General features: G+C 38.9%; 62 protein-coding genes (1 of these 62 running past the window's edge). 26 read left to right on the top strand and 36 right to left on the bottom strand.

Going from position 1 to position 57305, the window contains the following annotated elements; translation table 11 throughout:
* Positions 1-898: the 5' portion of a UDP-N-acetylmuramoyl-L-alanine--D-glutamate ligase gene (murD, locus tag J1E28_RS00640; protein ID WP_291026006.1), read on the bottom strand. Its footprint begins 377 nt before the window's first position; only the first 898 of its 1275 coding nucleotides appear in the window; its start codon is at positions 896-898; the stop codon falls past the left edge of the window.
* Positions 899-912: 14 nt separating this feature from the next.
* A complete protein-coding gene (gene mraY / locus J1E28_RS00635) occupies positions 913-1992 on the bottom strand; it encodes a phospho-N-acetylmuramoyl-pentapeptide-transferase (protein WP_291026005.1) in 1080 nt (359 codons plus the stop codon).
* 122 nt (positions 1993-2114) lie between these two features.
* On the opposite strand from mraY, the gene gpmI reads away from it, so the two are divergent.
* From gpmI to J1E28_RS00565, 14 genes are all read left to right on the top strand, one after another.
* A complete protein-coding gene (gene gpmI, locus J1E28_RS00630) occupies positions 2115-3587 on the top strand; it encodes a 2,3-bisphosphoglycerate-independent phosphoglycerate mutase (protein WP_291026004.1) in 1473 nt (490 codons plus the stop codon).
* A 33-nt stretch (positions 3588-3620) separates the two neighbouring features.
* Positions 3621-4394, top strand: coding sequence for a sulfite exporter TauE/SafE family protein (locus J1E28_RS00625; RefSeq protein WP_291026003.1), 774 nt, complete (start codon positions 3621-3623; stop codon positions 4392-4394).
* 339 nt (positions 4395-4733) lie between these two features.
* Positions 4734-5513, top strand: a complete 780-nt coding sequence (locus tag J1E28_RS00620; RefSeq protein ID WP_291026002.1) for a HugZ family heme oxygenase — start codon at positions 4734-4736, stop codon at positions 5511-5513.
* Between the two features lie 121 nt (positions 5514-5634).
* On the top strand, positions 5635-6813 hold the full coding sequence (gene tilS, locus J1E28_RS00615; RefSeq protein ID WP_291026001.1) for a tRNA lysidine(34) synthetase TilS: 1179 nt from the start codon (positions 5635-5637) through the stop codon (positions 6811-6813).
* 98 nt (positions 6814-6911) lie between these two features.
* Positions 6912-8375, top strand: coding sequence for a cytochrome-c oxidase, cbb3-type subunit I (gene ccoN, locus J1E28_RS00610; RefSeq protein WP_291026000.1), 1464 nt, complete (start codon positions 6912-6914; stop codon positions 8373-8375).
* A gap of 14 nt (positions 8376-8389) precedes the next feature.
* Entirely contained in the window at positions 8390-9130 is a 741-nt protein-coding gene (gene ccoO / locus J1E28_RS00605; RefSeq protein ID WP_291025999.1) for a cytochrome-c oxidase, cbb3-type subunit II, read from the top strand.
* On the top strand, positions 9127-9354 hold the full coding sequence (locus J1E28_RS00600; protein WP_291025998.1) for a cytochrome c oxidase, cbb3-type, CcoQ subunit: 228 nt from the start codon (positions 9127-9129) through the stop codon (positions 9352-9354). The genes ccoO and J1E28_RS00600 overlap by 4 nt, the downstream gene beginning before the upstream one ends.
* 1 nt (position 9355) lies before the next feature.
* Positions 9356-10222, top strand: a complete 867-nt coding sequence (ccoP, locus tag J1E28_RS00595) for a cytochrome-c oxidase, cbb3-type subunit III (RefSeq protein ID WP_291025997.1) — start codon at positions 9356-9358, stop codon at positions 10220-10222.
* Between the two features lie 10 nt (positions 10223-10232).
* Positions 10233-10433, top strand: coding sequence for a DUF4006 family protein (locus J1E28_RS00590; protein ID WP_291025996.1), 201 nt, complete (start codon positions 10233-10235; stop codon positions 10431-10433).
* Between the two features lie 121 nt (positions 10434-10554).
* Complete coding sequence (locus tag J1E28_RS00585; protein ID WP_291025995.1) at positions 10555-11229, top strand: hypothetical protein; 675 nt, start codon at positions 10555-10557, stop codon at positions 11227-11229.
* A 13-nt stretch (positions 11230-11242) separates the two neighbouring features.
* The gene (locus J1E28_RS00580) at positions 11243-11899 is read left to right on the top strand and encodes a hypothetical protein (protein ID WP_291025994.1); all 657 of its coding nucleotides are present in this window, start codon (positions 11243-11245) and stop codon (positions 11897-11899) included.
* Positions 11900-11908: 9 nt separating this feature from the next.
* Positions 11909-12241: a hypothetical protein gene (locus J1E28_RS00575; RefSeq protein ID WP_291025993.1), complete on the top strand. Its 333-nt coding sequence runs from the start codon at positions 11909-11911 to the stop codon at positions 12239-12241.
* Positions 12241-12984: a hypothetical protein gene (locus J1E28_RS00570; RefSeq protein WP_291025992.1), complete on the top strand. Its 744-nt coding sequence runs from the start codon at positions 12241-12243 to the stop codon at positions 12982-12984. The genes J1E28_RS00575 and J1E28_RS00570 overlap by 1 nt, the downstream gene beginning before the upstream one ends.
* Before the next feature lie 22 nt (positions 12985-13006).
* Positions 13007-13480 (top strand): hypothetical protein, encoded by a 474-nt coding sequence (locus J1E28_RS00565; RefSeq protein WP_291025991.1) that lies wholly within the window; start codon positions 13007-13009, stop codon positions 13478-13480.
* Here J1E28_RS00565 and J1E28_RS00560 read toward each other — a convergent pair.
* From J1E28_RS00560 to J1E28_RS00485, 16 genes are all read right to left on the bottom strand, one after another.
* Positions 13477-16455: an FAD-binding and (Fe-S)-binding domain-containing protein gene (locus J1E28_RS00560; protein ID WP_291025990.1), complete on the bottom strand. Its 2979-nt coding sequence runs from the start codon at positions 16453-16455 to the stop codon at positions 13477-13479. The two genes, J1E28_RS00565 and J1E28_RS00560, sit on opposite strands and share 4 nt — an antisense overlap.
* 55 nt (positions 16456-16510) lie before the next feature.
* The gene (locus J1E28_RS00555; protein ID WP_291025989.1) at positions 16511-17239 is read right to left on the bottom strand and encodes a hypothetical protein; all 729 of its coding nucleotides are present in this window, start codon (positions 17237-17239) and stop codon (positions 16511-16513) included.
* A gap of 16 nt (positions 17240-17255) precedes the next feature.
* Positions 17256-18503, bottom strand: coding sequence for a bifunctional phosphopantothenoylcysteine decarboxylase/phosphopantothenate--cysteine ligase CoaBC (coaBC, locus tag J1E28_RS00550; protein ID WP_291025988.1), 1248 nt, complete (start codon positions 18501-18503; stop codon positions 17256-17258).
* Between the two features lie 95 nt (positions 18504-18598).
* Positions 18599-19090 carry a ferritin gene (locus tag J1E28_RS00545; protein ID WP_291025987.1) on the bottom strand — a complete coding sequence of 164 codons (492 nt, stop codon included), beginning with the start codon at positions 19088-19090 and terminating at the stop codon, positions 18599-18601.
* 73 nt (positions 19091-19163) lie between these two features.
* Positions 19164-20162, bottom strand: a complete 999-nt coding sequence (gene pseB / locus J1E28_RS00540) for a UDP-N-acetylglucosamine 4,6-dehydratase (inverting) (protein WP_291025986.1) — start codon at positions 20160-20162, stop codon at positions 19164-19166.
* An 11-nt stretch (positions 20163-20173) separates the two neighbouring features.
* Complete coding sequence (mrdA, locus tag J1E28_RS00535) at positions 20174-21964, bottom strand: penicillin-binding protein 2 (protein ID WP_291025985.1); 1791 nt, start codon at positions 21962-21964, stop codon at positions 20174-20176.
* Positions 21961-22413: a hypothetical protein gene (locus J1E28_RS00530; protein ID WP_291025984.1), complete on the bottom strand. Its 453-nt coding sequence runs from the start codon at positions 22411-22413 to the stop codon at positions 21961-21963. Before J1E28_RS00530 ends, mrdA begins: the two co-directional genes overlap by 4 nt.
* Positions 22377-22847, bottom strand: coding sequence for an N-acetyltransferase (locus J1E28_RS00525; RefSeq protein ID WP_291025983.1), 471 nt, complete (start codon positions 22845-22847; stop codon positions 22377-22379). The genes J1E28_RS00530 and J1E28_RS00525 overlap by 37 nt, the downstream gene beginning before the upstream one ends.
* A complete protein-coding gene (gene yihA / locus J1E28_RS00520) occupies positions 22837-23490 on the bottom strand; it encodes a ribosome biogenesis GTP-binding protein YihA/YsxC (RefSeq protein WP_291025982.1) in 654 nt (217 codons plus the stop codon). The genes J1E28_RS00525 and yihA overlap by 11 nt, the downstream gene beginning before the upstream one ends.
* Entirely contained in the window at positions 23487-23966 is a 480-nt protein-coding gene (gene lptA, locus J1E28_RS00515) for a lipopolysaccharide transport periplasmic protein LptA (RefSeq protein ID WP_291025981.1), read from the bottom strand. Before lptA ends, yihA begins: the two co-directional genes overlap by 4 nt.
* Entirely contained in the window at positions 23966-24499 is a 534-nt protein-coding gene (locus J1E28_RS00510) for a hypothetical protein (protein WP_291025980.1), read from the bottom strand. Before J1E28_RS00510 ends, lptA begins: the two co-directional genes overlap by 1 nt.
* A complete protein-coding gene (locus J1E28_RS00505; protein ID WP_291025979.1) occupies positions 24480-24974 on the bottom strand; it encodes an HAD hydrolase family protein in 495 nt (164 codons plus the stop codon). The genes J1E28_RS00510 and J1E28_RS00505 overlap by 20 nt, the downstream gene beginning before the upstream one ends.
* Positions 24971-25558: an imidazoleglycerol-phosphate dehydratase HisB gene (gene hisB, locus J1E28_RS00500; protein WP_291026022.1), complete on the bottom strand. Its 588-nt coding sequence runs from the start codon at positions 25556-25558 to the stop codon at positions 24971-24973. The genes J1E28_RS00505 and hisB overlap by 4 nt, the downstream gene beginning before the upstream one ends.
* A gap of 33 nt (positions 25559-25591) precedes the next feature.
* Complete coding sequence (locus tag J1E28_RS00495) at positions 25592-26491, bottom strand: septal ring lytic transglycosylase RlpA family protein (RefSeq protein ID WP_291025978.1); 900 nt, start codon at positions 26489-26491, stop codon at positions 25592-25594.
* Between the two features lie 15 nt (positions 26492-26506).
* A complete protein-coding gene (locus J1E28_RS00490; protein ID WP_291025977.1) occupies positions 26507-27484 on the bottom strand; it encodes a lytic transglycosylase domain-containing protein in 978 nt (325 codons plus the stop codon).
* A gap of 29 nt (positions 27485-27513) precedes the next feature.
* Positions 27514-28353: a TatD family hydrolase gene (locus J1E28_RS00485; protein ID WP_291026021.1), complete on the bottom strand. Its 840-nt coding sequence runs from the start codon at positions 28351-28353 to the stop codon at positions 27514-27516.
* A gap of 109 nt (positions 28354-28462) precedes the next feature.
* On the opposite strand from J1E28_RS00485, the gene ribE reads away from it, so the two are divergent.
* From ribE to J1E28_RS00460, 5 genes are all read left to right on the top strand, one after another.
* Positions 28463-29119 (top strand): riboflavin synthase, encoded by a 657-nt coding sequence (gene ribE / locus J1E28_RS00480; RefSeq protein ID WP_291025976.1) that lies wholly within the window; start codon positions 28463-28465, stop codon positions 29117-29119.
* A 30-nt stretch (positions 29120-29149) separates the two neighbouring features.
* Positions 29150-29431: an EscU/YscU/HrcU family type III secretion system export apparatus switch protein gene (locus J1E28_RS00475; RefSeq protein ID WP_291025975.1), complete on the top strand. Its 282-nt coding sequence runs from the start codon at positions 29150-29152 to the stop codon at positions 29429-29431.
* Positions 29428-30648: an ABC transporter permease gene (locus J1E28_RS00470; protein ID WP_291025974.1), complete on the top strand. Its 1221-nt coding sequence runs from the start codon at positions 29428-29430 to the stop codon at positions 30646-30648. The genes J1E28_RS00475 and J1E28_RS00470 overlap by 4 nt, the downstream gene beginning before the upstream one ends.
* A 144-nt stretch (positions 30649-30792) precedes the next feature.
* The gene (locus J1E28_RS00465) at positions 30793-31116 is read left to right on the top strand and encodes a hypothetical protein (RefSeq protein WP_291025973.1); all 324 of its coding nucleotides are present in this window, start codon (positions 30793-30795) and stop codon (positions 31114-31116) included.
* A complete protein-coding gene (locus J1E28_RS00460; RefSeq protein ID WP_291025972.1) occupies positions 31106-31396 on the top strand; it encodes a type II toxin-antitoxin system RelE/ParE family toxin in 291 nt (96 codons plus the stop codon). The genes J1E28_RS00465 and J1E28_RS00460 overlap by 11 nt, the downstream gene beginning before the upstream one ends.
* Before the next feature lie 118 nt (positions 31397-31514).
* Here J1E28_RS00460 and J1E28_RS00455 read toward each other — a convergent pair whose 3' ends face one another.
* Genes J1E28_RS00455 through J1E28_RS00445 form a run of 3 tightly spaced genes read right to left on the bottom strand, consistent with a single transcriptional unit; the run spans position 31515 to position 33352 of the window.
* Positions 31515-32447 carry an HTH domain-containing protein gene (locus J1E28_RS00455; RefSeq protein WP_291025971.1) on the bottom strand — a complete coding sequence of 311 codons (933 nt, stop codon included), beginning with the start codon at positions 32445-32447 and terminating at the stop codon, positions 31515-31517.
* 16 nt (positions 32448-32463) lie between these two features.
* The gene (locus J1E28_RS00450) at positions 32464-33006 is read right to left on the bottom strand and encodes a hypothetical protein (protein WP_291025970.1); all 543 of its coding nucleotides are present in this window, start codon (positions 33004-33006) and stop codon (positions 32464-32466) included.
* Between the two features lie 19 nt (positions 33007-33025).
* Positions 33026-33352, bottom strand: coding sequence for a hypothetical protein (locus tag J1E28_RS00445; protein WP_291025969.1), 327 nt, complete (start codon positions 33350-33352; stop codon positions 33026-33028).
* A 193-nt stretch (positions 33353-33545) separates the two neighbouring features.
* On the opposite strand from J1E28_RS00445, the gene J1E28_RS00440 reads away from it, so the two are divergent.
* Positions 33546-33794: a helix-turn-helix transcriptional regulator gene (locus J1E28_RS00440; protein ID WP_291025968.1), complete on the top strand. Its 249-nt coding sequence runs from the start codon at positions 33546-33548 to the stop codon at positions 33792-33794.
* A gap of 155 nt (positions 33795-33949) precedes the next feature.
* On the opposite strand, the gene J1E28_RS00435 is transcribed toward J1E28_RS00440, so the two are convergent.
* Entirely contained in the window at positions 33950-34234 is a 285-nt protein-coding gene (locus tag J1E28_RS00435; protein WP_291025967.1) for a hypothetical protein, read from the bottom strand.
* A gap of 67 nt (positions 34235-34301) precedes the next feature.
* Between J1E28_RS00435 and J1E28_RS00430 the strand changes: the two genes are divergently transcribed.
* The gene (locus J1E28_RS00430) at positions 34302-34445 is read left to right on the top strand and encodes a hypothetical protein (protein WP_291025966.1); all 144 of its coding nucleotides are present in this window, start codon (positions 34302-34304) and stop codon (positions 34443-34445) included.
* 120 nt (positions 34446-34565) lie between these two features.
* Here J1E28_RS00430 and polA read toward each other — a convergent pair whose 3' ends face one another.
* Positions 34566-37289: a DNA polymerase I gene (polA, locus tag J1E28_RS00425; RefSeq protein WP_291026020.1), complete on the bottom strand. Its 2724-nt coding sequence runs from the start codon at positions 37287-37289 to the stop codon at positions 34566-34568.
* Positions 37290-37535: 246 nt separating this feature from the next.
* Here polA and J1E28_RS00420 point away from each other — a divergent pair, with 246 nt between their 5' ends.
* Complete coding sequence (locus tag J1E28_RS00420) at positions 37536-38282, top strand: triose-phosphate isomerase (RefSeq protein WP_291025965.1); 747 nt, start codon at positions 37536-37538, stop codon at positions 38280-38282.
* Positions 38283-38349: 67 nt separating this feature from the next.
* Here the strand turns inward: J1E28_RS00420 and J1E28_RS00415 are convergent, their stop codons facing one another.
* Entirely contained in the window at positions 38350-38736 is a 387-nt protein-coding gene (locus J1E28_RS00415) for a hypothetical protein (RefSeq protein ID WP_291025964.1), read from the bottom strand.
* Between the two features lie 181 nt (positions 38737-38917).
* Here J1E28_RS00415 and fabI point away from each other — a divergent pair, with 181 nt between their 5' ends.
* A complete protein-coding gene (fabI, locus tag J1E28_RS00410) occupies positions 38918-39748 on the top strand; it encodes an enoyl-ACP reductase FabI (RefSeq protein WP_291025963.1) in 831 nt (276 codons plus the stop codon).
* A gap of 98 nt (positions 39749-39846) precedes the next feature.
* On the opposite strand, the gene J1E28_RS00405 is transcribed toward fabI, so the two are convergent.
* Positions 39847-40440, bottom strand: coding sequence for a hypothetical protein (locus J1E28_RS00405; protein WP_291025962.1), 594 nt, complete (start codon positions 40438-40440; stop codon positions 39847-39849).
* 273 nt (positions 40441-40713) lie between these two features.
* Between J1E28_RS00405 and rimO the strand changes: the two genes are divergently transcribed.
* Together rimO and J1E28_RS00395 are read left to right on the top strand one after the other, a co-directional pair.
* Positions 40714-42087 (top strand): 30S ribosomal protein S12 methylthiotransferase RimO, encoded by a 1374-nt coding sequence (rimO, locus tag J1E28_RS00400; protein WP_291025961.1) that lies wholly within the window; start codon positions 40714-40716, stop codon positions 42085-42087.
* Positions 42088-42135: 48 nt separating this feature from the next.
* Entirely contained in the window at positions 42136-44145 is a 2010-nt protein-coding gene (locus J1E28_RS00395; protein ID WP_291025960.1) for a methyl-accepting chemotaxis protein, read from the top strand.
* A 39-nt stretch (positions 44146-44184) separates the two neighbouring features.
* Here the strand turns inward: J1E28_RS00395 and cysE are convergent, their stop codons facing one another.
* Together cysE and speA are read right to left on the bottom strand one after the other, a co-directional pair.
* Positions 44185-44862, bottom strand: coding sequence for a serine O-acetyltransferase (cysE, locus tag J1E28_RS00390; protein WP_291026019.1), 678 nt, complete (start codon positions 44860-44862; stop codon positions 44185-44187).
* A 102-nt stretch (positions 44863-44964) separates the two neighbouring features.
* A complete protein-coding gene (speA, locus tag J1E28_RS00385) occupies positions 44965-46815 on the bottom strand; it encodes an arginine decarboxylase (RefSeq protein ID WP_291025959.1) in 1851 nt (616 codons plus the stop codon).
* A 258-nt stretch (positions 46816-47073) separates the two neighbouring features.
* On the opposite strand from speA, the gene ybeY reads away from it, so the two are divergent.
* Positions 47074-47541 (top strand): rRNA maturation RNase YbeY, encoded by a 468-nt coding sequence (ybeY, locus tag J1E28_RS00380; RefSeq protein WP_291026018.1) that lies wholly within the window; start codon positions 47074-47076, stop codon positions 47539-47541.
* A 125-nt stretch (positions 47542-47666) separates the two neighbouring features.
* On the opposite strand, the gene J1E28_RS00375 is transcribed toward ybeY, so the two are convergent.
* From J1E28_RS00375 to J1E28_RS00335, 9 genes are all read right to left on the bottom strand, one after another.
* On the bottom strand, positions 47667-48308 hold the full coding sequence (locus J1E28_RS00375) for a TetR/AcrR family transcriptional regulator (protein ID WP_291025958.1): 642 nt from the start codon (positions 48306-48308) through the stop codon (positions 47667-47669).
* Positions 48309-48535: 227 nt separating this feature from the next.
* On the bottom strand, positions 48536-50350 hold the full coding sequence (locus J1E28_RS00370; protein WP_291025957.1) for a DUF262 domain-containing protein: 1815 nt from the start codon (positions 50348-50350) through the stop codon (positions 48536-48538).
* Between the two features lie 165 nt (positions 50351-50515).
* Positions 50516-50926 (bottom strand): Holliday junction resolvase RuvX, encoded by a 411-nt coding sequence (gene ruvX, locus J1E28_RS00365; RefSeq protein ID WP_291025956.1) that lies wholly within the window; start codon positions 50924-50926, stop codon positions 50516-50518.
* Positions 50927-51290: 364 nt separating this feature from the next.
* Positions 51291-52112 carry a DNA-processing protein DprA gene (locus J1E28_RS00360; protein ID WP_291026017.1) on the bottom strand — a complete coding sequence of 274 codons (822 nt, stop codon included), beginning with the start codon at positions 52110-52112 and terminating at the stop codon, positions 51291-51293.
* A complete protein-coding gene (locus J1E28_RS00355; protein ID WP_291025955.1) occupies positions 52112-53158 on the bottom strand; it encodes a divergent polysaccharide deacetylase family protein in 1047 nt (348 codons plus the stop codon). Before J1E28_RS00355 ends, J1E28_RS00360 begins: the two co-directional genes overlap by 1 nt.
* 1 nt (position 53159) lies before the next feature.
* On the bottom strand, positions 53160-53402 hold the full coding sequence (gene minE, locus J1E28_RS00350) for a cell division topological specificity factor MinE (protein WP_291025954.1): 243 nt from the start codon (positions 53400-53402) through the stop codon (positions 53160-53162).
* Positions 53399-54208, bottom strand: a complete 810-nt coding sequence (gene minD, locus J1E28_RS00345) for a septum site-determining protein MinD (protein WP_291025953.1) — start codon at positions 54206-54208, stop codon at positions 53399-53401. The genes minE and minD overlap by 4 nt, the downstream gene beginning before the upstream one ends.
* Positions 54209-54338: 130 nt before the next feature.
* Positions 54339-55883: a hypothetical protein gene (locus J1E28_RS00340; RefSeq protein WP_291025952.1), complete on the bottom strand. Its 1545-nt coding sequence runs from the start codon at positions 55881-55883 to the stop codon at positions 54339-54341.
* Positions 55884-55893: 10 nt separating this feature from the next.
* Positions 55894-57102 (bottom strand): argininosuccinate synthase, encoded by a 1209-nt coding sequence (locus tag J1E28_RS00335; protein WP_291025951.1) that lies wholly within the window; start codon positions 57100-57102, stop codon positions 55894-55896.
* Positions 57103-57305: the final 203 nt, after the last annotated feature.

Here is a 57305-nt window from a genome sequence, read left to right as displayed (position 1 = left end):
CAACCCAAAGGCGGTGATGCTTATCATAAAATTCCTCGATTCTATGCTTGCCAATAACAAAATGATTAAGCACATCAATATTATCCGCATTAAAGGCATATTTGGCGATACCAAGTGCTAAAAGTGCATCAAGTAAAAAAGGTTCTTTAAAAACAATCTTATCCATATCAATACTACATTGTTGGCTTAAATCCGCACTTCTCTCATAGCATATAAGCTTCCCTTGAAAGCCTTTTGTCAAACGATGATTGCGCAAATGTGCAGGGATAAATGCCACAGAAGCACTATCCATACGCGAGAGAGGGCTTAGCTTATCCTCAATATAGGCTTCAAAACTGCCGTGCCAACTGATATGATCTTCTTTTACAGGCAAAAGCGCGTAAATGCGCGGTGTGGCATTATGTGTGTAATGTAGCATAAAGGAGCTTGTCTCTAGCACCCATACCTTTGGTTTTTGTGCATAAAGTTGCACAAGAGGTGTGCCGATATTGCCTCCACTTTGCGCACCAAAAGACGCAAGTAAAAGAGTAGTCATCTCTGTGGTAGTTGTTTTGCCATTTGTCCCACTTATCCAAATCATAAAAGGCATTTGTGCGCCCTCATTTGAAGCATTATTTTGAGAATCTTGCCTCAAAAGATTCTCAAAATAATCATATTCGCTCATAAGATGATGTGCATTTAACACCAAAGGGTGAGAGGGAGGAATCCCCGGACTAAGAATTTCCATATCACTTTGTGCTGCATCAAAATGCGATGGGGGCAGCAAGGTATTACCAAACTCGTCAGTTTTTATAGCATCAAACTTATCATCATAGATATGAAGTGTATGTCCTTGCTTGTTTAAAAATGCCACAAGAGGGGTGGTTGTAACACCATAGCCAAAAATACTGATACGCATAATCCCCCTCCCCCTTAACGAATTTTAAGGCTTAAAAGCGCGATAAGATTGGCTAAAATCGCAATAATCCAAAAACGCACGATGATTTTATTTTCTGCCCACCCTCGCACTTCAAAATGATGATGAATGGGCGCCATAGCAAAAATACGCTTTTGTCGGTATTTATAACTCCCCACTTGCAAAATTACAGAAAGAGCTTCAATGACAAAAATGATACCAATGAGAATAAGGAGAATCTCGTTATTTGAAACAATCGCCATAAAGGCTATAAATGCACCAAGTGCGAGACTTCCACTATCCCCCATAAAAACTTGCGCAGGGTGGCAGTTATACCACAAAAACCCAAAAAGCGCGCCAATAAGCGCCACAGAAAGAATTACTAACTCTCCACTATCTACGACTTTAGGCCAAAGAAGATAGCCCGAAAAACCTGCGTGTCCTGCTACATACACAAAGATAGAAAGCGAAGAAAGTGCGCAAATACTTGGCACGGTGGCTAGTCCATCAAGCCCATCGGTAATATTTACAGCATTACTTGTTGCTAAAAATACAAGAATCCAAAAACCAAGAGCCACAATAGGAATATTTGCAATCTTTAACGCGCCCATATCAAAAAGAGGATATTTCATAAAAGGAATATATAAATTTGTATTATGCCCAATATATAAAAGAATGGCAGTAATAATAAAAGAAAGCACAAAAAGCAGAAAAAATTTCATTTTGGCACTCATTCCTGCGTTGCTCTTAGCAGAAATTTTCATATAATCATCTCTTGCGCCAATAAGACTAAAACCAATGATACAAAACAAGCCAAGCAACACATAGGGATTAAAAAGATTTGCACAAAGCAAAGAGGCACAAAGCATACTCACAATAAATACGATTCCACCCATTGTGGGGGTATTTTTTTTACCTTCATGCGCAGCAACATAAGTAGAAATGGGCTGGTTTGCTTTTTTTGCCTTCGCCCATTTAATAAAATAAGGCATAAGCACGATACTAAAACCAAAAGCGCAAAAAAAAGCAATTCCTGCACGAAAGGTAATATAAGAAAAGATATTAATACCAAAACTTTGATACAGCCAATACAGCATAGCAAATCCTTTTTCTTAAGCCTTGAAGTAGAGCTTGAGAGTATTTTGGTTGGGATTAATGAAAGGTTTTGGATTTTAGCTACAATTAGTTAATACTAAATCCCCCTTAAAAAGGAGTATTTATGAAAACAATTCTTGTGATTACAGATGGCATAGGATATAGCAAAAAAACACAATATAATGCCTTTTATCACGCTAAAAAACCTACTTATGATTATCTCTTTGCAAATGTGCCTTATGGAATGATTGATACTTTTGGCTTAAGCGTAGGCTTACCGGAGGGACAAATGGGGAATTCTGAAGTGGGGCATATGTGCATTGGTTCAGGACGTGTGCTTTACCAAGATTTAGTGAGAATCTCTCTTGCTATTGAAAATGGAGATATTAAGAAAAATCCTGCCTTGCTACAAATATGCGAACATACATCAGTCGTGCATTTATGCGGATTATTGAGTGATGGCGGTGTGCATTCTCATATTACACATTTTAAGGCTCTTGCACAGATTCTAAGCGCACAAAATAAAAAGGTATTTTTACATCTTATTACCGATGGACGCGATGTATTGCCCCAAAGCGCAAATACTTTTATAGCAGACATAGAAAGCATTTGCAATGAGCATATTTGTATCGCAAGTATTGCTGGACGATTTTATGCAATGGATAGAGACAAACGTTGGGATAGGGTGCAAAAAGCCTATGATACGCTCACAATGGGTGCAAATCCCACTTCTCTTGCTCCACAAGAATATGTGCGCTCTTTGTATGAAGAAGGTATTTTTGATGAATTTCTTATTCCTGCAAGTTTTGGGGACTTTAAAGGCATCAATGATGATGAGGGTTTTATATTTATCAATTTCCGCTCTGATAGGGCGAGAGAAATTGTAGATGCGCTAGGAAATGCGCATTTTGGGGGCTTTAAACGCGAACGCATCGTGCATTGTAAAATTGCCACAATGACAGAATATGATGCGAATTTCCCCTACCCTATCCTTTTTCCCAAACAAAAAGTGCAAAACACTCTTGCTGAAGTTATTTCTGCAAATGGATTAAAACAGCTTCACACAGCCGAAACTGAAAAATATGCACACGTTACATTCTTCCTTAATGGTGGCAAAGAGGCAGAATTTAGCGGCGAAAAACGTGTGCTTATCCCTTCACCCAATGTAAAAACCTATGACGTACTCCCTCAAATGAGTGCAGAACAAGTAGGCAATGAAGTATTAAAAGGTATAGAGGAGGGCTATGATTTTATTGTTGTTAATTTTGCAAATGGCGATATGGTAGGGCATACAGGCAATTTTGAAGCGGCAACTGCTGCGGTAGAAGCCGTAGATAAACAATTAGGACGTATTGTAGAATCCGCAAAAGCTCATCATTATGCACTTTTTATCACAAGCGATCACGGCAATTGTGAGGAAATGAGAGATGATGAGGGCAATATGCTTACTAACCATACCACCGGGCAAGTATGGTGTTTCTGCCTTGCAGATAATGTAACAAAAATAAATGATGGCGGATTGAATAACATCGCCCCAAGTGTGCTTAAGATGATGGGCTTACCTATTCCTAAAGAAATGGATAAGCCCCTATTTTAAGGCGCAAAGTAAATTATGTTACAAAGATAAAAAATGAGCGCTGAAATCCTCATTCTTATTGGCTGTGTGAGTGGTATAGCAGCTGGATTCTTTGGCATAGGCGGAGGGGTGATTATTGTGCCCTGCCTTTTGCTTTTAGGAGCGCAAATGGAAGAAGCTATTGGCATATCGATTCTGCAAATGGTATTTTCCTCAATCTTTGGCTCTCTTATTAACATCTACCAAAAAAAACTTGACATATATTATGGCATATTTGTAGGCTTAGGCGGATTAATCGGGGCTGCTTTTAGTGGTATAATCGTAGATACACTCTCTTCCCAAACACTCCTTTTACTCTTTTTACTCCTCTCTTGCGTGAGCTTTTATAAATATGTTTTTAATGTTAAAACCATTGCCAACCCCACTCCACCCATTACAGATCCCTTAAAACAAAAATATCTTATGATTGGCGCAGGATTTTTAACAGGCATTTTTGCTGTGAGCCTAGGTGTAGGTGGTGGGCTTATTCTTGCGCCGATTTTGGCATATTATCTTGGATTTAATTCTAAAAAAGTTGTGCCTATCTCACTCTTTTTTATTATCTTTGCTTCTCTTTCTGGTTCTCTCTCTCTTGCTGCACACGATCTTATCGATTTTCGTTCAGGTATTATAGTTGGTATCTCATCAATGTTTGGTGTCTGTTTTGGTATCTATCTTGTCAGCAAAGTTACACTTCTTAACCACCGCTATGCGCTTATTAGCATATATGCGCTTTCTATTATTCTTACATCACAAAAAGTCATACAAAGCTTTGGCTTGTGGGAATAAGCGCAAAAGTTTTTTACTTTTTTATATCAAAATACATAGATAAACCCCAAAAGTATTCATTGTTTTTATAGAATCTTTAGAATCCTGCATTTAACCATAAAATTTTTATAGCACAAAATCATAAAATAAGAATAGTTATTAATTTAATTTTAAGCTTTCTTACATTACAATGCGACTTGTTTTATAAAAATGATGTGCTTTAGCAGAATCGTTTTTCGATTTGGTTGGGTTGGGTGGGCTAGAAGCATCTTTTCCTTCCTTATTTGTTGTTTGATTGCAGAATTAGGCTATTCTCAAAAGGATAGCCTATGATGCGATACCTTAATCCTAGGAGCAACTATGAATATACAAACTATTCTTCAACATATGAATGAACATCATCAAAGTGAGCTTATTGCCCTCTGTAAAAAATATGGCAAACAAGAATCTCTTATTAATGGCGAAGTGCAGCAAGCCACACTTAAAAGCGTAGATTTTGAGGGCTTAGATATTCTTTATAATAACAATGTCTCTTTGCGCGTGGAGTTTCCCCAAAAAGCCGATGAAAAAAGTCTTAAAGACGCTATCATTGCCTTATGTCAAGGAGCAAAAGCAACTGAAAGCAAAGATATAAAAAATGAAATTGAAGCTTTCAAAAAAACATTTGGCTCAATTATCATTGCAAGTATCGATAAAGACAGACAAGCTATTGCTTCCTATGCACCGCTTATGCAAATTCATAATAAGCTTTATATCTATATCAGCGAGGTTGCTGAACATTTTGCAAGCATTTCTGCAAATCCTACAAAAATTGAGATACTCTTCCTTGAAGATGAAAGCAAGGCAAAATCTGTCATTTTGCGCAAACGACTGAAATACCGCGCACAAGCACTTTTCATAAAGCGCGATAGCCAAGAGTTCAATAACGCTCTTGATAGTCTAGAATCTGCTATGGGTGGGGCAGGAGGCATCAAAACAATCCGCCAAATGCAAGATTTTCATCTTATTGAGTTGCAACTAGGCTTAGGACGATTTGTAAAGGGCTTTGGAGCAGCATTTGATATTTTACCAAATGGCGAGATTAAGCAAATTGGCGCACAAGGAGGCAATCCTCACTCAATGCCACATAAAACACATTGAGATTCTCTCAAATAATTAAAGATTCTAATAAACGTTAGCTAGAATCTTTAATTATTACGCATTCTTTCTTGTCTTAAGGATTCTAGGCTATAATACACCTCACATTGCGCAAAGGCTTGTTTTGGTATCTATTCAACTCTCCCCTGCAACACAATCACTCCGCTTTGGCACGCATTTGCTTGGATTTTCAGGCGGGGTAGATTCTGTGGCATTATTTTTTATGCTCCTTGAATTAGAGGTGCGCTTTGATATAGCAATCGTGCATTATCATACAAGAGCAGAAGCTGATGAGGAGGTTAGTTATGCCAAAGCTCTAGCTCAACAATACAACAAAAAATGCTTCATTGCCCACGCCCCACAATTTACATCTGCCTTTGAACATAAGGCGCGTAATTTTCGCTTTGGTTTTTTTGATGAACTCATTGCTACCCACCATTATCAATCCCTTATTCTCGCCCATCAGCTCAACGATCGCTTTGAATGGCTTATGATGCAGCTCACACAAGGGAGTGGGCTAAGCAATTTACTTGGTTTTGAAGATAGATGCTATCCTATTATCCGCCCCCTTGAATCTACACCCAAAGAAAAACTCTATGAATTCTGCAAAGAGCGTCATTTACGCTATTTTGAGGATACGAGCAATACCAATACATATTTTAAGCGCAATGACTTTCGGCAGAGATTTTGCAATGAACTTATAAGGGCATTTGGCGCAGGGATTGCACAAAGCCTACATTATCTTAATCAAGATAAAAATTATCTCCTTTCCCACATCACACCACAGATTCTACATTTAGAATCTTTATATCAAAAAATATCTTCCCTCTCTTCTTATGAAGATTCTTCTGCTTCTCATTCATACCAAACACTCAAAAAAAATCAATGTGCGATTTTTGGCTTTACCCTAGATGACACACATTTGCTTTTGCTCGCCTGTGATAAGATAGCCAAACTTTGCGGATATGTGCTAAGCGCGAAACAAAGAGAGGAGATTGTTAAAGCTCATTTTAATTGCAAGATTCACCACCTCATTATTGCAAAAAATGACAAGACACTCTTTATCGCTTTTGACATACCCTATTTGTATCAAATCGTAACCTCAACATCTATGAGCAAATCTTTTAAGGCATTATGCGCAAAACATCATATCCCACCAAAGCTTCGATTGCTGATATGGGGGGAATTTCACGCATACACAGAGATACATTCTAGTTCCCTTTATTATTTGACTCAAAATCAAAAAACACAACAAGAAGAAAGCTGCATAGAGCGCAAAATAAAAAACTTTTTTGCCATTTAAAAGTTTTTTGTTGTTGTTTTATTAACTTTTTAAGGTAGCCATAATTTCAAAGATATTAGAATTAATATTGCATTTAAATCAAAATTAAGGAGACTGCAATGCAGACAAACTCGCTCGAGTATGATTACTCAATTGCTAAGTTATTTGTTTTTTCTGCAATGGCATTTGGTTTTGTAGGGCTACTCATTGGGGTAGTTATCGCATTTCAAATGGCATTTCCAGATTTAAACTATCTAGCTTCGGAATATGGGACTTTCGGTAGGCTTCGACCTCTTCACACTAATGGCATTATCTATGGTTTTACACTTAGTGGGATTTGGGCTTCGTGGTATTATTTAGGTCAAAGAGTGCTTAAAATTACCTATAAAGAGCATTCTTTCTTGCGCATAATAGGGTTAGCACATTTTTGGATTTATATCGTGCTTATGGTTCTTGCCGTTATTTCACTCTTTGCTGGTTTGACACAATCAAAAGAATACTCTGAATTGATTTGGCCTCTTGATATACTCGTAGTTGTTGTATGGGTATTGTGGGGTGCGAGCTTATTTGGCAGTATGGGTGTAAGACGCGAACAAACAATCTACATCTCATTGTGGTATTTTATTGCTACATTTGTGGGTATCTCTGCACTTTATATCTTTAATAACCTTTCAGTTCCAACTTATTTTGTCGCGGGCGTAGGAAGTGTATTGCACTCTATTTCATTCTATGCTGGGACAAATGATGCGATGGTGCAATGGTGGTGGGGACATAATGCCGTTGCATTCGTTTTTACTTCGGGTATTATCGGGTTAATCTATTACTTCCTTCCTAAAGAATCTGGACAGCCTGTATTCTCATACAAACTCACGCTCTTCTCATTCTGGGGACTTATGTTTATTTATATTTGGGCAGGCGGACACCACCTTATTTATTCAACCACACCTGATTGGATTCAGACACTCGGGTCAGTATTCTCTGTTATTTTGATTTTGCCATCTTGGGGGACAGCTATTAATATGCTTCTCACTATGCGTGGGCAATGGCATCAAATCAAAGAATCACCTATGATTAAATTCCTTATTCTTGCTTCAACTTGGTATATGCTTACTACACTTGAAGGACCAATTCAATCTATCCGTTCAGTCAATGGTTTGGCTCACTTCACAGATTGGATTATTGGACACGTTCACGATGCTGCACTTGGTTGGGTAGGATTTATGATTATTGCAGCGTGCTTCCATATGGTGCCTCGCATCTTTAAGCGCGAACTTTACTCTAAAAAGCTTATGGACGCACAATTCTGGATTATGACAACAGGTATTATCCTCTACTTCTCAAGTATGTGGATTGCAGGTATCACACAGGGTATGATGTGGAGAGATGTTGATGCAAATGGAAACCTTGTTTATAGCTTTATCCATACTGTTACCGCACTCTTCCCATATTATCTTATTCGTGCGATTGGCGGTTTGATGTATTTGATAGGATTTATTATGTTCCTCTATAACATTCTTATGACTATCTCATCAGGTAGGGTGCTTGAAAAAGAACCCCAAAATGCTACACCAATGGCAGCATAAAGGAGGAGTAGGAAATGTTTAGTTTTTTAGAAAAAAATCCATTCTTTTTTGCAGTTGCGTTTTTGTTGGTTTTCTCTATTGCAGGGCTTGTAGAAGTGCTTCCGGGCTTTGCAAAAAAAGCTCAACCTATTGAAGGCTTGAAGCCTTATTCTCTGCTTGAAACAGCAGGACGACAAGTATATATGGCTGAAGGTTGCTATAACTGCCATTCACAGCTTATTCGACCTTTCAAGGCTGAAACAGACCGATATGGTTCATATAGCTTGAGTGGTGAATATGCGTATGATAGACCATTCTTGTGGGGCTCAAAGCGCACAGGACCAGACTTGCATAGAGTTGGCGATAGCCGCAATGCGGTGGATTGGCACGATGGACATATGAGAGATCCAAAGTCTCGTGTGCCCGGCTCAATTATGCCAGCCTATGAGCATCTTTATACAAAAAATGCTGATTTTGAAACAGCATTTGCTGAAGCTTATGCACAAAAAGTAGTTTTTGGGGTGCCTTATGATACACAAGGTGGTGTGCAAATTGGTGCAGAATCTTATGAAAAAGGCAATCCTGATACACTTGCAAAAGCGAGAGAAATCTTTCATCAAGAAGCAAAAGCTATTGTTGATGAAATGGTAAGCCAAGATGTAAAAGACGCATTTGAAAAGGGTGAGGTAAAACAAATTGTCGCACTCATTGCCTATATGAATAGTCTTGGACAATCTCGCCGCGCGAGCCAAAAAGTATCACAGGCAGCACAATGATAGGGGAGTTCATACTCGGGTTTATCACCGCCCATCAAAAAGAGATTTATCTCATCGTTACACTTTTGCTTGTAGCATTTTTGTATGGGTATGTTTATCATCTCTACTCTTCACAAGCTAAAGGTGTAAAAGACTATGAGAAATATGCCAACTTGGCATTAAATGATAATCTCGATGATGAACCCATTGAACCACGAAAACAAAAATCCAATAAAGGGGAATGAGATGAATTGGTCAGACAATATAACAACGCTAGGATTAGTGGGTGCTTTTGCTATCTTAGTAATCACTATCTTTGTAATGGGGGTATATCTCAAAAAGATTAAAGATGGCAAAGCTGAAGGAGAAGCCACAGGCGAAAGCTGGGACGGCATTGGGGAACAAACAAATAATATCCCTGTTGGTTGGGCTGCTTGCTTTTTAGGTGTGCTTATTTGGGGCTTTTGGTATATCTTTTTGGGCTATCCGCTTAATGCGTATTCACAAATTGGTGAATACAACCAAGAAGTGCAAAAATACAATGAAAAGTATGCTTCTACTTGGAAAGGTCTAAGCCCAGATGAGCTTATCACTATGGGGCAAAATATCTTCTTGGTACAATGTTCTCAATGCCATGGAATCACCGGTGAAGGTATGAATGGCAAGGCAGGAGACCTCACAAAATGGGGTAAAGAAGAGGGTATTATCGAAGTAATTAAAACTGGTAGTAAAGGTTTGAATTATATGGCTGGTGAAATGGCACCTGTGGAGCTATCTGATAGCGATGCAAAAGCCGTGGCAGCCTATGTAATGCAAAATATTTCAAACACAAAAACTACTCAATATCCGCTTGAAGTAAATAAAGGCAAAGAAATCTTTGCAGAGCAATGTGCATCTTGCCATGGAGATGAAGGCAGAGGCAATGGCGGTGGTATTGATGGATTTGCACCAGATTTAAGCCAATATGGCACAAAAGATTTTCTTGCAGGAGTGCTTGAAAAAGGTAAAAAAGGTTTCATCGGTATTATGCCTTCATTTGAATATGCCAACTTTGCAGAAGAGCAAAAAGAAGCGCTCAATGCACATATTCGTAGTTTAAAACCCGCGGAATAAGGAGGATTGTATGAATGGTTTATTTGGACTAAATGGCTTAACAGGCTTTATTATTGCAGTGGTGCTATTACTTAGCATCGTTGCAGGACTAGGCACTTGTGCTATCCTCACACAAAAAAGCGTAGCAACATCTTATTATAAGATTGAGAATATTGATTCAATCAAACAAATTAGCACAGAAAATGCGCAATATCGCAAAAATGAAAATTAGGAGGTTAGGTATGAAACTCACGCTTATTGAAAAATTGCTTGGAGCACTCATTGTCATCACTATTATTATGACAATCATCATTCCTTTTATCCCTAATTTCTTCTTGCATTTGGTTTAGCCAATGCTTCATTCATTAAGAAGGCTAGTTTTTGCTAGCCTCTTATGCCTTTGTTTCGCATATACTGATGAATTTAATTCAAAAACTTATGTAATTGATAATCCAGATTTTCTTTTAATCCCAAAGAGCGTAGATTTTGTGGAGATTCTCTCAAATGAGCTTTTCTCAAAAACGGGCTATTCTCTCTATGTTGCCGTTGTTGATAAAACCCCAGAGGTGGAGAATACCACAGATAAAAAACAAGATAATAGCCAAAGCAATAAAGAATTATCACAAGATTTGGCACTTAAGCGCGCTCAATATAAAGATTCTCTTATAAAAAATGCAAAAGCACCCTATACGCTCATTTTTTTTATGAGAGAGGATATGAAAATGGGCTTACTTAGCTCCAATCCAAACACATATTTTGATGAAGACAAGGTATATTTTGAATATATGGTGCCACTTCTGCCAAAACAAAAAGATGAAGAGCTCTCGCCCCAACTTGTCTCGGCTATTATCCTTAATGGCTATGCACAAGCAGCAGATATGATAGCCGAGCATTTTAATGTTAAACTCGAAAACAATATGAGTGTTGATGAAAGTGGTGGGCGCGAATTTGTGCGCTTTAGTATGTATGTAATGCTGCTAGTTATGTTTGGTATTATTGGCATTATCTATCTCACACGCAAAAAATAAACAAGGAGCAAAAATGAAAGAAAAAAACTATTGGCCTCACGCTATTGTGGGTGTGCTTATCTTTGGAGTATTTATGGTAAGCGTATCTATCACTATTGCGATGAAAAATCCTATCCAAGATGAAAATACCTATTTTGCTAAAAAACGCATTGTCGATGAGAATATTAATAATATTATCAAAGATCAGAATCTTTTTAATGAACTTTTTGAATACAGCATTTACATAAAGAGTGCCGATGATTTAGGCAAGGAATACGCGCAAGATTCTTTTATCTTCCCCTACTATGCGCCTGCTCATCGCCCTGATATAAAATCTAAAACACCCCCAAATATCATTCCTCCTAGCAATATCTATCTCGCTGTAAATACAAAGCAACACACCCATTCACCGATAATTCAAGAGATACATCTTTTCCTAGATTCTATGCACGAATCCGATAAGATACAGGATTTAGGTCATTTAAAACTCACAAAAACGATAGATAATGCAGATTTTGACGCATTATGGCAAAGTGATGTATTCAATAACCTCCCACTAGGGCGATGGAAATTTGTGCTTGAAATCACTTATGATATTGAATCTGAAGCCCTTAGAGAGCCATCTAAACAACCAGAACATAAAGCCTATTTTGAATCCGAAGTCTTTATAAAAGACAAACCCACATCCTAAGCATAAGATATGCAACTTATTCTTATCAAAAAGCAAATGAAGAAAAAGACACAGCCCTTACGCTCACACCAAGCCTTTATGCTGATTGATGCGGTAATGGGAATTAGCATCTGTGCGAGTGCTTTTGCGCTTGCCTTTGGCTTTCTCTATACACTCACTCCCTCTACCCAAATAACAACCTATGAGACTTACAAACAGCTTTTTTTAAATCCTCTCCATACGCATACAGCAATCACTCCACTCTCCCAACCCACTCTTACTTATGAGGTTTTAGAGCAAAGCTACATAAATCCAAACACCCTTGAAGTTTTGCGCCTTTATACCCCTAAAACTATCCGCTAATGCCACAATCCTCACGCCACAATGCTTTCTCACTCTTTGAAGCTATTGTGTGTATTGTCATTCTAGGTGTTATTGGTATTATTTGTAGCTCTATGCTCTTGCAAATAAGCAAAAACATTGCTTACACAAAAGCCCTAAACGATTCTAGCCCCCATATTGCCCTACTTAAAATACAAAATCTTTTGCAATATGCCATTATAGAATCCATTCACACAAATGGCACTCCTTTGCTTAGCCCTACCTCCACGATAAGCTTTGCAAGTGTGCAAGAATCTCTGCTTTTTGGCGGAGGACATAAACACACCCTCCAAGAAGTGCAAGAAGGCACACTTCTCCCTGCCCTCTCCCTTGTCATAGATTCACATCATAATGAAATGCTTTACTTTCAATCACTCAAAGGTTGGCAAAGCGCACAAGAAGCCTATCTTTTGCCTAAAGATTCAGCCTTTAAGCCCTATATCATTAAGCACACTCAAGGCAATGCGCTCACGCTTGATAGAAAGCCGCTCCTTACGCCAAAGCTTATTCTCCCTATCCAAAGCCACACCCTTAGTCTGCACGATAATATACTTTGGCTTGATAATGCGATTTTAATTGATGATGTACTCTCATTCCTTATTACCCCCATATCTTCCTCGCAAGGCATTTTTCTTGACTTGCAACTTTGCATTAAGGCTCCAACGAAAGCACATTGTGAAAGTGGGGGTGTGTGGCTTGATGAAATAGCAAGGATACTGCCTTGAATCTCATTCACAAAAGTGCAAAATGGAAAAACTTACGCCTCATCACTCTATGCTTACAAAGCATTTCAAAATTACAAAAAATCACAACAAAACGCATTTTTGCGCAAGGGAAAAAATGAAAAAAGAGCCTAAAATACGCGATGGATTCTATATCGTATATGCGGTTTTATTTATCCTCTCCATTGGGCTTGCTTGCACTTTTTATCTCAATCAGTCCTATCACCGCTCACATACCCATAGCACACTACACGGCAAAATGCAGCTTCAACTCTATGCGCGCTCCCTTGCAGATATGCTCACACTTTGTCTTAAAGAACAAGATGCAAAAATATGTCAAAAGCAAGAGTTTTCTTTACCACAAGGCTATCACTTTCGCACTGCCCTCACAGAGCTTAATCCCCAAACATTTTTGCTTGATATACACGGCAGCATCGTGCAACCCTCAAGCAATAATACCTTACGCATTACAAAGCGCTATATTTTACTCTTACCCTAGATTTTGTTTGGGGCTACTTTAGCCCAACTCACTTCATCAACCAAATACAGCAGATTCTGCCAAAGAATATCTGTCTTTTCATTTAAGCCAATCTCACAAGTACTCGAACTTGCAAAACCGCGTTTAATACCCTTAAAATGAGCGCTAGTTTTTGTATATTGTTTATAAAAAGCTTGAAATTCCCTTAAGGCACTCTCATTAAGTTCAGGGCAAGTAAAGCCTTTGTTTCCAGCAAAACCGCAGCATTGTGTTTTATGATGTATAAGCACCTCACCACTCACACAAGCCCTTGCAATATGCTCTAGCGCGGTATTCCACTTACCCTTTTTTGTCGCACACATTGCATAAAGAGCGATATTTTCATCTTTAGGCGTAAGAGTAAGACGCTCTAAAAGCACAGACGCTATGTATTGAGGCATATCATAGATTTTGAGTTTTTGAGAATCCTTTGCTTGCTCCAAAGAGCGCACTTGTTGCAATATCTCATAGCTACACGCGCTATGATCGCAGACTATGGCGATATTACCAAGCTCTTTTTGCATCGCCTTAAGTGCATTATATAGCTCTTTTGCTTTCAATTCCGCACTTTTTTTATAGTCTTTATATGCCTTGCCACAGCACAGATTCTCTATATGATGCGGATAAATCACACTCACATTTGCCTTTTTACACACAGATTCAAACACCTCTTGCAAACTCCGCTTGTCTAATGCTCTCTTACTTGGGGCAAAAGCGCGATTAATACAAGTGCTAAAATACAAAACCTTCTCCGCCTTTGCTAACCCCTTATGATGTATTTGATTTATCTTAGAATCCAAAGTGTAGCTATTTGTTTGAGGCAAAGTGCTTGGAATATAAGGCGTATGAATACTTTTATGCGCCCTAGAGCTTAGCCTACTCATCACATTTGTGCCAAAAGTTGAAAAAAGCGCGTTACTTAGAGATATAGCACCCTTAAGCACTTTGATACTTGAAGAAAAATGTGTAGCACTTTGATGTGCTATAAATGTGCTAAAGGCTTGGGGGCTACTTTGACTTACAAGAGGCTTAAGCTCTAGGGCGATACGCGCTGTATCAATCTCTAAGGGGCAGAGTGTAGCGCACATTGAACAAGTCGCGCAAGTCTCAACCCCATAATAGCCATAGCCTTCTTTAAGCTCAACAAGATTCTGCACTTCTTGCGGACTTTTTGAGGGGAGATTCTCAAGTCTTTGTATTTCTTTTCTTAGAGCAATTCTCTGTCTTGGGGTGAGAGTAAGCTCTTTGCTAGGGCATACTTTCTCACAGAATCCGCACTCCATACATTGATTGATAAAATCCTCCACTTGCGTAGAATCTTTAAGATTTTGCAAATGAATGTGAGGATTATGAGAAATAATCACATCAGGATTAATGAGACTTTGTGGGTCAAAAATATGCTTAATCGCACAATTTATCTCATACGCCTTTTTACCCCATTCCCTCTCTACAAATGGCGCAACCATTCTTCCTGTGCCGTGTTCTGCCTTTGTGCTACCTTTAAGTGCTAAAACACATTCTACTAAAGCTTCCATAAATGCACCAAATCGCTCACTTTGGCTCTTTTCTCCTAAAAATGGCGTAATAATAAAATGCACATTGCCTGAAAGCGCGTGTCCAAAGATAATGCCTTCATACGCAAATTTCTTAAAAAGCTTAGTAATCTCCTCGATGCCCTTTGCAAAAGATTCAAGTGGAAAGCAAATATCTTCGGTAATCACAATGCTTCCACTTGGACGCAAACTTGCACTAAGAGGCAAGAGGGCTTTGCGAATCTTCCACCAAGAATCCATCTCTTGCTCATCGCTGCTAAAATGCGTCCCAAAGAGACTAGGGGCTTTGCTTAACGCATCAGTGATAAAGTCTATTTTAGCTTTCAAGCCTTTTTGTGTGCTTGATTCAAGTTGCACTAAAAGGGCGCATTGTCCTTTTTTAATTGATTTAAGCTCCTTTGGTGCGCCCTCCAAATCTTTGGCTGATTTTAAACACGCATAATCCATTATTTCAGCTGCACTTACCTTATCATCATTTGCTCCTAAAATTTGCACCGCCTTTGCCGCAAGATGTAAATCTTTATAAAAAAGCAAGGCACAAGCTTTAAACGCACTATTTTTTACACATTCATACTCTACCCTTGAGACAAAGCCCAAAGTCCCCTCTGCGCCGATGAAAATATGATTAAGAATATCTTTTATATCTGCAAAATCAAGCAGAGTATTAATGCTATATCCTGTTGTATTTTTAATAGCAAATTTGCGTTCAATGAGCTTACAAAGTGCCTTATCTTTAAGAATATGCTCTCTTAAATCCAAAAGCGCATCTGCTTTATCCTTATGCCGCGCCAAAAAAGCAGCGATATTTTCGCCCTCTTGTGCATTTTCGCTCGTATCAAGCACAAAACCATCGTGCAAAATCACGCGCACAGATTTAATGGTATTGTAACTATTTTGCTTCACGCCACAGCACATACCGCTTGAGTTGTTTGAAAATATACCCCCAATCATTGCATTATTAATAGTAGCCGGATCAGGTCCAATCTTTTTGCCAAAGGGCTTAAGCGCATCATTTGCCTCACTCCCTATCACACCACAATCACAAAAAATACTCTGTGCATTATGGCTTATGCGTATATCCTGCCATCTTGCATTTGCTAAAACTAGCACAGATTCACTGCAAGCTTGCCCGCTTAGGCTCGTCCCTGCTGCTCTAAAAGTAAGCGGGACATTATATTTAGCACTTAAGGCAAAAAGTGCAATAATTTCACGCTCATTAAAAGCTCTTACCACCACACGAGGCACATAAGCATAGCAAGAAGCATCAACCCCATAGGCAAAACGATGAAGATAATCCGTGTAGATTCTATCTCCAAAAATAGGGCTTGCCTCCTGCACAAAAGCATCAAAATAAGGCGTATTCAGGCTATCTTCTGTCTTAAGTCCTCGTGTGTCTTTTTTCATTTTTTCCTCTCCCTTTGCCCTTTTTTTATCCCTAGTGCGCACATTATAGCAGTTTCTAACCTCGCACATCAAGCAAGGATTCTTTGTATTCATAGAGTGGGCTAAGATGTGTATCTATGGTAATTTTTCCTATTTTAAATCCCTTAAGTAAAGTGAGATTCTTCTCAAGCAAAGTCTTTGTGCTTTCATAAAGCACCTTTACATCTAAGGTATTACCCTCTTTATAGACACCAATCTCTCCCTCTATAATTCCCAAAAGCGGCATTATCGCACTAAATCTCACCTTATTTGCGCCACTTTTTCTCATTTGCAGCACCTCATTTTTTTCACTAATAACTAAACTAAGCACCCCTTGCTTTAATCCAAGCAAAAGATTGCCTAAAAAGACAAATTCCTCCTTGCTTGTTGCCTCGGCAAGTTTATGGGTTAAAAATTCTTTAAATCCCTCAAAAATATCGCTTTGATCGCCCATTTCTTGCAAATCTTGGAGAGAAAATTTCAAAGGCGCATCGTGAAACATATTCATAATTTTGGGTTGTGCGATGAGATTTCTAAGGGTAATATGCCCAAGTGAGCTTCGCCCCATTTCGCCCCAATATCGCTCACCTATGTGGAGCTGTTTTTGGCTTTTGGTTTCAATTTTTTGTGCTCCAATTTGCAATAAATACATATCGCCCTTAAGTTTAGCTATGACTTTAATCAGCATAGGCAGAGAAGCATTATAGGTTGTAGGGGTTTGTGTGCTTTTAAGTGCAGTAGCGATTTTAGCAATCTTGCTAAGCATATCCTCTCCTAATGGATTATAGGCTTTTAGAATCTTCAAGTAAAGATTCTAAAGACAAAGCAATATGCAAGGCAACTTCAAACTTGCTTCCACTTATTTTTTCTATGCCTTTATGGGTAATAAGCTTAAAGGCATTATTTTCTCCCCCAAAGGGATTTTGCTCATTAATGACATTAAGGCACACCATTTGGCACTGCTTTGAGTGTAGCATATGTGTGGCATATTCTAGGGCGTGAATATCATCAATTTCAGCCTTAAATCCTACCTTATATATTGTATGAGCATCAATATGAGCGAGAACATCTTTTGTCTTATGGCAGTGCAAGATAAGCTCCTCTCCAATATGCTCCTTTTTTAGCTTACCCTCTTGCTTTTTAGGAGCATAATCAGCAAGGGCTGCTGCCATAAAAAGCACAGGTTTTTTTTGTGCCTTAAATGCCTCTAATGTCGTGTGAATAGCCGTATCAAAAGATGTCCCATCTTGTGCGCTCACACATTGAATATCAAGGGGCAGTTTTATAGGAGTTGCGCTTGAAATAAATGTTACTTTTGCTCCAAGCATAAAAAGAGCAAGAGAAAGCGCACTTGCTTGTTTGCCACTGCTATGGTTAGAGAGATAACGCACACAATCTATGCTCTCTTTTGAGCCTCCTCCGCTCACAATTACCTCTCTATCCTGCCAAAATGTGCTTTTTGTAGATATTTTTGTCAAAGCTCGAGCAAGATAAAAAATCATCTCATCAATCTCTGCGAGCGCACCATCATTTTGCTCTCCACAGGCTAAAAGGCTTACGCGCGTAGGGATTATCTCATATCCCATAGATGCGAGTGTAGCAAGATTGCGTTGTGTTTGAGGAGCATTTAACATCGCTGTATTCATCGCTGGAGCAAGAATCTTTGGGGTAGAAGTAGCTAAAATCGCGCCAAGCATTGCAGAATCTGCTATGCCACAAGCTATCTTAGCAATGCTATTTGCGGTTGCAGGAGCAATAAGCACAATATCTGCCCATTTTGCATACGCGATATGATTTACTCCCTCTATACTCTCACTTGCCCAAGTTTGATTTGCCTCGCTTAGCACGATATTGCGACTTAAGGCTTCAAAGCTTAGAGGATTCACAAATTTAACCGCCTCTGCGCTCATAATAACCTTAATCTGTGCGCCATATTTATAAAGCTGCGAGATGCAATCAAGCATCTTATACACAGCAATGCTACCACTGATACAAATGAGGATTTTTTTGTGAGTAAAAATATGTTGCATAGAATCTCCCCCTTTTGCCTCAAGTCCTGATATGAGCCTCTCCCACTTGGGAGAGTTGGAGTTAAGAATCTAGCAAAGAAAAGCTTATTTTGAGGTTATTTTGCAAGTTCTTTAATGAATCTATCGGCAAGATAGGGACCATCATCTTTTAAGCCAATAAGCTTGATTTTATCAACAATTCCGCGGAAAAGCGCTTCTTCCTCGTGCTGCTCATTCACATACCATTGCAAAAAATTAAATGTAGGATAATCCTTCTTTTGAAGAGTAAAATCTACCAAATCATTGATAGATTGAGTGATTTTTTGCTCGTGTGCATAAGTTTTCTCAAACACATCAAGTAATCCTTTAAAATCAGATTCGGGGGCTTTGATTTGTGAGATTTGCACCTTAGAATCTGTTTCATTCAAATAAGTAATAAGTTTTTTTGCGTGATCGCTCTCCTCTCCAGCGTGCTGAAATAAAAACAATCCCGCCCCATCAAAACTATTTTCATAACACCAAGAACTCATACTTAAATAAAGATTTGCTGCATACATTTCTTTTGCAATTTGCTCATTGAGCATTTTTACAACATCGCTTGAAACCATTTTGACTCCTTTAATGAGAATTTAAACACGCGCTATTGTAAAATGTGTTTTCTAATGTTTTCCTTAAATTTTATCATTTTTGAGTAATTTTGAGAATTTCATCATCATTGAGCCACCACGGATTGCTTTCGCTACTATATTCAAAGCCAAATGCCACACTTGCGCCCTTTTCGCCCTTAAGCGTTGTGTGATAGTCAATAGGAGTTTGGAAGTTAATTGTAGGCATAATCGTAAAAAACTGCTCAAATTCAATACATAAATGAGAATCATCGCGGGGCACCATTACTTCGTGGAGCTTCTCGCCCGGACGTATGCCAATAATCTTATGTGGTAAATGTGGGGCGAGGACAGAGGCAAGTTGTGTGATTTTCACGCTTGGAATCTTGGGGATAAAGATTTCTCCTCCGTGCATTCGCTCCAAATTTTCAAGCACAAAATTCACGCCAGATTCTAAGGTAATAAAGAATCTGCTCATACGCGCATCTGTAATGGGTAGCTCTTTTGCGCCTTGTGCGATGAGCTTTTGAAAAAATGGTATGACAGAGCCACGAGAACCTACGACATTCCCATAACGCACCACGCTAAACTTAGAATCCTTGCTGCCTTTAATATTATTTGCTGTTACAAAAAGCTTATCTGAACAAAGTTTTGTCGCACCATAGAGATTAATAGGATTTGCTGCCTTATCAGTGCTAAGAGCGATGATATGCCCCACATTATTGCTTAAACACGCGCTAATCACATTACTTGCGCCATCAATATTTGTCTTAATGCACTCCATTGGATTGTATTCGGCAATAGGCACGTGCTTGAGCGCAGCAGCGTGTATGCAAATATCCACGCCATCAAGGGCAGATTCAAGACGAGGCTTATCACGCACATCGCCGATAAAATAGCGCATTCTTTTATCATTAAACACTTGCGCCATTTCATATTGCTTAAGTTCATCACGGCTATACACAATCACTTTTTTGGGATTATACTTTTTAAGCACAATCTCAACAAATTTCTTGCCAAAGCTCCCTGTGCCGCCTGTGATTAAAAGTGTTTTATTATCGACTAAATGCCCCATACACTCTCCTTTTATTTTTGAATATAGCCTAATTCTTTGAGTTTATTAGCAATTTTTACGAGCAGTGGTCCATTACTTCCCCCACTTCCGCCGTGCTCGATAAGAATTGTAATAGAATATTGCGGATTCTCATAGGGTAAAAATGCGGTAATCCACGCGTGGGAGCGATGAAAATACTCCATATCAACCTCTCGCACGCGTCTTTGTATATCTTGTGGGATTCCCACTACTTGCGCCGTGCCTGTTTTGCACGCTAGGCTCACTTGCGTGCCTTGTGTGCGGTAAAACGCCGTGCCTCCGGGTATGGAGCAGACTTGATACATACCTTTGCGTAGCACATCAAGCTTAGATTTTTGAAATTCGCTCAATACATCTTTAATCTCAAAATGTGCTGCCTCGCCATTAAAATCTTTGACAAAGTGCGGTGTTACAAGCTTTCCTGAAGCAATAAGGGCAGTATAACGCGCTATTTGCATAGGCGTAGCAAGAAAATATCCCTGTCCAATAGAGGTTGTAAGCGTATCACCATTATACCATTGCTCACCATAACGACGCAATTTCCACTCGGGTGTAGGCAAAATACCGCTTACTTCATTTGGAATATCAACCCCAGTAAGCTCCCCTAAGCCCATTTGCCTAAGCACATTTGCCGTGTTTTCAATCCCCGCTTTTTGGGAGAGGAGATAAAAATACACATCAACAGATTCTCTAATCGCCTTAATCGCATCGGCACTGCCGTGCCCAGAGGCCTTCCAATCGCGGAATTTTCTCCCCCCAAGCTCCACAAAGGGCGGCGTTTGAATCGTGGTGTTTTCGGTGATATTTGCAAATTCTAAAAACGAGAGGAGCATACCCATTTTAATCACAGAGCCGGGTGGGTATCGCCCATACACAAGCTTATTAATAAGAGGCTTGTGGATATTATCAGTAAGCTCCTGCCAATTTTTATGGCTAATGCCATCGACAAAATAATTGATATTATATTCAGGGTAGCTCCCTGCAGCGAGAATCTCACCATTATGCACGTCCATTACAATCACCGCGCCATATTTATCTACAAACTCCCTATCAATACTCTCTTGCAATCTTAAATCAAGTGATAAGCGCAAATCATTGCGCTTAAGGACATTATCCTCTTGCAAAAGCTTTGTTTCTTTATATAAAGAGTTAATTTGTGTTTTTCTATATCCTGCCTCGCCCTGCAAATAGCCATTATAAGTCTTTTCTATGCCATCTTTACCAATCACCTTGCTATATGCAGAAAGCGGATTATCCTGCATATCTTTATTATTTGCCTTTGAGACATAGCCAATCACATGCGAGGCTGAAGTCTCATTAGGATAGAATCTTCTTGTATTAGTTGCAAGGATAATATAAGGAGAACGTTTCAAATACGCATACACTTTGAGCATTTCTACATAAGGCACAAATCGCACAAGCTCTATGGGGGCGTGATTGTAGATGTGATTGCCTTTTGCATAAATATCCAAAAGCTCATCTTTATCCAAATGAGGCAAAAAATATGTAATATAATTAATCTCGGATTCAATAATGCTCTTATCGCGGATTTTAGGCAAGAGTGAAATAGAAAAACCTAGCTCATTTACAGCCAAAGGCTCATCTTTTCTATCCATAATAACCCCTCGTATGGGGAGCAAAACTTCTGTTTTGAGTGCGTTTTTTTCAGCAAATTTTTCATAATACTCGTGATTAATCACATTGATTACAAAAAGGCGCAAACAGATGATAGACCACACAGCAAGCATAAAAATGATAAAAAACTTATAACGAATATTCATCATATAAATATCGCCACAATAATTTCAAGCACGATATAATAAAGCATAACCCACAAACTCGGTGCTATCGTGCTTCCTGTCATCATATCCACAACAAGAGCTATGATATAAAATCCTATATAGGCTGAAAGCACGCAAGCTAATTGCGTGATACGCATAGAATCAAACATCATTTGAACGCGCGGAATCACAAATAACGCAAGCACCAAAAATAACCCCAAAAGTGTCCCCATAGGGAGCGAGTTTTCTGATTCTATAAAAACAATGCAGCCAATAATGGCTAAAAAATGATACATTCTATCTTGCTTATCATATCGAATAAAAAATACCAAGCTTACGCCTATAAGCGGCGGTAGCCACATCTGCATACTCGCCACACTCTCATAGATATAAAAACCTATAAGAAGCAACAAACTTAGGAGAGTTTGTTTATGAGTGCTATTTCGTCGCATATTGGAAAATGTTTGCATTTGATACAATCCGCCCATATTTTATGATTTGGTAAAAATGATTTCTCTATTATAACAAAACCTAGCCTTTGGAACAAATGAGCTTTATAAGTAAGAGTAAGAATCTCCTTTAATCCAAGCGCTTTGCCCTCTTCTAATGCCTTGCTTACAAGCGTGCTACCTATGCCTTTGCCTCGATAGCTCTCTTTTACAACTAAAGAGCGCACTTCAGCTAAATCCTTAGAATAAATATACAATGCGCAAAAGCCTGCTATCTCGCCATTTTGGGTATCTTTTGCAAGATGATAGGAGCGAATCGCATTTGCCATTTCATCTTCGCTTCGTTCTAAAATCACGCCATTTTTTACTTCAATACTCACAATTTCACGCATAGCAGGAATATCTGCCAAACTTGCTCTTATTATATCAATACTCATTTTTTAATCCTAAAGTATGCGTTACAATCTCTTCGCGCATTTGCGCCACAGAAGTCATTTTGCGATGATTTTTTGCATTTGCACTAAAGATAAAACACAATGTTTTGCTCATTTTTGTATCTGCTCTCTGTGAATCTATACTTTGTTTAAGCGCACTAAGCGCATTTTGGGCGAGTTTGTCTGCCTTGGTGTAGATTCTAAAAATACATTGGTCATTATGGCACATTTTTTCTAGCATATCACTCATCATTGTATCAATATCTGTGTTGATATGGCGAGAATCCACCAAATGCAAGAAAAGTTTAAGAGAGGAGCGTGTTTGCAAAAAGTGCAGCAGATGCTCCTCCCACTGGGCTTTTATTGATTTACTCACTTTTGCATAGCCAAATCCGGGTAAATCAATAAAAGTAAGCCCTATGCGTGTATTATCAAAAGCCCACATAGAGGCAAAAAAATTAATAAGTTGCGTTTTTCCCGGTGTAGAGGAGCTTTTAGCAAGAGGTTTATTTAAGATAGCATTAATAAAAGTGCTTTTGCCTACATTGCTACGTCCTAAGCATACAATTTCAGAATCTGTTGGTGCAGGCGCGTTTTTTGCATTACTCGCACTCCTTAAAAAATGAGATTCAAGCACTTGTATCATTTTGTCTCTTTATCCATTGTAAAAGTGAGCATACTTGGCTTTTGCTTAGAGCCTTGTATGAAGGCTTCCTCTGTGGTAGGATTAAGAATAATCACATTGCCCCTAATCACATTTTTCTTTCCTTTTTCCTCAACCACTGCATTATCCATAAGGCTATATTCATCTTTTTGCACATCATATATGGCTTTTTTCGCCCTGCCACTCATCTCTTTATCAGGCATTTTCACAGAGAATCTCACATTACCACTAGCGGTATATTTGAGCGGCTGATTCTTTTTATTTGTCTCAATGACCACTTCATCTGCCCATAGCTTATCCTCTCCTTTAGTAACAAACACATCGCCACTGAGTATGGTTTGCCCTTTTTTGAGATTGCTTTGTATAGTTTTTGCACTCACTTCAAGTTGCGCAGTTTCGCCAAACACACACGCACAAAGCACAAAGATAAGGCAAATCTTGGGCATTTGAAATGGCATTATTTACTCCCTAGCTTCATATCAATGTGTATAGAATCTGCTTTTATCACATCTTGCAAGCTATTATAGTAGAGATTCTGCCCCTTTGCTTGCGTAGCAGCATTAGAGAGAGTAAAATCACCCTTGCCTGTGAAAATACGCGTATTGTAATTATAATTTCCCCATTTGCTCCAAAAATTCAGCCCATCTAAACGCAAATAATTCACGCCTTGTGAAAAAGTATAAATCTTATCTTTACTATATACAAAAGGGGCATACATATATTCACTGAATGTATTATTGGCTTGATTGATAAAAAGCTCATAAATCTCCTCGTGAGATTCAAAACGCAAAGCCTTTGTGCCTGAAGAGATAGCTTGTGTTTGTTTGGGATTAATAATATAAAGCGTAAAATGTGTCATTTCAATATTTGGCACTTCTGTGCCAATAGCCGCGTGAATCTCACTATCGCGTGTAAAAAAAATAATACTGCTTAAACTAAAACACAAAAGCGCGATAAAAAAAGCATAGATTCTATAAGAAATATTTTTCAAGTTTTTTATCCCCATTGAGCGCTAATACATCTTCTATCATCTCACGCACCGCACCATAGCCCCCACGCTTTTTGAGTTTCTTATAAGCATATTTTTTCAAGGCTTTTGTGCCATTTTTAGGCATATAGGCGAAAGGGCAAATTTTAAACATACTTAAATCATTCAAATCATCGCCGATACAAGCGGCTTCCTTTGGCTCTAAATGCAGCTTTTGGAGTAAATCCTGCAAAACCTGCCCTTTGTCTTTTACTCCCATAAAAATATGCTCTATACCAAGCTCACTCGCGCGTGTTTGCACGATTTGTGAAACTCTACCCGTGATAATAGCACTTGTGCGTTTTAAGTAGCGATTCCATACAGCAATAGCTAACCCATCGCGTATATCAAAACTTTTCATCTCCTCACCGCTTTGAGAATAATACACCTTGCCATCGCTCAATGTGCCATCAACATCAAAGACGAGGAGTTTTATCATAGCACTCCCTTTGTGGAGGGAATGTGGATTCTAGGATTTAAGGTAGTTGCACGGCGCAATGCTACCGCAAAGGCTTTAAACATCGCCTCAATAATGTGATGAAGATTTTTACCTCTTTTAAGCACAATATGCACACTCAAATTCGCATTAAAGCAAAGTGCGCGGAAAAACTCCTCCACAAGCTCCACATCAAGCTCCCCCACCTTGCCCTTAAATGGCATTTTATACGCATTGGTTTCAAAAACCAAAAAAGCGCGATTGCTTACATCAATATCGCATTCTACGCAAGATTCGTCCATTACCACACTTGCATTACCAAATCGCTCAATGCCTTGTGCCGGATATATCGCCTCGCGCAATGCCTCACCCAAAAGTATGCCACAATCCTCAATACTATGATGTCCATCGACAAAAGTATCACCCTTACACACAAGCTCTAAATCCATAAGCGAATGTTTGGTAAGGGATTCTAACATATGGTTAAAAAAACCTATATCGCTTTGAATCTGTGCCTTACCACTCCCATAAAGTGAAAGCTTAAGATGAATATCTGTCTCTTTTGTCTTGCGCGATTTTTGTATCACTCCTTTTGCACTTTTTGCCATTGCTGCTCCTTATTAATCACGAATAAAAAATCCACCTCGAATCTGCGTATTTTTCTTGAGAAAATCTCGCGCCTCTTTTTCACTTTGGAATCCTCGCAAAAATACGCGATAAATAGGTGCGCCATCAAGTTCAAACTCTTTAATTATGCTTTGATAGGGTGGGTTATGTGAAAAACGCTCTTGTGTAACCTGCGCTCCTTCATATCGCCGAAACGCTCCCACCTGTATCGCAAAATCCCCGCCACTCACCGATTTTGGTGTATTGGCAACCTTAAATTCATTTTTAAGTATATCATCACTTTGCACATTTTGGGCTTCTTGTTTCACATCTTTATTAATCACTCCACCAAAGCCAATCACTTCTAAGCGCACCTTTGCTGTGCCAACTTTTACCATATCAATATCATTTGCCGCCGCTGAACTTAAATCAATAATACGCCCCTCCACAAATGGACCTCTGTCATTAATGCGCACAATAGTGCTTTTACCATTTTCGACATTAAGAACCTTAACCACCGTATTCATAGGAAAAGTCTTATGTGCGGCAGTATGTGCATACATATTATAAGTTTCACCATTTGAGGTTTTCTTTGCGTGAAAATCAGGACCATACCAACTTGCATAGCCATCAAACTTATCCCCTAGGCTTACTTTTTCAGGGTAATACCACTTCCCCGCAACTTGATAGGGGCGCATAGTTGCCTCTTGGATAGCTGGGGATTCTCTCATAGAGTTTCCGCCGATATTTGGCGTAATGCCTTGATTAAACGCATCTAAATCATCAAAACTATCATTAAAGCCTTTTGTGCTTTTAGCATTATCATTCCAATCCGCGCTTTTTTGCGCACAGCCACTTAAGATTCCACACACTAGCCCTATGCTTACAAAAATAGTATAAAAATGATTCTTCATTATACTCCTTTGTTCCTATCTGCTATCAGCAATAGTAGTTGCCTTGCTCTTTGTAACAGGGCTTTTTTCGTTAAAATGCTTTTTAAAATTGCGAAGTTTATCATAAGGCAGATAGACATTATAGCGTTTATTGCTTTTAGGGAGGGTAGAGCGAACAAAATGGCTATTATATTTTTTAAGCTCACTTAATGAAATTTTCGCTTTTTGTGCGATTGTGCTAAGTGATACGCCCCCTTTCACACTCACTTTTGCGATACTATCAGTCGCCCCGCGATTGAGCAAATAATCAGCATTTTGCGCTTTAAGAAAATCCACATCATTAAAAAGCAAACTCATCGCTAAAATCGTGCGGATATAATTGCGCGTTTCAGCGGGGATATATTGTGCCTCTTCGTTAAGCAAAGTCTCTATGCGTGTATCGCCTCCTGCCTCTTCAATGCCCCGATTCAATCGCCCAAGCCCACAATTATATGCCATAGCCGCCAAATACCACTCGCCGGTGGATTCATAGAGATACTTAAGGTATTTAATCGCTGCCTCTGTGCTTCTTATAGGGTCTTTGCGCTCATCAATGTATGAATTAATCTCTAACCCTAACATTCTGCCTGTGGCTGGCATAATCTGCCAAATCCCTATGGCTTTTTTAGAGCTTTTTGCTTTAGGGGCAAATTCGGATTCTGCCATTGCTAAAAACAAAAATTCTTGGGGAATCTCTTCTTTTGCCATCATATTTTTAAGTGTAGGAATAAACTCATAACTATGCTCAAAACGTTTCAAAAAATATTGCCATTTATCTTGGATTTTCTGCGCTCTCTCGCTATCTAAAATACTTGCAATAAAAGCAATATGCACACCAAATGAGTTAAGCACATTATTTGCGCTTTTATTATGAGTAATCGCATAAAAATCGCCCTCATCGCCATTTACGCTACTTGCGCTAAATAAAGCAAAACATATAAAACACAACAAACACTTGATATATTTATGCAGCATAGAAGATTCCTTTCTTTATTATTTTATTTTTATGCAATTTCTCGAAACAGCCTTTGGGCATTGCGTGTGCTTATCTCTATCACCTCATCTTCGCTCATATCAAGCACTTGCGCAATTTGGCGCACAATAAGCGGGATATAATGAGGCTCATTGCGACTCCCTCTGTGTGGGTGAGGCGTGAGATAGGGTGCATCAGTTTCAAGCACGATGCGTTCCTTTGGTATCAGCGGAAGCACCTCAATCAATCGCCGCGCATTTTTAAAAGTGCAAACTCCGCCAATACCATAATAAAACCGCTCTTGTAGTTTCAGCAAGATTCTATCGGCATTATAGCAATGAAGCACCCCATAGGCATTTTTATAAGAATCCAAAATCTCAAAGCTATCTGCACTCGCTTCGCGTATATGTATAATCAGTGGCTTTTGAAGAGAGAGGGAAAGCTCAATTTGCTCGATAAAAACCTGCTTTTGCCACGCTTTTATCGCTTCTCTTTGGCTCTCTATTGCTTGATGTTGTGCCGCTTTATCTTGGCTTTGATAATCTTTTGAATCTTGTGGTGTTGCCTCATTGCTCACCTTAGGGAGATAGTAATAATCCAATCCACATTCTCCAATGGCTACGCATTTTTTATCTTTGGCAAATTCTTGAAGCACTGCCTTATCAAACATATCAATATCAGTAGGGTGTGTGCCCACAGCAAAATACACATTTGTATGAGCGTGAGCAAGGGCTTGAGCGTGGGGCAAGGTGCGTATATCTGCGCCGGGAATAATGATTTTTTGCACATTTTGCGCTTTTGCTCTTGCAATCACTTCCTCCACATCATCTTTAAAACTCTGCGAATCCAAATGACAATGCGTATCTATCATATAATGCACTTGCTCGCCTGCGCTCATTGCCTCAATCCTTTAATTTTATGTTAAAATAAAAGGCAAAATTTTAGCATAATTATCTTTATAAATGAAATGGAAGGGCAGTATGTTTAGCGGATTGGTTCGTGAAATGGCTCAAGTGAGGAGCTTTAGGGGCAATACACTTGAAATACTTACCTCATATAAAGCGCGCGAGGGGGATTCTATTGCGATTAATGGTGCGTGTCTCACAGCAGTATCATTTTTTAATGGTGGTATGGCTATGGAGCTAAGCAAACACACACAAGAGCATATTGCGCTAGAAAATTACACACAGGGTGCTTTTGTGCATTTAGAGCCTGCCCTGCAAGTGGGGGATAGATTTGATGGGCATATCGTGCAGGGGCATATTGATAGCATTGGGCGCATTACGCAGATTTATCATAATGCAGATTCAAGCGATTTTTGGATACAAGCTCCCGCGCAAAGCCTCTCGTGCATCGTCCCTAAAGGCTCTGTGTGTATAGATGGTATAAGCCTTACGATTGTGGAGCGTAGCGCAGATTCTTTTAAACTCACCCTTATCCCTCATACCCTGAAAAATACGCTTTTTGGGCATTTTCAAGTCGGTAGGCGAGTGAATATCGAAACAGACATTATTACGCGCAGTGTTGTAAGCACTCTGCAATCATTAATGCACACTCATAATTTCCCGCGCAAAGCCTCAAATCTCCCTAATAATCTCTCTTGGAGCGATATTGATGCGCTTAATCTTAGCTATTAAGATTCTAGGATTTTAAAAAAGGGGAGGGCGATGGGCGATAAAAAAGCAGTCGCATTAAGCTATGATTCACACACCGATAGCGCGCCACGCGTAGTAGCTAAAGGGCAAAATGAACTTGCAATGCGCATTATTGCTAAAGCAAAAGCCTTTGATGTGCCACTTTTTGCTAATGCCTTGCTTGTGGATTCACTCTTGCAAGTGCCTTTAGATTCACATATCCCTCCAGAGATGTATAATGCCGTAGTGGAAGTATTTATATGGCTTTTAAAATGTGAAAAAGAAGCTCAACTTAGCAAAGGTATCACTCAATGAAAATGCCTTTTTCCTCTCAATCCCCCTTTCAATATATTGGATTTTTGAAGCCCCTTGTTCCCTTTTTTAAGCGTGAGTTTAATGGCTTTGTGCAAGATAGATTCTCACTCTTTCTCTGCACGCTCGCGCCTTTGCTCATTGGGCTTTTTGTATGGGCTGTGTTTTCTCAAAGCTTCGTGCGAGGCGCCCCTATTGGCATTGTGGATTTAGATCAAAGCCCTTTGAGTAGGGAGATTGCAAGGAATCTTGATGCTATCCCCGCCCTTAGTGTCGCTCAATACTACACAAGCCTTACGGAGGCAAAACGCGATATAAGCAATGTCAAAATTTATGCGGTGGTTGTCTTTCCCAAAGATTTACAAACACGTAGCAAAAAGGGAGTGCTAAGCGAGATTCCTATCTACTATAATGCCCAGCTTGTGCTGATTGCAAAATCGATTGAAAGCGCCTTTAAGCAGCTTATCCTTACAAGCAATGTCAAGGCAAAACTTGGCGCAAATCTTATTCAAACCCAAAATCTTGAATCTGCCCTTGCCAAAAGCTCACCCATTCTTATGCAAATCACGCCACTTTATAATATCAACAACAGCTATGCGCAATTCCTCCTCACAGGGATATTACCTTGCTCGTGGATTATGCTTATCATCGTATGCGTGATTAATTCCCTTGCGCGTGATGAGAGTGATGTGGGCTTTGTGGCAGGAAAGAAAAGTCAAATGCCAAAAGATGTGAGTGCGTATGTATATATTTTTACAAAAATTTTAGCGTATGCGGGAATTTTTTCATTTTGGTGGGTGGTGATGATGTGCTTTTTTCACACGCTTGGCTTTAGCTTTCGTGGGAGCTATATGACTTTGTATCTTGGGGCATTGCTTACAATTTGCGCGTATGCGGGGGTGGGGGTGTTTGTCTATGCACTTTTTGCTGACCATACTCGCGCCCTAAGCATAGCTGCGATTTATTGTGCGCCAAGCTTTGCGTTTGCAGGGCTGACCTTTCCGGTAAATTCTATGGGGGCATTTGCGACTTTTTGGCATACGATTTTGCCTATAAGCCATTATTTGAAGCTCTATGTGCAGGTGGCAAACTATGGAGTGGATTTTCTTACCGCATTAAAAACAATGTGTGAATTGCTGCCTTTTTTACTTTTTCTTCTTATGGGGATTTTACTCTACAAAAGGCGAGAGGGCGTGGAAAGAGGCGAAGCTAAGCGATAAAATAAAGCCTTTGTGGCAGTAATAAATATTCTAGCCTTACAAAGCAATGAATGCGCTAAGCTTATGAATGTGCCATAATTTGCTTTTTCAAAAGAATATATTATAATCTCATAAGCTTGATTATAGTTTTAAAAAGGGGTAAAAATGGCAACTATTAACTATGAAAAATATGCAAATATGACACAAAGACAGATTCTTAATTCTCTCATTAACGCAGAAAAGCAAGAAGAAAAAATTAAAAAACAAATGCAAGAAAAATTGCTAGAAAAGCAAGAGCTTATCAAGTTCTTAAAAGCAAAAATGAGAGAGAGTTTAGATAAGCCAAAACAAAATTTCATACCACTACACCAAACAGAATCTTACAAGCAGTTCCAAGAAATGAAAACACAAATGACAAAGCAAGAATTAAAAGAGCTTGAAGCAAAGGTAGAAAAAGAAATTAATACGGATTATAACGATGAGCTTTAATGTTACCTTAGAAAACAAGTGCGATAAGTTCCTCAAAAAACTTGCCAAATCAGACCATAAAAGCTATAAGCTCATAATCTTATTTTTGGAGAAACTAGAAACTTGTGAGAATCCTTGCACTTTACCAAACGCAAAGCATTTACAAGGATTTAATGATAATCGTTACCGCTGGAGAATTGGAGAATATCGCATTATTGGCATTGTAGAAAATGGAAAAACAAAAATCATCAAGGTTATAAAGATTGATAAGCGAGATAGCACAACCTACAAAGGCTTGTAATGAGCCATATTTTAAGCATAAAACTTATATTTATATTTGGGATTTTACTCTACAAAAGACGCGAGGGTGTGGAAAGAGGCGAAGCTAAGCGATAAGACAAATACGAAAAATAAGGATTCTATTCCTCATATGTGATATTGTGGGTTTTGATATAAGATTCTAATCGCTCATCACCCAAAATCTCATCATAGCCCTCTTGAGAAGATTCTATTTTCTCTTTTTCGGCATCATTTTTTACTTGCTTAATAAAATTTTTAAAATCTTCATTTCCTTTAGCAATGAGTTCATCTATCATCGATATGTCTATTTTTTCCTTTGGTTTTGCTGGGATAAAAAACTTCTCAAATTGATTATCATCTCTCCCAAAATATAGAATACCAATGCCAAAACGAGCATTAAGCTTTTTGAGTTCATCGAGCAATTCCTCATCATCATCGATACCAAACACTGCCAAATAGCCATAATCAGCCCAACTTGCATTTGATACTGCCTGAAAGTAACTTTTTTTAAAATTATGGAAACCAACAAAAATTTTTAATTCAAAAGCATATAACTCTACTTTAGGGTAAGCGAGTGTTTTAAGAAGCCCTAAAGTCTCTTTTTTCTCACACGCAAATTTTACTCCTACAATATCGGGGTGTAGCCATTCACTCTTACCTTTTTTATCTTTTGCGCTTCTTTCGTGACGAATTGTTTTACAAGCAATACCTAACTTATCCCTTGCAAATCTCACAAACAAGGGGTGCAAATCGCGTTCTTTAAAAGATACTTGCTTTTTTGGTGTTTCCTCACTTGGTTGATATTCCTTATCGTGTTTGCCCTCAAGCCCAAAAAGCGTAGGATTCTTAGAAATAGCAAAAATCCCCGCTCTATTTCTTCTTATATCATCGTGGAGTGCTCTTGAAAGTGTTTGTTTGAGAGGAGAGAAGCTATTTTCTAATTTATCTTGCAAACCTTTTTCTTTAGCTCTTTTCCATATTTCACCAAGTCGTAGAGGTGTTTGAGAATCTATTAATACTTCTTTTGCAAGGTCTAAATAAGTGTAGCTCATTATCGCTCCTTTTCATCTAATATGATTTTAATTTTTTAATATAGTCTCTTATTTTTTCATATCGTAGTTTTTCGAATCTTTTATCTACTTCCAATTCTCTAAAGCAAAAATGCTTAAGTAGCCTTTCTGCTTCTTCGCTTCCTTTGCTATATCGTTTTGCCCCTGTTATACATTTGTTAATGTAGGTATTAACAAAATTTTTTTCTTTATCTTTTTCTTTTTTTATGCTTGCAAAAAAAATCTTTCTTCCCTGTGGTGTATTAGAATAGAGCTTTTTTGATTTACCAACTCTAAGACTTTCGTAAAAGTAACTATCTGTCATAAGTGCTACAGGATCGCCCTTTAATGCTTCTTCCGATTCTTTTGTATAATTAAATACATAGAGTTCGTATCTTACTTGACCCCTACCAATATCATAGACTTTAAGCAAAAATGACACATTTGAAATCTCAATAACATCATTATTGCAATAAGATACACCATCTATTCTAAAGCACTCATTAGCCATAAGATATTGTGTGTAAAAACCAAATAATAGAGCAAACAAATATTTTTTCATTGTTTCTCCTCCCTGTATGTTATTTTGAATCACCCAAGAGTTTTTCATAAAGCTTTTGGGTATATCCTTTGGGTATATCTAAGTAATTATTATATAAATCGCGTATTTTGCGATTCTCCCAATTTGCATCACCATGGGTCTCGTTAAGCGCTTGTTCCGAAAACCACTCCACAGCCAAAAAACGTGATAACTCTTTATCTATGCCATAATTCTCATATTCTGCAGCTTTTTCTCCACTTTTTACTTTATTGTAGGCAAACTCTAGTCTTTTTTGCGCCTCACTTGCACAACCAAATAATGTGATAGAGACAAAAAACATTATTGCAAATAAACAAACTCTACTCATAATTCCTTCCTTTTTGTGCTAGTAGCTATTTGTATATTATCCTCACAGCACATAAGCTGACTTCTTGCTCAAATTATCCCATAGGATATGTGAAAGTGCATTATAAGTTTTGTATAACGCATTATTCAATATCCCATAGGATAAACGCTTATCTTAGGAAACAAATTTAAGCCAATAGAGTAGGTAGAAAGGTATGCAGGAGCAATGGAGTAATGCCACGCAAGAAGAGGTTTTAGCTTTTCACAAACGCGTATCCGCTAGAATCCGCGCTTTGCGTGAGGAGCGAGGCATATCTCAACTCGAACTTGCCCTTGATATTGGCATCAAATCCATAGCCTTTTATTCAAACTGCGAAAATAATCGCTATGGCAAACATTTCAATCTCGAGCATTGCTACAAAATCGCCAAATCACTTAATGTGAGCATTAAAGAGTTTTTCTAAATATATCTTTTTCAAATACACATAAGAGATTCTAGAATCTTCTAAAGCGCGGTTTCTCATTTCTACAAAAAAAGGGGAGGGGGTAGTAAAGTGTGAGGAGAGAGGGCTTAAATGTAAGCCCTCTTATTTATCCCTACTTAGAACCATTTTTGGGGCTATTTTTGCTCATCTTGGCTTGCCCCTCCTTGTGCATTCGCATTTCCAGCAGCCACTGCACCTAACATTTCCAAATGTCGCTCTTTATTGACTTTTTGAGCGATACTGACCCAAGCCCATACAATAGAAACAAGCCCCAAAGGAACGCCTATCACTAAACCAATTGCTGTGAAATCAAGCACCAAGGCAATAATCCAAATGAGGAAATTACAAGCCGCTTGGATATACATTCCTTTAAGTGCCAAAGCCACAAAAGGAAAGAAAAAAGCCAAAACATAAATCATTATCGCTCCTTGTGTATTTATCGATGTCCTAAACAGGACGCGGTGGATTGTAACAAAAAAAAAAAAAATGGATTGTCAAGTTTTGGCGAGTTTTAGCATTATATATTCTCAAGTAGATTCACTTGAATCCTTGCGCGAAATATTTTTGAGGCATTATCCTAGCCACTGCACCCATAAGGCAAATGCACTTGCTCTATCTTTGGAGACTTAAACGCTTTTGGGGACTTAGATTCTAGAATCTACACTTCATATTTGCACCATTTTTATGTAGTTTTTATATTTTTACAAAGTAAGTAGAATCTTGCAAATAGGCTTAAATGCGTGAGTGTGGCTATTTAAGCTCTGCCCAATTATGCCCAATGCTTATCCCACATTTTAAAGGCACTTCAAGAGTATAGATGTGATTCATTATATCTGCTACTTCTTTGGCATAAGCGTGTGCCTTCTCTTGTGGAGCTTCAAAAATCAGCTCATCATGCACTTGCAAAAGCATTTTTAAATCACTTTTTGCATATTTTTTATGAATCTCACACATTGAGAGTTTGATTAAATCCGCCGCGCTCCCCTGAAAAATAGAGTTTATCCCCTCACGCAAGAAATTAGCTTTCATAAATTCTGTTGCCTTTTGAAAATCAAAATACCGCCTATGCCCCAAAAGCGTTTGTGAATAGCCATTTTCAAGCAAAAATGTCTTTTGCGCATTGAGAAAATCTTGTATGGTAGGGAAAAGCGCGAAATAGCTCTCTATGTAGCTTTTTGCCTCTTTAAGCGGTATGCGTAGAGTTTCAGAAAGCTTCTTGCTCCCCATACCATAAATTAGCCCAAAATTAATCGATTTGGCAATAGCGCGTTTATCTTTGGCATTTTCTGCCCCAAAAAGCCGCGCAGCTGTCTCATAGTGAATGTCTTTATCTTGCTTAAAAGATTCAATGAGGGAGGGGTCTTTGCAAAAATGCGCTAAAAGGCGCAACTCAATTTGAGAATAATCAATACTAATAAGGCTATGCCCCTCTTTGCTAATGAAAGCTTGGCGAATCTTACGCCCTTCCTCGCGCCGCACAGGGATATTTTGCAAATTGGGTGATTTGGAGCTTAAGCGCCCTGTAGCTGTGCCACTTTGCAAAAATGAAGTGTGGATTCTATGCTCACTATTTGCTGCCCCAAAGCGCAAAAGCGGCTCAATATAGGTGCTTTTGAGTTTATTTACCTCCCTATAATCTAAAATCAAAGGAATCACCGCGTGGCTATCGGCTATGGCTAAAAGCGTCTTTTCATCAGTGCTTAAGCCCCCTTTCACACTACGCCCGGGCTGCAAACCGAGCCGATTAAAAAGCACTTGGGAGAGTTGTTGGGGGGAGTTGAGATTAAAGGTTTCGCCACAAAGAGAAAAAATCTCCGCGCTAAGATGTGAAATTTGCTCACTTGCCTTGTCTTTGAGGGATTCTAAAAATGCCATATCTACTTTAATCCCCTCATATTCCATTGCCATAAGCACTTTGATGAAAGGAAATTCTAAAGTATAGGCAATCTCTAAAATCGCGCCCCACTCACGCGCCAAAAACTCCTGCTCTAAACGATGATAAAGCGCGAAAGTTGCAGCCGCATCTTCGGCAGCATATTGTGTGGCAGTATTAAGATGCACAAGCGAAAAATTCTCGCCCTTTGCCACAATAGAATCAAAGCTTATCATCGTGTGCTTAAACCATTTGAGCATTTGCTTATCAAGCCCCACAGGCGCGATAGAATCATAGAGCCAAGATAAAATCATACTATCATAAATCGCACCCTTATGCTCTAAGCCCAAAGTGCGATGAATAAGACTCAAATCAAACTTGAGGTTATGCCCAATAAGCGGGTGGGCAAAAATAAGCCCCACAATATGCTTTGCCTCCTCTAGGCTAAGCTGCTTCTCCACGCCCAAATAGCTATGCCCTACCGGCACATAGTAAGCATTCTCTCCATCAAAGCAAAATGAGAATCCCACCAAATGCGCCTCTTGCAAATCAAGGCTATCGCTCTCGCAGTCAAAGCCAATCTTTGCTCCTTCCTCTATGCCTTGAAGCACAGATTCTATATCAGCAACATTATCTAATAAATGCGGTATAAAGTGAAAAGCTTGTGTGCTTTTTGAATTTGGCTTCATACTTGAGCCTATGCCTTTTTGCGCTTCTTTTTTTTGCGCGTATCGCTCGTGGGGGGATTGCACTTTGGAGATGATATTTTTTAGGTCATAGGTTTTAAGCTCATCGAGGATTTTGAGCATAGGATTGCTTTGGGGCATTAGGCATTTACTTAAATCAATATCCTCAATCAAATCATTATGCAAAGTAACAAGTCTTTTGCTTAAAAATGCGCTTTCTTTACCCTCGCGCACAAGATTTGCGATACGAGGGCTTACTACTTCTATAAGCTCACTTTCGCGTTTATACATTGATTCTATGCTTCCAAAATGCGCTATAAGCTTTTGGGCGCTTTTTGCACCTATGCCTTTTATGCCCATTACATTATCACTGCTATCCCCTACAAGAGCTTGATAATCAACAAATTGTGTAGGTTTCACGCCATATTTTTCAAGACATTGCTCTTCTCTAATATCCTTTTTGCCAATAGGGTCATAAATATGCGTATGCTCATCAATAAGCTGATATAAATCTTTATCGTGGCTAATAATACGCACAGCGATATGTTTAGCATTAGCAATCTTACTAATTGAAGCAATCACATCATCAGCCTCATACCCCTCAATGCTAATATTTAAAAAGCCCATTTTTCTAATCCACTCAATCGCCACAGGTAGCTGCATAATCAGCTCTTGGGGTGGAGCAGTGCGATTGCGTTTATAGGCTTCAAAAATCTCACGTCTTTTATTCTCTCCCCCACCCTCTAGGGCAAAGACAATATAAGTGCAAGAGGGATCTTTATAAAGAGACTGCAACAAATTACAAAATCCCACAAGTAGCCCTGTGGGAAAACCTTGAGTATTTTTTAAAGGTGGCAGAGCATAAAAGCTCCGAAAGAAAAACCCAAAAGTATCGATGACATTTAAAGTATTCATAGATTCTCGCTTTGATGAGTGATGTGCAAGGGCAAATTCAGCATACCAAAGACATAAATTGTAACGCAAAATATTAAATTGCTTTTTGAAAAATGTAAGGGGAAGCGTGAGGAGGTGCATTGCAAGGCTTATTATTAAGGGTATGTTAGGATTTGCGACTTTAAGATAGAATGTGTATTATAGATTCTTAAACCACACAAAGCAGAATCTATGCCTTAAGATTCTTAAAAACCACAAGGAGCATAAATGCCAAAAATCATTGCTGCAAACTTTAAATCAAACCTCACACGCACCGCTGTGCAAGAATATACCAAAGAGCTTGATGCCTTTCTTGCCTCTTTTGCTTCTCATAGTGCAAATGCCACAGATTCTCATACCTCTCTAAAATCCCAACCTAAAGTCCGCGTATTCCCCTCTGCTACTGCGCTTTTAAAAGATGATTTTTCACATTTTCATCTTGGCGCACAAAATGCTTACTTTGCACAAAGTGGGGGATTCACAGGTGAGATTACACTCAAACAGCTCGAAGAGTTTCATATTACGCATTTGCTGATTGGGCATAGTGAGCGGCGCACACTTTTTAATGAATCTCAACACTTTATCAACGAAAAATTTAGATTCTATAAAGAGGCGGGATTTAATGTGTATTATTGTATTGGCGAGCCTTTGCAAGTGCGTCAAAAAGGTAAAGAAGCATTGCAAGATTTTTTAAAAGCGCAATTAAGCGGAATCGACACAAATTATTCTAAGCTTATTGTTGCTTATGAACCTATTTGGGCAATTGGCACGGGAGTGAGTGCAGAACTTGAACAAATAGAATCCACTCACGCGATGCTCTCTACCCTCACAAGCGCACCCTTGCTCTATGGGGGAAGTGTAAATGCTACAAATGCAAAAGAGATTCTCGCTCTCCCCTCTGTGAATGGTGTGCTTGTAGGCTCGGCAAGCCTAGATTTGCAGAGCTTTAAGGATATTATCCGCTCAGGCATTTAGCGGATATTTACAAGGTCTTTAAAGGTATTTAAAATCAGCGCGTTAAGACAAGCTTAACCTAGCCTTATTAAATACCAAGCTTTGACATACCAAGCGAAATAGAACAGCTTTTAATCGCAGCTTTTGCCTCTGGGCTTGTGATAATAAGCTTCTTGCCTACAGCTTTTGCTACATCGCCACCAAGTGTTGCCTTATCCGTTACATCACCGCCTAAAAAAAGCTTTTCATTTTCGTTAAGAGCAGCTACTATCTCGCTTGAAACGCAATCATTAAGCGAGCTAATATCATCTGGATTCTTAAGCACCTTGCCATAAGTTGTCTCAATAGGCTTTTGAAATATTTTTGCCACTTCGGCTTTTGCATTTGCCTCAATGTCTGCTTGTGGTGTAGGTTCAGTGCCAACACAACCCGCACAAAATAAAGCTACACAAACACCTAAACCTAATCTTTTCATACAAACTCCTTATTTAAATAATAGAATATACATTATCGCATTTATTGCTTAAAGTATCGCTAAAATTTCTATTATTAGATCTTTTACAAACACAAAATATAAGGGAGGCAAGGTTTTTGGGCGAGTTTTTAGCAAAAATATGTATAATACGCGCAATTTCACTATCTGCAAGGAGGTTGTTATGGCTGGGATTTTAGAGGGAAAAAAAGGGCTTATTGTAGGTGTGGCAAATAACCGCTCAATCGCCTATGGGATTGCTAAAGCGTGCAAAGAGCAAGGCGCACAACTTGCCTTTACTTTCCTTAATGAAGCCCTTGAAAAACGCGTGCGCCCTATTGCACAAGAGCTTGGCGCAAAAGATTATGTATATGAGCTTGATGTAAGCAAAGAAGAGCATTTTGATGCCCTTGCAAACTCACTCAAAAAAGATTTTGGCACATTCGATTTTCTCGTGCATTCTGTGGCTTTTGCTCCTAAAGATGCACTGGAGGGAGAGTTTATCCACACAAGCAAACAAGCCTTTCATACTGCTATGGAAATTTCTGTATATTCTCTTATTGAACTCTCACGCGCTATGCTTCCCCTACTCAACAAAAATGCAGCAATCCTCACACTCACGTATCTTGGTAGTGTGAAATATGTAACAAACTATAATGTAATGGGCGTGGCAAAAGCAGCCTTAGAATCAAGTGTGCGCTATCTTGCCTATGATTTAGGCAAGTGTGGCATTCGTGTAAATGCTATCTCGGCTGGTCCCATTAAAACACTCGCTGCAAGTGGCATTAGTGATTTTAATATTATGCTCAAATGGAATGAAGCAAATGCGCCCTTGCGCGAAAATGTAAGCATTGATCAAGTAGGTAATGCCGCGATGTATCTGCTAAGCCCTCTTGCAAGTGGTGTTACCGGAGAAGTGCATTATGTCGATGGAGGATATAATATTATGGGGATGTGTGCCACCGAGCAAGTCGATGGCAAGATTACACCGCGTTGGGATATTTTGCGCTCTTAAAAACATTGATTCTTATTTAAACAAATAACCGCTTTCCTGCGCTTAAGGGCGCATTGATTGCGAGAAAGAACGCTTTGCTATAAGACGCCTTTTTGCTCTTAAAAGCGCACATTGATTCTTGCATAGTAATCAAGTCGCCCGGGCAATGCTTGGCTTTCATCTGCCCCTAGAGTTTTAAAATTCTTACCGCTTACAGGGAAGCTTAATCGCCCCATTAGCTCAAGATTCACATTGTCTGTAAGTGCAAAGCCAAAGCCACCATTGACATTGATAGCTACGCCTTGTGCGCGAGAATCATTATGCTTAAGCAGCGCATAGCCGATACCGGGTCCGGCAAATGTATAAAATCGCGGGGTGAATCTATACCCCTCTTCTAGCATCACTCCATAGCTTTGATATATCGCTTTTGAGGCGAGATTAGGGATTTTTGCAGCACTTGCCTCCAAAAGAAAGCGTGTAAAAAGCTTTTGGCTTGTATTTGCCTCTACTCCTAGTGCCACAATACCGCTCAAACCGCCTTTGTAGGCATCTAAAGTATCGCCCATATTGCTCCACCTGACATTAGTATCGGCATTTTTAAGCCAACTCACTTGAGAGCCTGCCCCTCCACTCAATATAAAACGATATTTTGATTCCTCTGCTAACGCATAGGTTACGAAAATACAAGTGATAAAAACAAAAAGTTTTTTCATTATTCCTCCTTTTTTATGTAGGTTATAAGCTCATTAGCTTTGCAAACCAAAGCTTGATATAGGGAGCAGATAAAACATCCGCTCCGCTTAAAAATTATTATATCTTTTTATAAAAATAGACATTATTTTGATTATATTTGTATTTATAAATTCCATTATGTAACATAATAATTAACTTTTTTAACATACCCTTTTCTTAAGCCAAGTTTGCCTACAATTTTGCCTAATGTGCCTTTTTGCGCCCTATCACTGCGTATTATTAAAGGATAAATAATGCACTTTCAAGCAAAGCAAAGCCTCCACCTCATCTCACTTGGTTGCACGAAGAATCTTGTGGATTCTGAAGTGATGCTTGGGCGATTGCGCTCTTATACCCTTACGCCAGAGCTGCATAATGCAGATGTGATTATCATTAATACTTGCGGTTTTATAGAATCCGCCAAACAAGAGAGTATCCAAACAATCCTTGAAGCCTCGCATAATCGCAAAAAGGGCGCGCTCCTTGTCGTAAGTGGCTGCCTTGCGCAACGATATGCCAAAGAGCTTAAAAATGAAATACCAGAGATTGATATTATCACAGGTGTGAGCGATTATGATAAGATTGATATGATGATTAAAAATCTACGCTCTATTCAATCAAACAAAGTTTTTTTAGCTGATGAATCCCATAAGCGAGTGATTATTGGCTCTTCCTTTCACGCTTACATCAAGCTAAGCGAGGGCTGCAACCAACAATGTAGCTTTTGTGCAATCCCCTCTTTTAAGGGCAAACTCCACTCACGCACCCTTAACTCCACGCTCAAAGAGCTTACATATCTCTATGAGCAGGGCTTTAGGGATTTTAGCTTTATCGCGCAGGATTCAAGCTCATATATGCGTGATTTGGGACAAAAAGATGGCTTGATTATGCTGATTAATGCTATTGATAGCCTTAAACTTCCTATCAGTTGCAGAATCTTTTATCTCTATCCAAGCACGACTTCTTTTGCGCTCATAGAGGCTATCGCGAACTCACACAGCTTTTTACCCTATTTTGATATGCCCATTCAGCATATTGCAGATTCTATGCTTCAGTCAATGCGGCGCGGCGCAGATAAGGCAACACATTTAGCTCTCCTTAAAGCAATGCGTGAAGTGCCTCATAGCTTTATTCGCACAAGCTTTGTGATTGGACATCCCAATGAAGATGAAAAGGCTTTTGCGCAATTGCACGAGTTTGTAGAATCTTTTGTATTTGATAGGATTAATCTCTTTGCCTATTCTCCCCAAGAGCATACTCCAGCTTTCTCCCTACCTCACCCAAACACAAAAATTACCAATAAGCGCATCAATGCGCTAAATCATATCATTAAAGCCCAGCTCAAAGCCTCAAATCTCGCACTTGTAGGTAAAGAAGTTGATGTAATACTTGAGGGGCAAAGCGAATTGAGTGAGCATTTCTATAAAGCACGACTAAAGCTTTGGGGCAGGGATATTGATGGTGAGATTCTTGTCAATGAGAGTGAAATATGCGATGAGGCAGGAAATATAGTGCCTCTCAAAGAGGGCTATTATCGTGCTTTGCTTACTCAATACAAGCATCATTTTCTTTTTTGCACGATTCTTTGCACCAAAAATGATATTTATCAAATAAAAACAGCATTTTAAGGTAAAATTCATCCTTACTACTACGCATCCAATTTAAGGAGGAAGCCAATGACTTCTCTACTTCGTAATTTAAACATTAAAACACAGATTCTTGTCTCTCTTGGTGTCCCTCTTATTGCGCTTGTTTGCTTTCTTTTTTCACAACTCTCTCAAATCTATACTTCTATCAATCAAGCTCAAATGCTAGGGAATCAAATCTCTATATCCGAGCAAGCCTCAAAGCTTATACACGAGATGCAAAAGGAGCGCGGATTAAGCGCAGGATTTCTTGGAAGTAAGGGGGCTAAGTTTGCCAATGAACTCAAAGAGCAGCGATTGCTCACTGATAAAGAGCATAAAGCCTTGCGTGATGTAGTAGCGCAATATACTGATTTAGATTCAAGTTTCACTTCTGCTTTGGAGCAGGGTTTGCAAAATGTAGCAAAAATCACGCAGACAAGGCAAGATGCTGATGCGTATGTGAATGCTCAGGCCAACATACAACCCGCGCAAGTCGTGGGATACTACACAAACACGATTGCCTTTTTGCTCGATAGTGTTTTAGAATCTACAAAAATTATTGATAATGCCATTTTGGCTAAGGCTATGGTGGCTTATACAAGCTTTCTTTATGCCAAAGAACGTGCAGGATTAGAACGTGCCACAGTCAATGGTATCTTTGCTGCTAATGTAGCGCCAAATAATGTAAGTTATAATAAAGCCATCTCCCTTGTTGCAGAGCAAGAGGCATTTTTAAAGATTTTTCTCTCCCTCGCCTCACAAACAAGCTTTGATTTTTATCATAATGCCATTAAAGATGAGAGTTTTGCTGAAGTAGAAAAAATGCGCGATGTCCTCATTGAGAAGCGAAATACCGGGGATTTTGGTGTTGATGCGAAGCTATGGTTTGATACAATTACACAAAAAATCAATGTGCTTAAAAATGTTGAGGATTTCATCACAGCCCATTTTAATGAATTTATAGATGAAGTCGTGCAATCTTTGCAAAATAGCTTTAAAACCCTGCTTATTATCTCTGCTCTTGTTCTCCTCTTTACAATGATCTTTAGCACTATTGTAGTCAAAAATATTCTCACTCGTTTAGAAAATGTAAATCGCAAACTTGCCCATATCACGCAAAATAAAGATTTGACAGAACAAGTAAAACTCCTAGCAAATGATGAAATCTCCAAAATGGCGCGCTCTATAAATGCCTTTATTACTTATATACACAATGCATTCTTGGAAGTAATGAAGCTTATTAAAAATAATCTCTCTATCACGCAAAAGCTTGTAGAGACAACTTCCTCTCTTGATAGCAATACTAAAAATATTGCTAGAATCTCCCAAGATAATACCGAGCTTGGTGAAAAGAGCGTAGATATTATAGAGCAGAATATTACGCTTTCAAATGCCACAAAAGAATCCTTAGACAATGTACTAAAAACAACGCAACATACTGAATCTTTAATCAACTCCATTAATGAATCCATTGCCCAAAGCGCACACAAAGAAGATGAGAATATGCAAAAGATTCTCTCTCTTGTTGATGAAGCAAAAAATATCCAAAGTGTGCTTACCACTATCACTGACATCGCTGACCAAACCAATCTCCTAGCCTTAAATGCTGCTATTGAGGCTGCGCGTGCAGGAGAGCACGGACGAGGGTTTGCAGTGGTGGCTGATGAAGTGCGGAAATTAGCAGAGCGCACACAACATTCTATAACCGAGACAAGCGGGATTACCCAATCTATCTTGCAATCCATAGATGAGGTTTCTAGCGATATGGAAAATAGCGTCAAGTCGATGAATCATCTCACACAACAAGGCGAAATGATGTGTGACAACATAAAAACTCTGTTTGCACTCGTGCAAGAGGCTATGCAAAAATCTTTGCAGGGCTTAGAGGGCGCGCAAAAAGTAAATGAAAATACCTCTATGATTGTAGATAATGGGCTAAAAATCGCTTCTTGTGTAAGTGAGATTGTAAAAATTAATGAAAATATGCAAAATAACTCACACGCACTTGGTGATCAAAGCAAAGCCCTTGATGAGATGATAAGCACCTTTAAGATATAGTTAGCAATGCCACTTGCTACATTACCAAAATGTTCAAACTTACCTTTTAAGGGATTCTAAAAAGTTTGCATAAAGCTCATTAAGCTCCTCTAGCTCTTTTGAATGAGCGCATTCTGCATTTGTTTCAAGAATCTGCAAGCGTTTAAAGAGATACTCAAATAGCACTCTATCAATATCAGGGAGCTTATTGAGCGCATTTGCTCCTTGCGCGCGTCCTTTGACAATCACACGCGCAGGGATTCCCACCGCCGTGCATTCTGGCGGCACATCTTTAATTACCACAGAATTTGCACCTATTTTAGCATTCGCACCCACGCGTATATTGCCTAAAATCTTTGCTCCCGCACCAATGACTACACCATCTTCGATTGTGGGGTGGCGCTTGACTTTATTAAGGCTTGTGCCTCCTAATGTTACGCCTTGATAAATCATCACATCATTACCCACTTCTGCTGTCTCGCCAATGACTACACCTGTGGCGTGGTCGATAAAAACGCGCCTGCCAATATGCGCAGCTGGGTGAATATCTACATTTGTGATAAATCCTGTAAGCCCCATTAAAATACGCGCTATAACTTTGAATCCTGCCTTATGAATACGATGAGCAATACGATAATGCACAAGCGCAATCAACCCGGGATAATTAAAAAAAAGCTCAATGCTCTTATTTATCGCAGGATCTTTTTGCTTAATAATGCAAAAATCCTCCTTAATCATCTGCCACAATCCTATTTTTTTTGTGGCATTGATGTTTGGCGGGGTAGATTCTTCTTGTGTTGGCTCTGTATGCTCTAGGGGAATGTGTGTGTGCTTCACCCTTTAGTCTCCTTTAGTTGCGATTGTGCGCAAATAGCCATTTTCACTAAGCATCACATAAAGCCTGCCAAGCATTTCTTTCTTACCCTCACTATCAAGGTTTTGATTATCCTCAATATGCTGCTTTAAGCGTCGCTCAATGTCTTTAGTATCATAATCCAAATCATCAAGCACATCTAAAATCGTTTGCGCCTCAATGAGATTTGTAAGCTCATAGCCCTTATTCAAATCATCATCAAATTCTACGCTAAATTCTGTGGGGTGCGTGAAGAGATTGTGGCGCATACCAAGCACCTCTTGATACGCGCCTACAAGAAAGAATCCCAAGAAGTATTCTTCTTTGGTTACATCAACATCGTGTAAAAAAAGCGGCTGTGTCGCCTTAAAAGCAATCTCGCCATCAGAATCACAAGTAATATCCCATAAACTCGCGCTTCGATTAGGGCGGCGATTCAGCCTATCAAGTGGCATCACAGGGAAACTCTGCCCCAAGCCCCAATAATCAGGCAAACTTTGAAAAAAACTGCAGTTGAGCAAATATCGCTCCTGCACCTGCTCTTGAATCTGCAAAATCTCATTGAAGTTTTTATGCTTTAAAAGCTTAATCACTTTTTTGATGATAAGATGCACAAGCACTTCGGTATTTGAGCGATCTTGCAAGTCAATATAGCCCAAATCAAAAAGTGTGAGCAGAGATTCCATATGATCAAGGCTATCGTGGAGGTATTCAATCGCATTTTTCTCCACCACGCTATTATAAAGATCAAAAAGCTCCTCAACAAGCGGGGGATTTTTATCTTTGAGCTTAAGGGCTTTTTCATCATATTCGTGTGAAAAAAGTTCAAGCACAGGAGCGATAAGCACTGCGTGGCTTGCAGCAATAAAGCGTCCAGATTCTATAAAAATATCAGGTTCGGGTTCTTTTTTATTTTTAGCAATATCACGCAAAGAAAACACAATATCACCACTAAACTCACTCAATGTATAATTACGATTATTTGCGCCCTCGTGCTGTGTATATTCTACTGCTAAACCGCCACCGATATTCACACATTTTAAATTTTTTGCGCCTTTTTTGCGTAGCTCTGCATAGATGTTTCCTGCTTCTCTAATAGCTCTTTTGAGTGGTGAAATATCGCTAATTTGACTCCCAATATGAAAATGAATCATTGTAAATTGATGCAAAAGCTGCTCTTTTTCAAGCATATCAATTGCTTCTAAAAGCTCTGTGCTTGTAAGCCCAAACTTTGAGTTAATCCCCCCACTTTTTGCCCATATCCCCGTGCCTGTGCTGTGAAGGCGGATTCTTAATCCAATATTTGGATAAGGCTCACCCAATTCTTTTGCTACCTCAATAATTGTTTCTAACTCATTTAAACCCTCAATGGTAAGGGTAATATCGTGTCCCATATTTGCCGCACTAAAGCCAAGCGAAATCATCTCTTTATCTTTAAAACCATTCACGGTTATGGGCGCATTTTTATTTGTATAAGCCATAGCTAAAATGAGTTCGGATTTGCTCCCTGCTTCCAAACCATAGCATTTATCTATGCTTTGCTCCACAAGAGGGAGGACAAAATTAGGCATTTGATTGACTTTTAGAGGAAAAACCGCTTTGAATCTGCCCTTGTAAGAATACTCTTTAATCGCCTCTTCAAAAGATTGAAACATTTCATCAACTTGCTTTTTTATTAAATGCGGAAAACGCAAAAGCAATGGTCCTTTATACCCTCTCTCTCGCACATCTTGCACAATATCAATTAACGCTGGTTTGTGCTTGTAATTTACCTTTACCTTGCCATCGGCGATGATAAAATCATTATTGCTCCAAAAATTAATGCCATAATCTACCATAAGTTCCGCCTTGCTCTATGCTAAAAAGTGCATTATATCACTTTAATAGCACTTTGTGGCTATACTTACAAAAAACTATTTACCCTTGGAGCATCAATGCACAATCACTCTTATAAAGCCAAAAATGATTCACATCAAAAAAATCCAAATGCTGTATCTCCCACAACCCCTCCTAGCCCTCAAAAAACAATGCCCACACTTGATATACCCCAAGAAAGTCTTATACATTTAGACTTTTTAAATGAACTTCTAGGGCGCATAGAGCATTTGGGTATTTTTACACACAATCTTTCAGCTTTTGTGCTTGAAGTCATTGCCCTTGATAGCACATCTATGCGTGAGCTAAATCTTGCTCATCGTGGCAAAGATAGCACCACTGATGTGCTTAGCTTCCCTTTGTGCTACGATATGTATGGGGAGATATGGGGCGCAGATGAAGCAGAAATGCAAGGAAAAAAGGTAGAAAATAAACATTTAGATATGGATTCTTCCCCGCTAGATATGCCTCTAGGGAGCATAGTGATAAACTATGAGCTTGCCTCGCAGGTGGCAAAAAAGCTAGGGCATAGCACACAAGAAGAAATGAGCCTGCTTTTCATACACGGCTTTTTGCATATTTTGGGCTATGACCACGAAAGAGATAATGGTGAACAAAGAGCCATAGAGCAAGAGATAATAGAATCTTTAGGACTAGGAAAGAGCCTTATTATAAGAGCAGAGCAGTAGATTCTCAAAATACATTATACTTGCCTTGCCTATAAAGGCATTAAAGCAGAGAGTGAGCTACTTTAATGCTTAAAGATTCTAAAAATTCTTTGTTGATAGAGGAGCTTTAAGAAAGCGCATAAACTCTAGCGCATCATTTCTTGCCAAAGCTTAAGGAGCGTAGCACTTACTTCTTCATCAATCACACTTAGCCCCACACCCTCACACATCATACGTATATGACGCACTTTATGAATATAGTCATTTTGATTAAGTGGATAAAAACTATAATGAATCCACACATACACCGCCCAAAAAAGCATCTCGCTTGCTGCCTTTGGGTAGGCGACATTGAGCGAGCCATCAGCATTCCCCTCCTCTATGAGAGATTCTAAAATAGGGCAGATGTGATTATGTTTAAGGCGATGGGCAAGGACACGAGATGAACTAAAAAACATATAAGAATCACGCATAAGCTCCCTGTGCTTAAAATAATGCTCCACATACTGCATAATAATTGCCTTAATCTTATCTCTGCCATTATGCGAAGAATGCTGTATCTCCCAAATAGCCTTAGATTCTTGCTCATATTGTGCTAAGATCGCTTCCAAAATATCATCTTTATTGTTAAAGTGATGATAAATCGCACCCTTGCTTAGCCCAAAAGTCGCCAATTTATCAATAATATCTTGTATTTTTACATTTGCAAAGCCGTGCGTGTTGAAAAGCTTTAAAGAGATATCAAGGATTTTTTGTATCGTTTTTTTAGCTGTCTTACTTCGTGGCATAAGATTCCTTAAAATAAAAAACATCTTAACATACAAAAGACAAACAAAAGTATGTTTATGGCTAATAAATACCCTAAAATAAGTGTTTTTATAGAATCTATATATAGCTTAATATAAAAACTTTAAACTTCACATCGTTTTTGATGTATATTTTGACAATGTTTATTATCAATTGTCTTGGTAATTGAGATGTGAAGTTTAAAAAGGACTATTTTAATTGTGAAATTCTATAAGAAATCTTTGAAAAATGTGTTTTTGAGCCATTTTTTTGTAGCATTATTGCAATCTATTATGAATTGTCTATTTACTTTGCTTGGGTCAAAGCTTTGCACAAATGGCAATGCGGATTTGCTATAGGCTTCTTCTTTGGTCGTATTGCTATTGTTTGAAGCCTCGCTGTTGTATCTTTTTTCTAAAGAAAGCAAATTGCCATAAGTGTTAATAGACTTTTTCAAATCCTCTATATTGTCAAAGCCTCTTTCTTTGATAAGTGCCATAGCTACAGCTACTTGCTCCTTGTCTTGTGCATTATCTAAAACACTTTGAGAGATAATATGCTCTATTGTTTGAGCAAGCTGCCTCCCCTCTCTGCCTTCCTCATTTTGTAAAAGCTTGTTTAAATGTCCAATATCAAGAGGTTGTTTCCACCTAGATTCATTATATTCGATAAAAAGATAATGAAAGATTTTTTTATGCGTTTGGTTGAAGGTATCATCTACAAAGCTATCAATTTTGCTTTCTAACGCGTATTTGCTCTCTTTACATTCTTTATAGATTCTCTCTTTTAGCTCCACGATATTGCCATTTTTGTAGCTATGTATAAAATCATAGGGTATTTTTAATTTCCCGTTGAGCTTTGTCAAAACACAATCAGCTTTTGTAAAAAGCGTAATCATCTCATCATCAAGCTTATTATCAAGCTTTAAACGCACAAAAGTGTTGTAATACATTGGATTAATATTTTCAATGATGAGTGCCTTAAACATCGCCACATCCCCATCGATACTATTAAGCATATCACGCACTGCTTTGAAAAATCGCTTTAAGTCCTCGCTATAATCCTCTAAAAACGCCCTTAGATTCTCTTTGTTTATGCTCTTTATATTATTTTTTAGCTCAATATAATGCTTTTCTGCAGATTCTTTATATAAGCCTAGATTCTTATTCATAGCTGCAAAAACCTTACTTGCAAGATGATAGCGAAATATATCGCGCTCAATATCATCAATCTCATTTGATTGTGTAGCAAAGATTGCAGAACGATAGCGATGAGAAAAAATCTCCATAGAAAAAGCAAAAATCTCACCAAAGCGTTCATTAATCCTAGAATCAAGCTCCTTATCAGCACAAAAACGATTAGAATAATAAATGAGCAAAGATTTAAGCTTATCTAAAAGGCGCAATGGCACACCCCTATCATTCACACTTTGAAATGTGCGTATGGCTGCTCCTGCGTCTTTTTCTCTAAAGCATATAAGCCTCATAGACAAAAGCGATTCAAAATACTGCTTTGCCCCTTGCTCATCAAAATCTTTGACTTTGCCCAATAAAGTTTTAAATACCTCATAATAATTTTTCTGTCCTTGCGTGTGTGGCTTTAAACCTATTTTTTCTAATTCTTTTTCACTTGGGAGGTGGGGGTTTTTGGCATATTTGAGAATCTCTTTAAAAAAGTTTTGATTATTTGAGGCAACTTGTAGTTTGCATTCTCCATTATTATATAAAATATTTTTTCCATAATTTTCTCGTGTGTCTGTACTTAATCGCTCCCATAATGCAATAAGTATCATAAAAAGAGTACTTAATCTCTGTTGTCCATCGATAATATCAGCCTCATTTTGACCTTTACTCGCAATAACAATCGTGCCTAGAAAATGTCCTCCATTTTCTGGATTTTGAGCTTTTGCTTCTATGTTTTCCTCCAAATCCTCCCATAATTCATTGAGATTCCTCTCTCCCCACGCATAGTCTCTTTGATATTGAGGGATTGAGAAGTTTTCATAATCTTGTAGAAAGCTTCTCAATGTACCTTTGCCATCCATTTTCTCTCCTTTGTGATTTTGCATTAAGGGTGGTTTATGCCCCCCACTTAAATTTACTTAAATCAAGGCTTTTTTTGCGCCCTATTTGCAGAAGCTTTTTGTGAAATCAAAATGAAGTATACCTATGAAGTTCAAATCAAAGAAAAAGAAGCTTAGTGCAAAAACTTAAGAGCGCAATGTCTGCACATACCTTTCAAGTATAAGTGAGGCACTAAGGGAATCAAGCCTGCCATCTTTTTGTGCCTTGGCACGATTTTGCCTTTTCATATAGCCAAGAGATTCTAAAGCCTCATTGCTTGTATAGTCCTCATCAATAAACACAACTTCCCCGCTAAAGGCTAAAAGCGAGATAAAATGCTTGATTCTGCGCTGTGTATCTTCATATCCTGCTACCCCTCCATTTGGTAAGCCCACAATCAACCTCTCTATCTCGCGCTCACTCAAAAGGCGAGTAAGCTCTTTTGCTGCTTGATTGCGATTATGGCGCAAGATTGGCGAAAGTGGCAAGATAATGCCCTCTTTATACACGGCTAAGCCTATGCGCTTAAGCCCTACATCACACGCAAGAATATTCATTTTTGCTCTTCTTTGCCTTAGATTCTTAATTTTTGCTAGAGTAAATTGCATTATAACACTAAAATCCAAAGCAATAAATAGGGACAAAAAGTGTGAAAAACTAATTTTTATAATGAAACTTTTTATATTTCTACAAGGGAGAGGGGCTTGAATGCGCAAGTGTGGATTGGTGCTTTGCACAAATGCAAAAGTCGCTCCCCTTATCCCACTCGCAAGATTTCCACCCACCTCCCAAATCCCTGCAACGCTTTTAAGGCATTGTAGCTTTTAGCATATCATTAAATTCTTGATGCAATAAAGGACATACCTTGTTATTGCAATAAGATTCTTTATTTAGAATCTACATTCTCCGCCCACGCAAACTTTAAGCCAAACGAATAATGCCAGATTCTCGAATGAGTTTCCCCATAAGCTCATATTCATAAAGAATTTCCCCAAATCGCGCATAGGCTTCCTCAAAGCGAGGATTTTTTGCACAAAAGCTCAAAACCTCATCATTTGTGCCTATATCTTCATTATAAGAATCTCCAAAAATGGATTCTATAAAAGCAGAAATATCATAAATCGCCTGTGCTTTACCCTCTGCAAGAAGTTTATTTGTCCCCTCACTCTCGCCTATGCGATGAGGTAGCACAAAAAGAGGCTTAGCGGTTGTAAGCGCGAATCTTGCACTCTGCATCGAGCCACTTTGTAAATCCGCTTGAGGGATAATCACATAATCGCTTAAGCCCACAACAAGGCGATTGCGCTCTAAAAAACTAAAGCGATGAGGCATATAGCCTTTTTGATATTCGCTCATCACTAAAGCCTCTTTCATCATTTTCTCAATCATCTTAGCATTGCTCTTGGGGTAGCTTATCTCAAGACTTGCAGGAGAGAACATTATCGTGCGTGGAAAAGCGTGAGTATGAGCGATAATATCAACTCCCAAAGCCCCGCCACTTACCACCACGCCATTATGTTTAGCAATCTGTGCGCTTAAAGTAGCCACAAAGGATTTAGTGTAGGGATTGGGTTTGCGTGTGCCAACAATGGCAATCTTAGGTTTTGCACACAAAAGCTCATTAAATCTCTCCCTATCCCCGCGATAAAAGAGTTTTGAAGGAGGTTTAGATAAAGAACGCAGGGCTTTGGGCAAATCTTCATAAGCTAACTCTTTTATCACAGAATCAAGGCTATCTTGCATCATTGAGATGTAAATGGAGTGCGCACATAACGCGCACTCTTATAGCTTATAAGATAAGATTCTAATTCTGCTGGATTTACAAGCTCAACATTATTTTGCAAATCATCTCTCATCTGCGATAATGCCTTAAAAGTGGCGACATTAGGGTGGCAAATCGCAATAGCATAGCCCTTATCTCGTGCCTTTATGATGAGTGAGCGAATTTGATTTTTAATATAAGCGACATTTGTTTCATTATCCAAAAACACATCGCGTGCCATTATAAGTCTGCCTTGCTCTGTAGCTATACGCTCACTCACAGGACGACTTGTTGTAATGCTATCAATAAATTTTAATTCAAGCTCATCAAATACACTAAGGAGATTGTGCATATCCTCATAGCTTTGAGTAAATTTGCTTCCTGTGTGATTATTAAGATATACAAGATGAGGAAAATCTGCCTTAATACTTGCTAATTGCACCTTAATTGCCTCTTTGTGTGTGCCAACTTTAAGGGGCGTGAGTTCGCTTTGTATAAAATTTTGAGCCTCAAGCGGCAGATGCACCATAAAAGCCTTGTCTTTTTTGCTTAAATACGCTGCAATATCTGGGGTTGTGGGATTATGCTTGGTTTTGGGAAAAATTGAGGGTGTAATATTGAGTTGCAATTTTTCTATTTTTTTGACTTGTGAGAGTGTGGAAAGGTCATCCATTATAAGAAGCACCTTTGGCTTCTCTGTGCCATAGAGAGGGGTGGGATTTTTGAGGCGAGATTCTATAAGAGCATTAGAATCTGTATCTTTTTTTGTATATATCTTTTTATTTGATTCTTGTGTGCTTTTATCCTCTTGTGTAAGCTCTTTGGTATCAGTGCTATAAGGCTCTTTGCGCGATTGCAAATCAATAAAATTATCATTATGTAAATAAGAGAAAAACTTGCTTAAGCCATATATTAAAAGGGGCTGGGCTACCTTTGGCTTTTGGCTAGACTGCGTGGATTCAAGCTCAAAAATAGCATCTGCCCTTACAAAGCACATAATAAGCGATACGCACAGCAAAAGGCGCAACTTATCGCTCCCCTAATTCAATTTGCACTTCAAGTATATTGATATTTTGGTTACTATTGGCACTAAAATGGATATTGCTTGTTTTGGTATATTTCTGCACAACTTGCAAAATCTCTTTTTGCATCTCTTCAAGGTAGGGGATATTAGCACTGCGCTCGTGCGCTAAAACAATGCTCAAACGCTCTTTTGCTGCTAAAGCACTTTTTTGTGAGGGTTTTTGCAAGATATTACTTAAAAAACTCATTTAAAAATCCTTTTTATCGCCCCCATAACACCCTCTTCTTCTAAAGCTACAAATTCCACTTCCTCGCCTAGAATCCTCCTTGCAATACGCATATATGCCTTTGCGCTCGGGGATTGTGTATAAATAACAGGCTCGCCTGTATTTGTTGCACTCACAATTTTGCTATCTTCAGGAATAAGCCCGATAAGAGGCAATGCAAGAATCCCCAAAACATCATCGACAGAGAGCATTTCACCTTTTTTTATTAAATCCGGCTTAATGCGATTGATGATGATATGCTTTTGCACCTCCTGTCCATTTTGTGCCTTTAAAGATTTTGCATCAATAATGCCTATTACCCTATCACTATCACGCACGGAGCTTACTTCTGGGGTAACAACAATAAGCGCCCTATCCGCATAGAGTATGGCGTGTTCAAACCCACTTTCAATCCCTGCTGGTGAATCTATAAGAATATAATCAAAATTTTCCCGCAACCCCTCAATGAGCTTGCCCACTTTTTGCTTATCAAGAATTGTTTTATCTTTTGTCTGTGAGGCAGGGAGAAAATAGAGATTTTTTGTCTTTTTATGATTGATAAGAGCTTGGGAGAGGTTGCATTTGCCCTCCATTACATCAATTACATCATATACGATACGATTTTCTAGCCCAAGGAGCATATCAAGGTTACGCAACCCAATATCAAAATCCACCGCCACAACTTTTTTATCTGCTAATTGTGTAGCCAAGCCCACACTCAAATTTGCCGCCGCCGTAGATTTACCCACACCTCCTTTGCCTGAAGTGATTGTAATAACTTGCGCCATATCGCTCCCCTAAAATGAAAACTTACTTTAATCAATTCATCAAAAATAAAAAACATATTGTATAATGCCAAACTTACAATGCGCTTTAACTCTTTTTTATACATTTAACTCAAGTTATCTATGATAAAAACTATTTTAGTTTTTGCGCCAAGGCATTATAGGCATTACACGCTACTTTTAGCCCACCATCGCAAGATTTTTTGTAGTATTTCAATGCCTGTGTATTATCGCGTTTTATATCTAGGGCATTTTCATACAAATCCCCCGCGTTTAAACACGCTGCATTTGCAATATTTTTGGCATTATCTTCACATTTATAGAAATATTGCTGTTGCTCACTAAAATTCTCCATTACCCTACACGCTTTTTTTGCATCAGTCTCACACGCATACACAATATGCTCCAAAGCCTTTTTGCCACTCTTAAGCACACCGCCCAAGCCCTGCAATTCCCATAAACCTAATTGATAGCACGAATATGTATCTTTGAGTGCGCAGCCTTTCTCAAGTAGCATTCGCGCTTTTGTGATATTTTTGTTTGCACCACCAAAGCCGTGATAATAATACGATGACAAATTCCCGCACGCTATGCCTAAGCCCTTTTCACAATCGCGTTGATTTGTTAAAGCTGTCTCATCAAGTTGTTCATCATCTTTATATTGTGCTAAAAGCTTAAGATTCTCACAGCCCACCCTAAAGCCCTTTTCACACGCGCTTTGGGCGTATTTTTTTGCTAAAGCAATATCTTGCTCTACGCCTTGAGCATTCTCATATAAAAGCGAAAGATTGTAGCAGCCTCCTCCATCTCCACCCTCACAGGATTTGGCATAATATTTTTTTGCGCGTGTAAAATCTGTGTAAGCAAATTTATAGCTAGTGCCAAGCACCCGTGCGCCAAAAGCCGAGCCTAAATCAGTCGCCTTTTGCGCATAAGTGTGCAAAAGCTCTCTCTTATTTTGTGGAATAGATTCAAAATTACCTAGCCAAATCTCATTTATAGCCACCTCACACGCCTCTTTGCGCTCATTTGGGCTAAGCGCATTTGCGATGCAGGCTCTACCATAGGGAGATTCACGATTGAGCGGAGGGAGAGGCTCTTTGCTACTTTTTTTGATATGTTCGATATAGTCCCACTCCACAAGCCCATTCTCAAGATTGATAATGCTAAAAATAAAATGATAGGTAATAATATTGAATTTACCCTGTGTGCTAATATCATTGCTTATACGCGCACTTAGAGCATATTTTGGTGCAATCAATGCGCCTTTTGGAATCATATCAGCAAATTCCTTGTTATTGCGCAAAGCACGGATTCTATCAAGGCTTGGATCAGCATCAAAAGCATTACTCGCTAATGCCCCAGAGAGCGCAAATTGCTTTGATTGAAGCATCTGCGTCATAAACTCACGCGCCAAAAGCGTAATATCTATATCAAAATCACTCATATTATTAAAATCTGAAATCATAAAAACTTTTTTGCTTTTCTTAGAACCTTTCATAAAAGTAGAAACCTCTAAATTCGCATAGCCTAAATTTACCACTTGTGAAATATCGCTGTGGCTCAGTATAAAAGCCTCTTGCGCTATACAAACACCCCAAAACATACACCATACGCAAAAAATGCGGTTGATATGAAAAATTTTTACTCTTAGGGCTTGTAGAATCTGCTTTATCACTCTTAAATCTCTACTTACGTGTTTTACCTGCTATGATAAAACGTAGAGCATTGAGTTTGATAAATCCGGCGGCATCTTTTTGATTATATACAGAATCTTCCTCAAAGGTGCTATATGCGGCATTAAAGAGGGAATGCGGAGATTCTCTCCCTATCACAATCACATTGCCCTTATAAAGCTTAAGACGCACCACGCCACTTACTCTCTGCTGTGTTGTGTTAATTAATGCCTGTAATGCCTCTCTTTCTGGGCTAAACCAATAGCCATTATAAATAAGCTCTGCATATTTTGGCATTATAGAATCTTTTAAATGCGCCTCTTCTCTGTCAAGGCAGAGGGATTCTATGGCACGATGAGCTTTAAGATAAATCGTGCCACCGGGCGTTTCATAGCAACCCCGAGATTTCATACCCACATAACGATTTTCTACCAAATCAAGTCGCCCAATGCCGTGCTTACAGCCAAGTGCATTAAGCCTTGCCCAAAATGCTGCGGGGCTTAGCCTCTCTCCATTTATGGCTACTCCATCGCCTTTTTCAAAGTGAATACTTATAGATTCTGGCATATCGGGAGCATTTAAGGGAGAGACGCTCCAACGCCACATATCTTCTTCTGGCTCGGTATTTGGATTTTCTAGAATCTGCCCCTCATAGCTGATGTGAAGCAAGTTTGCGTCCATCGAATAAGGCGATTTATTTTGTTTTTTCTCAATCATAATCCCCGCAGATTCTGCATAAGAAAGAAGTTTTTCGCGGCTATTTAAATCCCATTCTCTCCAAGGCGCGATTACTTTAATATCTGGATTAAGCGCATAAGCCCCTAGCTCGAATCGCACTTGATCATTTCCTTTGCCTGTTGCACCGTGCGCAATAGCATCAGCACCAACATTTTTGGCAATTTCTACAAGTCTTTTAGCAATAAGTGGGCGCGCAATAGAAGTGCCAAGCAAATATTCACCCTCATAAATGGTGTTTGCGCGAAACATAGGGAAAACAAAATCGCGGATAAATTCCTCTTTTAAATCCTCGATAAAAATATTTTCTGGCTTTATCCCAAGCTTGAGGGCTTTTTCTCGTGCGGGCTCTACCTCCTCTCCCTGCCCAATATCCGCAGTAAAAGTAACCACCTCGCAATGATAATTATCCCCCAACCACTTTAAAATCACACTCGTATCAAGTCCGCCGCTGTATGCTAAAACAACTTTTTTAATCGCTGCCATTCTTGCTTCCTTTATTTTAGAATCTTCATTGAAGGAGGCATTATAATCAAAAATGCCTAAAACTGCTTAAAATCCTTAGAGATTCTCTCTTTGAATAAATGTTATTCTATGCTCTTGGTTTATTTTTAATATTTTCTATAAGGGGAGGGTTTGAATGTGCAAATGTGTATTGACATTACGCACAAAATGCACTCGGCTTGGTA

Source organism: Helicobacter sp., assembly GCF_022511165.1.
In the GTDB taxonomy this organism is placed as follows: Bacteria; Campylobacterota; Campylobacteria; order Campylobacterales; family Helicobacteraceae; genus Helicobacter_C.
The sequence above is the reverse complement of the archived record's forward strand: the minus strand, read 5'-3'. Positions and strand labels throughout refer to the sequence as shown.

Bases quoted from the DNA above. Each gene is read 5' to 3' on its own strand.
- J1E28_RS00525 (WP_291025983.1), bottom strand. From the start codon at position 22,847: ATGAGTATTGATATAATAAGAGCAAGTTTGGCAGATATTCCTGCTATG.
- J1E28_RS00445 (WP_291025969.1), bottom strand. From the start codon at position 33,352: ATGAGTAGAGTTTGTTTATTTGCAATAATGTTTTTTGTCTCTATCACA.
- J1E28_RS00485 (WP_291026021.1), bottom strand. From the start codon at position 28,353: ATGATAGATACGCATTGTCATTTGGATTCGCAGAGTTTTAAAGATGAT.
- J1E28_RS00450 (WP_291025970.1), bottom strand. From the start codon at position 33,006: ATGAAAAAATATTTGTTTGCTCTATTATTTGGTTTTTACACACAATAT.
- pseB (WP_291025986.1), bottom strand. From the start codon at position 20,162: ATGGGGCATTTAGTCGATAATAAAACACTTTTAATCACAGGCGGCACA.
- J1E28_RS00405 (WP_291025962.1), bottom strand. From the start codon at position 40,440: ATGAAAAAACTTTTTGTTTTTATCACTTGTATTTTCGTAACCTATGCG.
- J1E28_RS00620 (WP_291026002.1), top strand. From the start codon at position 4,734: ATGAATATACAAACTATTCTTCAACATATGAATGAACATCATCAAAGT.
- J1E28_RS00505 (WP_291025979.1), bottom strand. From the start codon at position 24,974: ATGATAAAACTCCTCGTCTTTGATGTTGATGGCACATTGAGCGATGGC.
- J1E28_RS00455 (WP_291025971.1), bottom strand. From the start codon at position 32,447: ATGAGCTACACTTATTTAGACCTTGCAAAAGAAGTATTAATAGATTCT.
- polA (WP_291026020.1), bottom strand. From the start codon at position 37,289: ATGAATACTTTAAATGTCATCGATACTTTTGGGTTTTTCTTTCGGAGC.
- J1E28_RS00360 (WP_291026017.1), bottom strand. From the start codon at position 52,112: ATGCAAGATAGCCTTGATTCTGTGATAAAAGAGTTAGCTTATGAAGAT.
- J1E28_RS00590 (WP_291025996.1), top strand. From the start codon at position 10,233: ATGAATGGTTTATTTGGACTAAATGGCTTAACAGGCTTTATTATTGCA.
- J1E28_RS00415 (WP_291025964.1), bottom strand. From the start codon at position 38,736: ATGAAAAGATTAGGTTTAGGTGTTTGTGTAGCTTTATTTTGTGCGGGT.
- ruvX (WP_291025956.1), bottom strand. From the start codon at position 50,926: ATGAATATTCTTGCGTGTGATGTAGGGCTTAAGCGCATAGGCTTAGCC.
- J1E28_RS00490 (WP_291025977.1), bottom strand. From the start codon at position 27,484: ATGCTGCATAAATATATCAAGTGTTTGTTGTGTTTTATATGTTTTGCT.
- cysE (WP_291026019.1), bottom strand. From the start codon at position 44,862: ATGATTAAGGAGGATTTTTGCATTATTAAGCAAAAAGATCCTGCGATA.
- J1E28_RS00435 (WP_291025967.1), bottom strand. From the start codon at position 34,234: ATGATTTATGTTTTGGCTTTTTTCTTTCCTTTTGTGGCTTTGGCACTT.
- J1E28_RS00465 (WP_291025973.1), top strand. From the start codon at position 30,793: ATGGCAACTATTAACTATGAAAAATATGCAAATATGACACAAAGACAG.
- J1E28_RS00555 (WP_291025989.1), bottom strand. From the start codon at position 17,239: ATGCTTAGCAAGATTGCTAAAATCGCTACTGCACTTAAAAGCACACAA.
- minE (WP_291025954.1), bottom strand. From the start codon at position 53,402: ATGAGTTTTTTAAGTAATATCTTGCAAAAACCCTCACAAAAAAGTGCT.
- J1E28_RS00545 (WP_291025987.1), bottom strand. From the start codon at position 19,090: ATGGTTTCAAGCGATGTTGTAAAAATGCTCAATGAGCAAATTGCAAAA.
- J1E28_RS00460 (WP_291025972.1), top strand. From the start codon at position 31,106: ATGAGCTTTAATGTTACCTTAGAAAACAAGTGCGATAAGTTCCTCAAA.
- fabI (WP_291025963.1), top strand. From the start codon at position 38,918: ATGGCTGGGATTTTAGAGGGAAAAAAAGGGCTTATTGTAGGTGTGGCA.
- J1E28_RS00560 (WP_291025990.1), bottom strand. From the start codon at position 16,455: ATGAAAAAAGACACACGAGGACTTAAGACAGAAGATAGCCTGAATACG.
- J1E28_RS00430 (WP_291025966.1), top strand. From the start codon at position 34,302: ATGGATTGTCAAGTTTTGGCGAGTTTTAGCATTATATATTCTCAAGTA.
- J1E28_RS00470 (WP_291025974.1), top strand. From the start codon at position 29,428: ATGAAAATGCCTTTTTCCTCTCAATCCCCCTTTCAATATATTGGATTT.
- J1E28_RS00565 (WP_291025991.1), top strand. From the start codon at position 13,007: ATGGAAAAACTTACGCCTCATCACTCTATGCTTACAAAGCATTTCAAA.
- mrdA (WP_291025985.1), bottom strand. From the start codon at position 21,964: ATGATGAATATTCGTTATAAGTTTTTTATCATTTTTATGCTTGCTGTG.
- lptA (WP_291025981.1), bottom strand. From the start codon at position 23,966: ATGCCATTTCAAATGCCCAAGATTTGCCTTATCTTTGTGCTTTGTGCG.
- ccoP (WP_291025997.1), top strand. From the start codon at position 9,356: ATGAATTGGTCAGACAATATAACAACGCTAGGATTAGTGGGTGCTTTT.
- J1E28_RS00530 (WP_291025984.1), bottom strand. From the start codon at position 22,413: ATGCGACGAAATAGCACTCATAAACAAACTCTCCTAAGTTTGTTGCTT.
- minD (WP_291025953.1), bottom strand. From the start codon at position 54,208: ATGGCGCAAGTTATTACAATCACTTCAGGCAAAGGAGGTGTGGGTAAA.
- J1E28_RS00575 (WP_291025993.1), top strand. From the start codon at position 11,909: ATGCAACTTATTCTTATCAAAAAGCAAATGAAGAAAAAGACACAGCCC.
- J1E28_RS00600 (WP_291025998.1), top strand. From the start codon at position 9,127: ATGATAGGGGAGTTCATACTCGGGTTTATCACCGCCCATCAAAAAGAG.
- J1E28_RS00580 (WP_291025994.1), top strand. From the start codon at position 11,243: ATGAAAGAAAAAAACTATTGGCCTCACGCTATTGTGGGTGTGCTTATC.
- ribE (WP_291025976.1), top strand. From the start codon at position 28,463: ATGTTTAGCGGATTGGTTCGTGAAATGGCTCAAGTGAGGAGCTTTAGG.
- J1E28_RS00335 (WP_291025951.1), bottom strand. From the start codon at position 57,102: ATGGCAGCGATTAAAAAAGTTGTTTTAGCATACAGCGGCGGACTTGAT.
- ccoN (WP_291026000.1), top strand. From the start codon at position 6,912: ATGCAGACAAACTCGCTCGAGTATGATTACTCAATTGCTAAGTTATTT.
- J1E28_RS00625 (WP_291026003.1), top strand. From the start codon at position 3,621: ATGAGCGCTGAAATCCTCATTCTTATTGGCTGTGTGAGTGGTATAGCA.
- J1E28_RS00475 (WP_291025975.1), top strand. From the start codon at position 29,150: ATGGGCGATAAAAAAGCAGTCGCATTAAGCTATGATTCACACACCGAT.
- J1E28_RS00570 (WP_291025992.1), top strand. From the start codon at position 12,241: ATGCCACAATCCTCACGCCACAATGCTTTCTCACTCTTTGAAGCTATT.
- rimO (WP_291025961.1), top strand. From the start codon at position 40,714: ATGCACTTTCAAGCAAAGCAAAGCCTCCACCTCATCTCACTTGGTTGC.
- J1E28_RS00440 (WP_291025968.1), top strand. From the start codon at position 33,546: ATGCAGGAGCAATGGAGTAATGCCACGCAAGAAGAGGTTTTAGCTTTT.
- J1E28_RS00420 (WP_291025965.1), top strand. From the start codon at position 37,536: ATGCCAAAAATCATTGCTGCAAACTTTAAATCAAACCTCACACGCACC.
- coaBC (WP_291025988.1), bottom strand. From the start codon at position 18,503: ATGCAACATATTTTTACTCACAAAAAAATCCTCATTTGTATCAGTGGT.
- ccoO (WP_291025999.1), top strand. From the start codon at position 8,390: ATGTTTAGTTTTTTAGAAAAAAATCCATTCTTTTTTGCAGTTGCGTTT.
- J1E28_RS00395 (WP_291025960.1), top strand. From the start codon at position 42,136: ATGACTTCTCTACTTCGTAATTTAAACATTAAAACACAGATTCTTGTC.
- J1E28_RS00585 (WP_291025995.1), top strand. From the start codon at position 10,555: ATGCTTCATTCATTAAGAAGGCTAGTTTTTGCTAGCCTCTTATGCCTT.
- J1E28_RS00375 (WP_291025958.1), bottom strand. From the start codon at position 48,308: ATGCCACGAAGTAAGACAGCTAAAAAAACGATACAAAAAATCCTTGAT.
- mraY (WP_291026005.1), bottom strand. From the start codon at position 1,992: ATGCTGTATTGGCTGTATCAAAGTTTTGGTATTAATATCTTTTCTTAT.
- gpmI (WP_291026004.1), top strand. From the start codon at position 2,115: ATGAAAACAATTCTTGTGATTACAGATGGCATAGGATATAGCAAAAAA.
- yihA (WP_291025982.1), bottom strand. From the start codon at position 23,490: ATGATACAAGTGCTTGAATCTCATTTTTTAAGGAGTGCGAGTAATGCA.
- J1E28_RS00495 (WP_291025978.1), bottom strand. From the start codon at position 26,491: ATGAAGAATCATTTTTATACTATTTTTGTAAGCATAGGGCTAGTGTGT.
- J1E28_RS00370 (WP_291025957.1), bottom strand. From the start codon at position 50,350: ATGGATGGCAAAGGTACATTGAGAAGCTTTCTACAAGATTATGAAAAC.
- speA (WP_291025959.1), bottom strand. From the start codon at position 46,815: ATGGTAGATTATGGCATTAATTTTTGGAGCAATAATGATTTTATCATC.